General features: G+C 66.0%; 43 protein-coding genes. 14 read left to right on the forward strand and 29 right to left on the reverse strand.

The genetic code is table 11. From position 1 onward, the window contains the following. A partial coding sequence (locus AB0F51_RS34770) for an error-prone DNA polymerase (protein WP_360287039.1) occupies window positions 1-3429 on the forward strand: 3429 nt, incomplete at its 5' end. A gap of 43 nt (window positions 3430-3472) precedes the next feature. On the opposite strand, the gene AB0F51_RS34775 is transcribed toward AB0F51_RS34770, so the two are convergent. Beyond that, entirely contained in the window at window positions 3473-4366 is an 894-nt protein-coding gene (locus AB0F51_RS34775; protein ID WP_360287041.1) for a hypothetical protein, read from the reverse strand. Between the two features lie 363 nt (window positions 4367-4729). Here AB0F51_RS34775 and AB0F51_RS34780 point away from each other — a divergent pair, with 363 nt between their 5' ends. Together AB0F51_RS34780 and AB0F51_RS34785 are read left to right on the forward strand one after the other, a co-directional pair. After that, window positions 4730-5476, forward strand: a complete 747-nt coding sequence (locus tag AB0F51_RS34780; RefSeq protein ID WP_360287043.1) for a helix-turn-helix transcriptional regulator — start codon at window positions 4730-4732, stop codon at window positions 5474-5476. Beyond that, window positions 5476-5952 (forward strand): NUDIX domain-containing protein, encoded by a 477-nt coding sequence (locus AB0F51_RS34785; RefSeq protein WP_360287045.1) that lies wholly within the window; start codon window positions 5476-5478, stop codon window positions 5950-5952. Before AB0F51_RS34780 ends, AB0F51_RS34785 begins: the two co-directional genes overlap by 1 nt. Before the next feature lies 1 nt (window position 5953). Here AB0F51_RS34785 and AB0F51_RS34790 read toward each other — a convergent pair whose 3' ends face one another. The 4 genes from AB0F51_RS34790 to AB0F51_RS34805 all read right to left on the reverse strand — a co-directional run bounded on the left by AB0F51_RS34790 (window position 5954) and on the right by AB0F51_RS34805 (window position 9233). Further along, window positions 5954-6415 (reverse strand): DUF296 domain-containing protein, encoded by a 462-nt coding sequence (locus AB0F51_RS34790; protein WP_360287047.1) that lies wholly within the window; start codon window positions 6413-6415, stop codon window positions 5954-5956. Continuing rightward, window positions 6402-7847 carry a helix-turn-helix transcriptional regulator gene (locus AB0F51_RS34795; RefSeq protein ID WP_360287050.1) on the reverse strand — a complete coding sequence of 482 codons (1446 nt, stop codon included), beginning with the start codon at window positions 7845-7847 and terminating at the stop codon, window positions 6402-6404. The genes AB0F51_RS34790 and AB0F51_RS34795 overlap by 14 nt, the downstream gene beginning before the upstream one ends. Window positions 7848-7930: 83 nt before the next feature. After that, window positions 7931-8476 carry an HD domain-containing protein gene (locus AB0F51_RS34800; RefSeq protein WP_360287053.1) on the reverse strand — a complete coding sequence of 182 codons (546 nt, stop codon included), beginning with the start codon at window positions 8474-8476 and terminating at the stop codon, window positions 7931-7933. Between the two features lie 10 nt (window positions 8477-8486). Next, on the reverse strand, window positions 8487-9233 hold the full coding sequence (locus tag AB0F51_RS34805) for an XRE family transcriptional regulator (protein WP_360287056.1): 747 nt from the start codon (window positions 9231-9233) through the stop codon (window positions 8487-8489). 696 nt (window positions 9234-9929) lie between these two features. Here AB0F51_RS34805 and AB0F51_RS34810 point away from each other — a divergent pair. Continuing rightward, on the forward strand, window positions 9930-10121 hold the full coding sequence (locus AB0F51_RS34810) for a hypothetical protein (protein WP_360287059.1): 192 nt from the start codon (window positions 9930-9932) through the stop codon (window positions 10119-10121). Next, a complete protein-coding gene (locus AB0F51_RS34815; protein WP_360287062.1) occupies window positions 10114-10920 on the forward strand; it encodes an SAM-dependent methyltransferase in 807 nt (268 codons plus the stop codon). Before AB0F51_RS34810 ends, AB0F51_RS34815 begins: the two co-directional genes overlap by 8 nt. Before the next feature lie 394 nt (window positions 10921-11314). Here AB0F51_RS34815 and AB0F51_RS34820 read toward each other — a convergent pair whose 3' ends face one another. The 7 genes from AB0F51_RS34820 to AB0F51_RS34850 form a co-directional block, all read right to left on the reverse strand. Then, window positions 11315-11713: a hypothetical protein gene (locus AB0F51_RS34820; RefSeq protein WP_360287065.1), complete on the reverse strand. Its 399-nt coding sequence runs from the start codon at window positions 11711-11713 to the stop codon at window positions 11315-11317. Between the two features lie 287 nt (window positions 11714-12000). Next, on the reverse strand, window positions 12001-12573 hold the full coding sequence (locus AB0F51_RS34825; protein WP_360287068.1) for a hypothetical protein: 573 nt from the start codon (window positions 12571-12573) through the stop codon (window positions 12001-12003). An 844-nt stretch (window positions 12574-13417) separates the two neighbouring features. Further along, window positions 13418-14134, reverse strand: coding sequence for a polymorphic toxin-type HINT domain-containing protein (locus AB0F51_RS34830; protein ID WP_360287071.1), 717 nt, complete (start codon window positions 14132-14134; stop codon window positions 13418-13420). Then, window positions 14134-15210: an RHS repeat-associated core domain-containing protein gene (locus AB0F51_RS34835; protein WP_360287074.1), complete on the reverse strand. Its 1077-nt coding sequence runs from the start codon at window positions 15208-15210 to the stop codon at window positions 14134-14136. The genes AB0F51_RS34830 and AB0F51_RS34835 overlap by 1 nt, the downstream gene beginning before the upstream one ends. A gap of 228 nt (window positions 15211-15438) precedes the next feature. Continuing rightward, window positions 15439-15804: a hypothetical protein gene (locus AB0F51_RS34840; protein ID WP_360287077.1), complete on the reverse strand. Its 366-nt coding sequence runs from the start codon at window positions 15802-15804 to the stop codon at window positions 15439-15441. Window positions 15805-16154: 350 nt separating this feature from the next. Continuing rightward, window positions 16155-16685: a hypothetical protein gene (locus AB0F51_RS34845; protein WP_360287080.1), complete on the reverse strand. Its 531-nt coding sequence runs from the start codon at window positions 16683-16685 to the stop codon at window positions 16155-16157. Further along, window positions 16682-25291 carry a DNRLRE domain-containing protein gene (locus AB0F51_RS34850; protein ID WP_360287083.1) on the reverse strand — a complete coding sequence of 2870 codons (8610 nt, stop codon included), beginning with the start codon at window positions 25289-25291 and terminating at the stop codon, window positions 16682-16684. Before AB0F51_RS34850 ends, AB0F51_RS34845 begins: the two co-directional genes overlap by 4 nt. Before the next feature lie 286 nt (window positions 25292-25577). Between AB0F51_RS34850 and AB0F51_RS34855 the strand changes: the two genes are divergently transcribed. Together AB0F51_RS34855 and AB0F51_RS34860 are read left to right on the forward strand one after the other, a co-directional pair. Further along, window positions 25578-28445, forward strand: coding sequence for a S8 family serine peptidase (locus AB0F51_RS34855; RefSeq protein ID WP_360287087.1), 2868 nt, complete (start codon window positions 25578-25580; stop codon window positions 28443-28445). 171 nt (window positions 28446-28616) lie between these two features. Further along, a complete protein-coding gene (locus AB0F51_RS34860) occupies window positions 28617-29303 on the forward strand; it encodes a hypothetical protein (RefSeq protein ID WP_360287089.1) in 687 nt (228 codons plus the stop codon). 177 nt (window positions 29304-29480) lie between these two features. Here AB0F51_RS34860 and AB0F51_RS34865 read toward each other — a convergent pair whose 3' ends face one another. Then, a complete protein-coding gene (locus AB0F51_RS34865) occupies window positions 29481-30698 on the reverse strand; it encodes an acyl-CoA dehydrogenase family protein (RefSeq protein ID WP_360287092.1) in 1218 nt (405 codons plus the stop codon). Further along, window positions 30698-32023: an acyl-CoA dehydrogenase family protein gene (locus AB0F51_RS34870; RefSeq protein WP_360287095.1), complete on the reverse strand. Its 1326-nt coding sequence runs from the start codon at window positions 32021-32023 to the stop codon at window positions 30698-30700. Before AB0F51_RS34870 ends, AB0F51_RS34865 begins: the two co-directional genes overlap by 1 nt. 99 nt (window positions 32024-32122) lie before the next feature. On the opposite strand from AB0F51_RS34870, the gene AB0F51_RS34875 reads away from it, so the two are divergent. Then, the gene (locus AB0F51_RS34875) at window positions 32123-32305 is read left to right on the forward strand and encodes a hypothetical protein (RefSeq protein WP_360287098.1); all 183 of its coding nucleotides are present in this window, start codon (window positions 32123-32125) and stop codon (window positions 32303-32305) included. Here the strand turns inward: AB0F51_RS34875 and AB0F51_RS34880 are convergent. The 15 genes from AB0F51_RS34880 to AB0F51_RS34950 form a co-directional block, all read right to left on the reverse strand. Then, window positions 32263-33537 carry a sigma-70 family RNA polymerase sigma factor gene (locus AB0F51_RS34880; RefSeq protein ID WP_360287100.1) on the reverse strand — a complete coding sequence of 425 codons (1275 nt, stop codon included), beginning with the start codon at window positions 33535-33537 and terminating at the stop codon, window positions 32263-32265. The genes AB0F51_RS34875 and AB0F51_RS34880 overlap by 43 nt on opposite strands. Window positions 33538-33556: 19 nt before the next feature. After that, a complete protein-coding gene (locus tag AB0F51_RS34885; protein WP_360287102.1) occupies window positions 33557-35149 on the reverse strand; it encodes an NAD(P)/FAD-dependent oxidoreductase in 1593 nt (530 codons plus the stop codon). A gap of 63 nt (window positions 35150-35212) precedes the next feature. Further along, the gene (locus AB0F51_RS34890; protein WP_360287105.1) at window positions 35213-36034 is read right to left on the reverse strand and encodes a CoA ester lyase; all 822 of its coding nucleotides are present in this window, start codon (window positions 36032-36034) and stop codon (window positions 35213-35215) included. Continuing rightward, window positions 36035-37222, reverse strand: a complete 1188-nt coding sequence (locus AB0F51_RS34895; RefSeq protein WP_360287108.1) for a CoA transferase — start codon at window positions 37220-37222, stop codon at window positions 36035-36037. Window positions 37223-37238: 16 nt separating this feature from the next. After that, window positions 37239-39230, reverse strand: coding sequence for an SUMF1/EgtB/PvdO family nonheme iron enzyme (locus tag AB0F51_RS34900; protein ID WP_360287111.1), 1992 nt, complete (start codon window positions 39228-39230; stop codon window positions 37239-37241). After that, complete coding sequence (locus tag AB0F51_RS34905) at window positions 39227-40111, reverse strand: ribokinase (protein ID WP_360287114.1); 885 nt, start codon at window positions 40109-40111, stop codon at window positions 39227-39229. Before AB0F51_RS34905 ends, AB0F51_RS34900 begins: the two co-directional genes overlap by 4 nt. Further along, window positions 40104-41606, reverse strand: a complete 1503-nt coding sequence (locus tag AB0F51_RS34910; protein ID WP_360287117.1) for an ADP-ribosylglycohydrolase family protein — start codon at window positions 41604-41606, stop codon at window positions 40104-40106. Before AB0F51_RS34910 ends, AB0F51_RS34905 begins: the two co-directional genes overlap by 8 nt. Next, on the reverse strand, window positions 41603-42739 hold the full coding sequence (locus AB0F51_RS34915) for an ADP-ribosylglycohydrolase family protein (protein WP_360287120.1): 1137 nt from the start codon (window positions 42737-42739) through the stop codon (window positions 41603-41605). Before AB0F51_RS34915 ends, AB0F51_RS34910 begins: the two co-directional genes overlap by 4 nt. Beyond that, complete coding sequence (locus AB0F51_RS34920; protein WP_360287123.1) at window positions 42739-44019, reverse strand: extracellular solute-binding protein; 1281 nt, start codon at window positions 44017-44019, stop codon at window positions 42739-42741. Before AB0F51_RS34920 ends, AB0F51_RS34915 begins: the two co-directional genes overlap by 1 nt. Before the next feature lie 48 nt (window positions 44020-44067). After that, a complete protein-coding gene (locus AB0F51_RS34925) occupies window positions 44068-44916 on the reverse strand; it encodes a carbohydrate ABC transporter permease (RefSeq protein ID WP_360287126.1) in 849 nt (282 codons plus the stop codon). Next, window positions 44913-45836, reverse strand: a complete 924-nt coding sequence (locus AB0F51_RS34930; RefSeq protein WP_360287129.1) for a sugar ABC transporter permease — start codon at window positions 45834-45836, stop codon at window positions 44913-44915. The genes AB0F51_RS34925 and AB0F51_RS34930 overlap by 4 nt, the downstream gene beginning before the upstream one ends. Beyond that, complete coding sequence (locus AB0F51_RS34935) at window positions 45833-46858, reverse strand: LacI family DNA-binding transcriptional regulator (protein ID WP_360287132.1); 1026 nt, start codon at window positions 46856-46858, stop codon at window positions 45833-45835. Before AB0F51_RS34935 ends, AB0F51_RS34930 begins: the two co-directional genes overlap by 4 nt. A gap of 130 nt (window positions 46859-46988) precedes the next feature. After that, window positions 46989-48059 (reverse strand): potassium channel family protein, encoded by a 1071-nt coding sequence (locus AB0F51_RS34940; protein ID WP_360287135.1) that lies wholly within the window; start codon window positions 48057-48059, stop codon window positions 46989-46991. Continuing rightward, a complete protein-coding gene (locus AB0F51_RS34945; protein ID WP_360287138.1) occupies window positions 48037-49023 on the reverse strand; it encodes a GNAT family N-acetyltransferase in 987 nt (328 codons plus the stop codon). Before AB0F51_RS34945 ends, AB0F51_RS34940 begins: the two co-directional genes overlap by 23 nt. Before the next feature lie 143 nt (window positions 49024-49166). Further along, window positions 49167-49559, reverse strand: coding sequence for a hypothetical protein (locus AB0F51_RS34950; protein WP_360287141.1), 393 nt, complete (start codon window positions 49557-49559; stop codon window positions 49167-49169). 103 nt (window positions 49560-49662) lie between these two features. On the opposite strand from AB0F51_RS34950, the gene AB0F51_RS34955 reads away from it, so the two are divergent. From AB0F51_RS34955 to AB0F51_RS34980, 6 genes are all read left to right on the forward strand, one after another. After that, the gene (locus AB0F51_RS34955; protein WP_360287144.1) at window positions 49663-50268 is read left to right on the forward strand and encodes a hypothetical protein; all 606 of its coding nucleotides are present in this window, start codon (window positions 49663-49665) and stop codon (window positions 50266-50268) included. Between the two features lie 322 nt (window positions 50269-50590). Further along, complete coding sequence (locus AB0F51_RS34960; RefSeq protein ID WP_360287147.1) at window positions 50591-50953, forward strand: hypothetical protein; 363 nt, start codon at window positions 50591-50593, stop codon at window positions 50951-50953. Between the two features lie 206 nt (window positions 50954-51159). Beyond that, a complete protein-coding gene (locus tag AB0F51_RS34965; RefSeq protein WP_360287150.1) occupies window positions 51160-51897 on the forward strand; it encodes an ABC transporter ATP-binding protein in 738 nt (245 codons plus the stop codon). A 25-nt stretch (window positions 51898-51922) separates the two neighbouring features. Continuing rightward, window positions 51923-54703, forward strand: coding sequence for an ABC transporter permease (locus AB0F51_RS34970; protein ID WP_360287153.1), 2781 nt, complete (start codon window positions 51923-51925; stop codon window positions 54701-54703). A gap of 69 nt (window positions 54704-54772) precedes the next feature. Continuing rightward, window positions 54773-55492 (forward strand): hypothetical protein, encoded by a 720-nt coding sequence (locus tag AB0F51_RS34975; protein ID WP_360287156.1) that lies wholly within the window; start codon window positions 54773-54775, stop codon window positions 55490-55492. 276 nt (window positions 55493-55768) lie between these two features. Continuing rightward, window positions 55769-57556 carry a glycerophosphodiester phosphodiesterase family protein gene (locus AB0F51_RS34980; protein WP_360287159.1) on the forward strand — a complete coding sequence of 596 codons (1788 nt, stop codon included), beginning with the start codon at window positions 55769-55771 and terminating at the stop codon, window positions 57554-57556. The last annotated feature ends 115 nt before the right edge of the window (window positions 57557-57671 follow it).

Genomic DNA, 57671 nt, shown 5'->3' on the forward strand with positions numbered 1-57671 from the left:
CCGCCGATTCCCTGGTCAGAGCTAGAGCAGAGGCTGTCTGGTGGAGCTTCAAACCGCGAACGACTCTTCAACGAAGCTAAGTTCAGTAAAGATGGCGGCGACAGCCCGGCTTGGTCACAGCACCGCGGTCCCTACGTCCCGCCTGTGGAGGACAAGCCGCAGCGCCCGGCCGGGCCGGTGACGCCATATGCGGAGCTGCATGCGCATTCGAACTTCAGCTTCCTCGATGGGGCCTCCTCCCCCGAGCACCTGGTCGAAGCGTCCGTCCGGCTGGGTCTGCACGCGATCGCGTTGACGGATCACGACGGTTTCTACGGTGCAGCGCGGTTCGCCGAGACCGCCGCGACGTACGACGTGACGACCGTCTACGGCGCTGAACTGTCGCTGGACCTGCAAGGCGCGCAGAACGGAGTCGCCGACCCTGCCGGCAGTCATCTACTGGTGCTGGCCGAGCAGAAGGAGGGCTACCACCACCTATCGGGCGCGATCACCGAGGCCCAGCTAGCTGGCGAGGAGAAGGGCCGGCCGGTCTACGACCTTGAAGACCTCGCAGCCCGCGGACGGGATCACTGGGTGATCCTGACCGGTTGCCGCAAAGGCGCAGTCCGCCAGGCACTCACCAATGCGACCTCGATCCAAGCTGGGGTCGCAGCCGCGCGAACCGAACTGGACCGGCTAATCGCCTTGTTCGGCCGGGAGCGGGTGGTGGTCGAGTTGATCGACCACCGCCTGCCAACCTCGTCAACCGAGAACCGCGCACTGGCCGAGCTGGCCCAGCAAGCAGGCCTCGCGACAGTTGCCACCGGCAACGTGCACTACGCCGAACCCCGCAACCATAAGCTCGCATCGGCGATCGCTGCAGTCAGAGCCCGCAGGAGCCTGGACGAGATGGACGGGTGGCTTCCACCGGGCCCGGTGGCCTTCCTGCACTCCGGTGCGGAGATGGCCGCCAAGTTCCACCGATTCCCTGACGCTGTGGCGCGGTCGGTTGAGCTTGCTGATCAGTTGGCATTCAACCTGCGCGCTGCGAAACCGCGGTTGCCGAAGATCGACGTACCGGCCGGGCATGACCAGATGTCGTGGCTGCGGCAGCTCGTCTTCGAGGGTGCGTTGGAGCGGTACGGAACTCGTGAGCAACGTCCGGACGCGTACCGGCGTCTCGAACGCGAGCTCGACGTCATCGAGGAACGCGACTTCCCCGGCTACTTCCTGATCGTGTGGGACATGGTCCGCTACGCGCGCGAACACCGCATCCTGTGCCAAGGCCGAGGATCAGCCGCGAATTCGGCGGTCGTGTTCTGCCTCGGCATCACCGCCGTCGACTCCATCCTGTACGGGCTCCCCTTCGAACGGTTCCTGGCCGCAACCCGAACCGAGGAACCCGACATCGACGTCGACTTTGACTCCGACCGGCGCGAAGAAGTCATCCAGTACGTCTACGACAAGTACGGCCGCCGCAACGCCGCCCAGGTCGCCAACGTCATCACCTATCGCCCCAAGATGGCGGTCCGCGACATGGCCAAAGCCCTCGGCTACTCCACCGGGCAACAGGATGCCTGGTCCAAACAGGTCGACGGTTGGGGCGCGCAGGTCACCTCAACCGATCACGACATCCCACCCATGGTCGTCGACATGGCCAGCGAACTCCTGAAGTTCCCGCGGCACCTCGGCATCCACTCCGGCGGGATGGTACTGACCGAACGTCCGGTGGGAGAGGTCGTGCCGATCGAGCACGCCCGGATGGAGAAACGCACCGTCCTGCAATGGGACAAGGACGACTGCGCCTACATGGGCCTGGTCAAGTTCGACATGCTCGGCCTCGGAATGCTCGCCGCCCTCCAGTACACCATCGACATGGTCGAAGACCGGCTCGGCGAGACCTGGGAACTCCACACCATCCCGAAGGAGGAACAAGGCGTCTACGACCAACTCTGCCGCGCCGACTCCGTCGGCGTCTTCCAGGTCGAATCCCGCGCCCAGATGGCAACACTCCCCCGGCTCCGCCCGCGACGGTTCTACGACCTGGCCTGCGAGATCGCGCTCATCCGCCCCGGCCCTATCCAAGGCGGCGCCGTCCATCCCTTCGTCCGGCGGATGACCGGCCAAGAACCCATCACCTACCCGCACCCCTTACTCGTGCCGGTCCTGGAACGCACCAAAGGCGTGCCCCTGTTCCAGGAACAGCTCATGCAGATGGCCATGGCGATCGGGGGAATCGACGGCGACGAAGCCGACCTGCTCCGCCGCGCGATGGGTTCCAAACGCGGCATCGAGAAGATCTCCTCGCTCAAAACCAAGCTGTACTCCGGTATGGCGGCCAACGGCATCACCGGCGAAACCGCCGACGCGATCTACGCCCGGATCGAAGCCTTCGCGAACTTCGGGTTCGCCGAGTCCCACTCCATCAGTTTTGCCCTGCTCGTCTACGCCTCCACCTGGTTCCGCCTGCACTACCCAGCGGCCTTCCTCGCTGCCCTCCTGCGCGCGCAACCCATGGGCTTCTACTCTCCACAATCCCTGGTCGCCGACGCGAAACGGCACGGCGTTGAAGTACGACGCCCCGACCTGCAACTGTCCGGTGCCAATGCGGAACTTGAGGACCTCGTCGACGGCCAACCGGCAGCCGTGACCGGGATGGCATCGTGCCTCGCCGACCCGCAGCCACCTATCGGCCCCTACGACGCCGATGCGTCCGATACCAGCGGCGACCACCGCCGCGATGGCACCTTCGCCGTCCGCCTCGGTTTAGCCGGCGTCAAGACCATCGGAGACAAGGTCGCCCAGACCATCGTTGAGCAACGCAATCTCCACGGTCCGTTCGCCGACATGGCCGACCTTGTACGCCGTACCGGCATCACTGCCGCGCAAGTCGAAGCTCTGGCCACCGCGGGCGTCTTCGACTGCTTCGGACTCAGCCGCCGCCAAGCACTGTGGGAGGCAGGCCGCGCAGCCGAAGAGCGCCCCGAACGCTTCGCCGGCGTCACTTCCGTCGGACCACCACCCACCCTGCCCGGCATGAACGATGACGAACTCACCATGGCCGACCTGTGGGCAACGGGCATAACCACCGGCAAACACCCCATGCAACACGTCCGCGAACACCTCACGGCACAAGGCATCCTGTCCGCCAAACAACTCCGCACAGCCACACCCAACACCCGCGTCCGCGCCGCCGGTGTAGTCACCCACCGCCAACGCCCCGCAACCGCCTCCGGCGTCACCTTCATCAACCTCGAAGACGAAACCGGAATGATCAACGTCATCGTCTCCCAAGGCTGCTGGAACCGGCATCGCAAGATCGCCCGAGACTCCTCGGCTCTCATCATCCGCGGCCGCCTAGAACGAGCGAACGGAGTCACCAACCTCATCGCCGACCGCCTCGAACGACTCCCGATGACCGCCCGCACCCAGTCGAGAGACTTCAGATGACCTGTAAGTCCCAGGCTCATTCGCCGAACCACTCACATCATCGTCAGTTCAGACTTGGTCCGGAATCCTCGATGCCCGACGAGTAGTAGTGCTGGTTGCCGCTGTCCTTGCGACCGCCTCGACGACCGGTCTCGGGTCCCTTCACGACCAAGTCCGCGAGCAATCTGAGGCGACCCGGGTTCGCCAGCAGCGGGCCGGCAGGGCGTTGCAGCAGGCGGACGTTATCGAACACCTGCGTTAGGTCGATAGCGTTGCGGATTGCTCGCTCACCGTCCGCCAGATGCCCGGGCACTGTCACGATCACCCGGCTGGCGGTGCTGTACTGATGCAGGATCTGCGCCTGCGCAGTCGAGACGGCCGACCCGATCAGCGGAATGCCGACATGACGCGGCTCATTCGAGTAACGGACCGCCAGATCGATCCCGATGGCATCCAGCGGATGATCGACGAGAACCGCCGTTGCTCCTGCCTCGAGAAGGTCGATCTGCTCCAGCACTCCGGCGAGCGCGGCCGAGGAACGATGCACCGGCGTCTCCGGCGTGATCACGCGGGCTGCTCCACCACGATCGATGCCCACGAAGCCCACCGGGTCCAGTCTCCGGTCACGTGAAACCACGACCAGCTGATCTCTGTATCGGTCCACCACACCGTCACCGGTCCAACTGACCAGCCCTGCCCGCATCATCGTCTCGCGGCCGAATCCCTTCTTCTGCAGGTGATCCATCAGCCGCGTCCCGCTGTCGGGTGCGTATCCGACCTGCCACGCCGACCCCAAATCCAGAGCCGTCTCAACACCCCAGGCTCTGAGGAGTGCGGCCGGCCACGGTTCGGATGTCCGAAGCAGCTCCTGCCGATAGAAGACAGCTGCCTCTGCATTTGCCGCATGGAGCCATCGCTCCTCTGGTGACGCGGCACCTCCGGCTTCACCGCCACTCATCACAGCCTCCCGGACACGACTACCTGTGCTTTCGCGTCCAAGATGGCTGCCTTTCGACCTCTCCAGAACCCGGATCTGCGATTCAAGGAGTCGGCCTACCGCTACCTGATGGGAGCGGCATGTCGACCGGTCTGCACTCCAAGCTCGCGCCAGTGGATTGTCGGCGGCGGCCCGAAACCCACGAGCTGATCGATGTGATGGGGCGCTACACCCGCCCGACGAAGTTATCCACAGGTAGACACCGATTGTTCGGCGTTGTCAGCCGTCGAGTTAGTAGCGTGTTGGCGAAGGTGGGGCGGTCGGAGACTCTCGGCGTGTCGCGGGTCGCCTCGAAATGTCCCCAAATGTCTTAGGTTAGGGTCTGTGGCGAACGAACGGCTGCGAGCGGCGATGGTGGAGCACGGGCTCACTCATCTCGCGCTCGCCGAAGAGCTCGGTGTGAACGTGAAGACGGTCGAGCGCTGGGTTGTGGGTGACTTCGTACCATTCCCCCGCAACCGGCATCGGCTGGCGATCAGACTGGACCGGGATGAGTCGTACCTCTGGCCTGACGCGGTGCCGCGGGATCGGGTCACTGCATTGTCGCAGAGCGAGGTCGTTCGGGTCTATCCGCACCGCTCCGACATGCCGAGAGACGAGTGGCTACGGTTGTTCGACTCGGCCACGAAGGAGATCGGCGCCTTGGTGTACGCCGGGCTCTTCTTCGCCGAAGACACTGGGCTTGAGCGGATCCTTGTGAAGAAGGCCAAGGCCGGAGTTCGAATCCGGATGCTGCTCGGCGATCCGGATGACCCACACATCGCGGAGCGCGGTGAAGAGGAAGGTATCGGCGACGGCCTCTCCTTCAAGATCCGCAACGCCCTGGTGCTCTTCCGCCGACTTCGGGAAACCGAGGGCATCGACTTCCGGTTGCACCGGACAGTGCTCTACAACTCGATCTACGTCATCGACGATCAACTGCTGGTCAACACCCACATCTATGGCCTGCCGGCGCCCCGCGCACCGATCTGGCACCTGCGCAAAGTGCCGGGCGGCGAGCTGACGCAGCTCTACCGGGACAGTTTCGATCGTGTATGGGACGTTTCTCACCCGCTGCGCGAGGAGGATTGATGGGCCGCCGGATCGACTACTACGACGACCCCGCAGCACCGGCGGCGAACAGCATGGTGCCGTCGGTCAACGTCATCATCGAGAACGACACCGGCAAGATTCTGATGATCCGCCGCTCCGACAACGGCAACTGGGCCATCCCGGGCGGAGCGATCGACCTTGGCGAGTCGCTGTCGCAGGCCGCAGTACGGGAGACCAAGGAAGAGTCCGGGATCGAATGCGAGGTGATCGACGTGGTCGGCATCTACACCGATCCCAAGCACATCATCCTCTACACCAGCAACGGCGAGGCCCGGCAGGAGTTCTCGATCGTCCTGCGCGCCCGCGCCACCGGCGGGCAACTCACGACGAGTTCCGAGTCCACCGCGGTCAGCTGGGTTTCTCGCTCTGAGCTCGCCAGCCTTCAGATGGACCAGTCGATGCGTCGCCGGATCGACCACTACCTCGAGGGCGCCGCTACACCGCACATCGACTGAGTCACTGCCCAAAGGACAGCAGCGGTACGTCGTACAGGTCGGCGCGCGGTATCCGGCTGAAACTCGGGGACTTCACCTCCACGACATACATCTCGGTCAGGAACTGGATCTTCGCACCAAGCAGATGACTGGTATGAGCGGCCGCCGACTGTGCTTTGAGACCGACCGAGACATGGATATGCGGGCGGACGGTCCCGGTCGCTTCGTCGTACGCCAGAGTGCCACCGCCAAAGGCCTCGGCGTTCTCGAGGTGGACCGAACTCCACACCGGAGCATCAGGGTTCTCGAGCTTCTCGCAAGTGCCGACGAGTTGGACCTCGCGCAGGCCCGCGATGAACATCGGGATGAAGCCTTGCCGCACGTCATGTTCGGCACAGAATTCGGCCAGCGCCGCGTAGAAGTCGTCGCCGTGATCGAAGTGGACGGCGAAGGTGCGGCCCATGGTGAGTTCAGCAGCGTGCAAGACAGGCTCCTTCAATTGTGATGATGTGGGCGATGTAGCGGATCGCGGTATCCAGTCCCCTGGTGGAGAGATGCCGGCTGCGCGGTTGAGCGATCCCATCGATACCAGCTGCGGCCAGCTCCTCGCACCTTTGCCGGAACCAGGACCAGGAGATGCCGAGGTAGTCAGCCGTCGCTTCCAGTCGTCCAGCAGATCTTTCGCAGGCGATCACAGACTCCCCCTCGAGCCGTCTGGCAATGTCCCGGTACGTCGAGTGGCGCTTCGGCCGGGGACGCGCGTCTACGCGCCAAATCCCATCGCCCCCTAGCCAGTTGGCCTCGATCGCCGCATCAGCCAGGACGAAGCCTCCAATATCGCCCAGCGCGGGTTCGGTGGTGAGTTCCACAGTTATCCCGAACGCCTCCATCAGGGCCATCGTGAGCAGGAGAAGGACTCGCTCATAGCGTGGCGACGTCTGAACCTCCTGCTCGGGCACGCAGAACGCGCGTCGGATGCCGGTGAAGCGTTTGGAGGTGTACCGGAGGTAGTCGAGTTTATGGTTCCACAGCAGCCAGTTCGAGGCCTCCTCTCCCCGCTGCTCTCGTGTCCAGAAGAACGGCGTTTCGGAGAGCCTCCCCAGATGCCGGCTGATGTGGCGCGAGCAGAACGTGGACCCCAACCACAGGCTCGCTACCGGATTCAGGTCTGGCACCTCGCTCATGGATGCCTCCGATGCCGGCTGCTCCACATAGTGAGCCAATCTCATCTGGCTGACTTCCAGCTGAGCATCGTCAGCAAGCAACGCACTGTCGGTGTTCACGACGGCCCAGATGATGCCAGTCGTGAGCTCGTCGATGACATGGGCCGAAGCCACCGGCTGACGATTGGTACGGCGGCCTCTCCGCGGCGCGAACCGACGACCGTCGGATACGTAGTACTTGCCCTCGGCATCTGACGTGACGATCGCGTTCCAGCGATCGGTACGGCGAAGCGATGTCGAAAGCTGCTCTGTGGGTTCGATCATCAGCCATCCGCGTCCGCTTTCTTCAGCGACGCAATGATGCAACATCAGTTCGGCGCCCGAGAATGACCGCCCGGCCGGCAACTCGACGACCCTGCTCGCCCCGGTGGGAACGACAGCTTGGCTCTTTATCAAGTCAGAAAGGACAACTGACGACGGTTCCGGAGAGCTGCGAATGACGCGCCGTTTGTAGAAACCGAGCTCTACTGGGTCGGATGCCCCAAGAATCCGGCAGAGCGCTGCGCGAACGTCCGCGGTGGGCCAGGTGTACCAGCCTCGTTCCCAATCGGAGATCGACTTGGCGGTGATCACAGTCACCTCGCCTGTGGCTCGGTAGATCTCCGCATTGACCTGATCAGCCAACGCTCCTTGCGTCATCGCGCCGCGTGCAGCCCGCAATGCCTTGTTGGGTTGTCGGTGGGCATCCCTCATGCGCCCACAATGCAGTGCCTGGGAAGAAATCGTTACGGCATCACGGAACATCTGGCAGACATCTCGACCTGTCCGAAATGCTCTCAGGTATCAGCCAGTCGTAGCCGCACGTCTCGGGCGGTCTTCAGCAAGCATGGCGTCGCCCGAGTGATTGACCGATGAACAACGTGGTCCGCCGGATAACGCTGCAGGATCTCCCCCAACCGCTCCTCGACATCCACCGGCCGGCCGTCGACATCAGCAGTCAGATCGCAGTATGTCAGCGCCTCGAGCAGTTCGCGGTCCGGAGACGGAAACTCCTCGGTCAGACTGTCGATACCTCGTTCGGCCGCCTCGATGACGGCGCAGGTGTGATGTGCGACCAGCCGGCAGACGACCTCGTCGACGTCAAGCACGTCGCGAAGGTAGCGCGCGCCGTCAAGCGGATGGAACCCAGAGACCACGAGCGTTGAGGAATAGCCGATGTCGTGGAGCCAGGCGGCCACTTCGATGAGCTCATCGTCCGGATCCAGCGTCCGGGCCAGCTCGCGCGCACGCCGGGCGACGCCTTGAGTGTGCGCCCATCGCCTAGGCAGTTCCTCAGCGAGCAAATCGCGAGCCACCAACTGCGCGTCGGCTGAACTAATCACCCAGCCGAGACTACCTGCGGCCGGCGTCCAACGCAGCCGCTCTTCCTAAAGTCCAGATCCGCTCGAAGCTGGTCAAGTAGGACCGAAACATCTCACTGTCGGCACCATCACGGAAGTGGTAGACCGGTGACCGCGCCGCCGGGATGCCGAAGGCGTGTTGGTTCACCAGCAGTTGCCCGTCCGACCTGTACATCGAGTTGTACAAAACGGTGTCATGAAGTCTGAGTTCGACGCCGTCCTGCTGGAGGAGAGGACCAAGGCAGGCGATCGCGTTGCGGATCTTCATACTCATCGCCTCGCCAATCTCCTCTTCGACGCCTCGGCGATCGACGTTCCTGCCTTCCGGATCGCCCAAGGCGATTCGTATTCTTACGCCTTGGGCGGCCTTCTGGCCCAGAAGGCCGACGAGCCTCGCATCCTCGGCGAGGAACAGAGCGCTGTAGGCAAGGACGCCGATCTCGGACTCCGCTGCGGAGAAAAGGGACAGCCAGCTCTGCTGACTGATAGCCATCCTCCGTGGATAGACTGCCGCCAGTTCCAAGGGGCGGTCCCCGCCTGCACCGAGCATGCACAGGCTGGGCCAGAGAGCCGTCTCTTCGATACCGAGGAGCCGGGCAATCGCCGCGCGGGTCTGCGGGTGCGGCACCTGACCCTTCAGCCAGTTCCGCACGGTCTTCGGATCCACAGCAAGTCGCGCCGACAAATCCACCTCCGTCAGCTGCGCGTCGAACATCGCGCGCCGCAGGACTTCGTTCATAGTGCCGCACCCTTACCAGCGAGTAGATGTCGGTAAATGTCCATCACGGACGGTAGCACGAAATGTCCCTAAATGTCCGTCGATGCGGTGCCGCTGTCCGGTGCCATCCAGGCAGGCTTAAGCCACTCTCGGCGGAAGGCGCCGAGTGCTTGACCGGGAAGGATCGGCAGCAATGGTCAGGAGCGCGGTGCCCTTACCGACGGACCGTCGTGTCCAAGTGGCTGGGTCCGAGCCAGACGCTGCTGCGCAGTACGGGGTGGCGATGCGGCGACGTTCCGCAAGCTGGTTGGTCCACCCTGGAGCCGCTGAGCGAGCCGTCGACGAGCCAGCTCCTACAGGAGCCAATGCCCGAGTTCTCGTGGCGGAACCCCATGACCGAGGCGGGATCGATCCGGACTCTCTCATCGGACACCCGGCGGCTCCTCACCGCCTGGTCTCGGTGCCGCCTCCTATGACCGGAGCCCCTGGCTTACTCAGCGCCCCTGGCTGAGGCCCCTCCCTGAGAGTCAGGGGCTCCACTGAACCGGCAGGTGGGCGCTAGGACCATCAACGACGCCCACCTGCCGTTCCAACCTGCCGCCGCGGCGAGCCCACGTTGCCATCGACGACGTGGGCTCGGCGAATGCGCATCAAATCGCGGCCCACCGGCGACGTAACCGCTGCACCGGGCCTGGACCGGACACAGGAGATCCGATCTTGACGAGCGACATAGCCGGTACCGACGCCCAACTCGCACAGCAGATCAACGCTCTGCTCGGGCAAGGGCTGCCGGACGGTGAGACGCTGCAACTGATCCGCCGGCTCGTGGAACCAGCGAGGCCCGAGGTGCCCGGGACCGCGTGGGAACGGCATGATGACCCGGAGCAGTCCGGCGGCGATCGTGCCTGACACCGTGCCGGACCTGTGCATGACCCAGGCGAGGGTCTGGCGCGTCTGGAACGCGCTTCTCGGCGAGAAAGACAACTTCGCCGCCGACCGAGAGGTCGCTGCCCGGCTGCTCGTACACAGCCCAGACATCGGCGATCTGGCGCGGACGAGCCATTCGTTTTCCCAACGAGCCTGCGAATACCTCGCTCTGCAGGCGATCGACCAGTTCATCGACTGCAACCCCTGCACACCCTTCGCCAACCCAACGCACGAGATCGTGCAAAAGGTCAACAAAGACGCACGAGTGCTCTACGTCAGCGGAGACCCGATCGAACTAGCTCATGCACAGGCGTTGCTGAATCCTGACTACCGGACCCACGGAGTCGACGCGGACATCTTCAATATCAGCGACCTCTACGAGCGCACCGACGCCGCCGACTTCCTCGACTGGTCACGTCCGATCGCGCTCATTCTCGCCGGCCCCCTCCCGCTCGCACCCGGCACCGCTGCTGATGCCGCCGCAATCATGCAGGCCCACGTCGCCCAGCTCTGCCCCGGCTCGTACACAGCCGTGACCCACTGGCTACAACCGTCAACGGGGCCGACGCGGCAAACCTCCAGCCTCATAGAAGTCGAGCTCCTCAGCGAGTTCGGCGCGGGAATATTCTGCACACGCGAGGAGATCAAAGCGTTGTTCCCCGACCAAGTCCTCGTCGACCCGGGTCTCGTACAGTGCGACGACTGGCCGACGAGAACAGGCGACCGCAAGCGCAACTGGGTCGAGAAATGCTCCGTCGGAGCTGTCGGCCGAAAGCACTGAGTCCCCACGGCGATCGCAGCCGTTCTACTCCGCGCTGCCCTGCTGAGGCGACTGATAGCCGTCGCCTCCCGAAGCGCGCGTGGCGACCAAGCCGTCCTTGCTACCCGCCTCTTCACCTGAGAATTCGCTCCGCTCGGCGACGCCAGCCGCGGCGCCTTCGGCAAGTCCCATTTGCTGGCACACCTAAAGCGTCTATGCGGGCAGCGAAAGCGGCTCCTCCTCGTCCACCTGCGCAGGGTGCGGTTGCGGCCTGCGGCCCCGCAACTGTACGGAGTAGGGATCGGGCTGCCGTAGTCGTAGAGTTCCATCCCGAGCACGGCTCTTGGACTCGGTGATCAGCTCACGCGGATTCGATCGATTCGGCGGCTGGCGCGGCTCCAACTCGTATCCCTGATCAGCCGGTTAGGGTCATACGTCGCCGTCGTGGCGCCAATCGTGTGCGACGTGACATTGCCGGCCGCGGCGCACACATACGACTCATTGTCGCCCCACCGCCACGCCGGTCTTCGTGACCGACTAGAGCTTCCGCGCCCGCGTGTACACACACGCTGACCTGCTCGCCCGTTTCGATGACTCCTTCTACTGCCCCGACCAGACCGTTGTCGATCGCATCGTTAAAGGAGTCGCCGGGGCTCGGATCGACGATCTTGATGCCATCTGAGAAGTCGAGGCTGCAGTCAGCGCCACAGATTTCGAGGCTGGCGCCGATGAAGCCTCCACTGCCCTCCCCCTCTGGCGAGCTGAGGTGACCGTCGAGTTCGATCCGGCTGATCGGGATGCCACCGCCGAACATGTAGCCATTTCAATGGGTCTGAATCGGGCTGACCCACTGCTTGCCAGGCGCCAGCGTCGTCTTTCTTCCGAACGCCTGTCGACGCTCGCCGTCTGACCCGTTCCACCTGCGCGCAACGGGAAGACGCTGCGGATCATGACAAGCTGGTGTGACCACCCCTGCTCCTACACCATCTTCTGCATCCGCCACCATTCGGGTCTCACTGGCGCCGAACTGGCCGACGCGCTCGAACGCACCGTCTGCGGCCTTCAAGAACCTTGAACGAACCGTCTCTGCATGCCCGACTTCTACAGGTGAAGATCCCTGCCCCAAGAGGACTCCGACGCATCCAGAACCTGATAGAAGCTGGCCGTGTCTGGATCGAAGATCACAAGCAGGTTGTCTGGCTGGTAGTCCGGCACGCCTCCGCGAAGCTCCCCTAATGCCACAACGACACTAGCCTGCCCCACGAAGTCAATCCGCAGAGCCCACAATGACTCGACACCATCCCCCGATGGCTGCATCGCTATCCCAAATCCAGCGATCTCTGAAGTCATCAAGAACTGCCACGGCGGGAGACTAGCGACGTCATGAGCATCGGCAATGCCTGCAGTCGCGGCTTCATTAGGCACACCTACGATATCAAGGAACTCGTGGCCGTCAATAATGCGCCATTCCAGTACTATCGTCTGCGATGCGGTCGATATTACGACAGCCTGATCCACTTCGTGGATCATCGCTCCCTCATTCCAACCAAGATCCATAGGCGCATCATTGGAACACTTATAATAAACGCTCGTTACGCTTTGGCCGACCACTGAACGAAGGACGCCAAGAGAGGTATGGAACGCATTGTTGGGCTGATTAGCAGAATTCTTCATGAGAATTATCCGAAGTATCTAAATGCGCCGCTTGCATCGTTGGCGCCGCTGGTCTTCTCGACCAGCGTCCGCAACAGGCCATCTCGTGGTACGTCTGCGTGGTGACATTGCCGTTCGGCTTCGTGACGGTCGACCGTAGACCGCGGGGGTCGTAGGCGTACTACCAGGTGTCTAGTGACAGGGTCGGCGTCGTACCGCGTCATACGCCGACTCAGAGGCGCTCGTGTCCAACGCAGGCCCCGATGATCCGCTGGTAGCCGGCGCACTCGATCTCGGGAGGGAGGATCAGGGGTGCGCCACAGACCCACTTCGAAGGTCCACGCGCACTTCTGGGCCGTCCATCTGGGAGATCAACACGCTTTCATTCTCCCAGCGCACGTCGGTGACGATATCTAGATTCACCCGCCACTCAATCTCCCCAGTGCTACACACAGCAAAGAGTCCGGCTTCTGCCAGAACGATTAGCCGATCCAGGCGAGAGTTAAGTCTAAGGCTATCGAACCTCGAATCGAGGCCGATCTCGCGATCGACTGCCATGCTGGGCGAGATTCGATATAGGTGCGAGTTACAGCCAATCCAACGCGCCCCACCCCACGCGCTACCAAAGATCGTGGGGGATTCAAATTCCGAGTTCATTTGAATCCCTACAGCTGATCCCTGACCACCCTGCCCAGCATCATCCATCGAGGAGAAGACATACACGGGACCAGAGCCGGATCCGTACTCGTTCGCAATGTCCAGGTCGGCGGACGATCCGGCACGAGCTTCTCCGGGGCTGGACCAAACCGAACACTCCATTACACTGTTACCGAATGAAATCGTGAACATCGACACAATCGCCCCCCTATCTCCCGTATCTCGAATTAGATCCGTACAATTGCCCGGTGATCAATTTATTGCCATCCCAGATCGTCTCAGTCTTGAGCATTCCACCGGGCCCTATCAAGAGGCCGTCCCTAACCGTGCGTCCATTCTCCTGAACGCGCACCACGGAGTTGGGGTTATGGAACACCTCGTTAAGGTGCGCAGAGAAGAGCGCACGTCCTCCAGCGCTGTCGCCGATCCCAATCCGGTTCAACTGGCTGGCCATGTCACCACTTCGCTGAATGTTGTGAGCATTCCCGGTGGCGTTCCCAAAGAAGTACTCCAGTTTAGTGCCAATTTCAGGCCCACAGGAATTGTGGACCAGTACGGGGGTGTCGCCCGCGACTACATAGTAGGTGTGGATGTCGTCGACGGTGAGGTTGTAGGCGGCGGCGACGCGTTGGGAGCTGCCGCGGAGGCTCATGACGCGGATCAGTTGTCCGTCGGCGGAAAGTAGTCGGTCGCCTGGTCCGACTTGGTCGGCGCGCTGGTACTCGCGGTCGGTGGCGTTCCAGAACGGGTGGTCCTCGGTGGTGGTGAGGACGCCGCCGTCGACCTCGAGCTCGAGCAGTGTGTCGGTGTGGACCCACAAGTGGGTGACCTTGCGTGGGCCGCGTTCGCCGGTCTTGGGATCGGTGGCCAGGACCGCGTCGCCGACCTTGACCTGTGAGATGGGCTTGCGTGAGCCGTCGGCCATCAGCACGGTCGTGGCGCCGGAGAATGAGCACGTATGGGACGCCGCCTTTGCAGCGGCCTTCTCGCTGAGGGTGATGGCTGTTCGGTCGGCGGTTCGTGCGGCGACGCCGATGGATCCGGTGGGGATGAGCATGGGCCCGAAGAAGCGGCCGGCTTGGTAGGCGGTGCTGTCTGTTTCAGCGGCACCGGTCTTCTGAACGAGGTTGTGGAATAGCTGGCTGTCCGCTGTTCCCGTCGCCTTGCGGAGGGGGTGATCGGGCTGACCTGCTCGCCCGTTTCGATGACTCCTTCTACCGCCCCGACCAGACCGTTGTCGATCGCATCGTTAAAGGAGTCGCCGGGGCTCGGATCGACGATCTTGATGCCATCTGAGAAGTCGAGGCTGCAGTCAGCGCCACAGATTTCGAGGCTGGCGCCGATGAAGCCTCCACTGCCCTCCCCCTCCGGCGAGCTTAGGTGACCGTCGAGTTCGATCCGGCTGATCGGGTTGCCACCGCCGAACATGTAGCGGTTCGTGTTCCACGGTCCTGAGCCCAGGGTCATGTCCTTCAACGCTCCGGCGTACATGTCCCGGGACAGGAACCGGTTCAGACTTGGGTTGTATTCGCGGAAGCCCATGTCGTAGGTGCCGGTGGCGCCGTTGATGCGTTTGCTGTTGAAGCGGTAGGGGTTGACGACGTCGGCGTCCTGGGCGGGGACGCCGGTGATGGCGTCTTCGCCGGTGGTGCCGGTTTTGTCGGTTTGGCCGTAGGCGGTGTAGCGGTACGTCGAGGTGGTCTGGCCAGTCGAGTCGGTGAGGGTTCCTACGTCGCTGTGGGGGTTGGTGCCGTAGAACGACTTCTTGCTGGTGGTGGTGTTGATCGGGGTGTCGGTCAGGGAGAGGTTTTCGCCGGTGGCGCCGTAGGCGTAGGACTTGGTGACTTTGTACGCGCCTGCGGTGTCTTTTTGTTCCTCGAGCGCTACCTGGTCGCCCAGGCCGACGAAGGTGTAGCGGGTGCTGACCGCTTGCGCGGTGCCGACCTTCTTCGACTCTGCAGTCGTCCGGTCGAACGGATCGAACGGATCGAACGCCGCCATCTTTACGAACAGTTGAGTGCCGGCCGAGTCGAACTTCTGCTGCCGGACCACGCGGTCGTAGGCGTTCTGTTCGACGACCTGCGCGCCGGCATCTGTCGTGGTTGAGCGGCCGAACGGGTCGTAGCGGTGGTTCAGGGTGGTCGCGCCCGAGACAGTCTTGATCAGCCGGTTGCGGTCATAGGTCGTCGTCGCGCCGATCGTCTGCGACGTGACGTTACCGGCCGCGTCCTACACACACGACTCGTTATCGCCCTTCTCCGCACCGGTCTTCGTGACCGACTGCAGCTTCCGGGAAGGCGTGTACACGTACGTCGATGCCTGGTCCAGATAGTTGCTCGAGCCAGGCTGGTCGACCTTCTCGACATCCTGCGACCGGTCACCGTCGAGGGTGTACCTCAACGAGTGCGACGACACGAGTTGCGCGCCGCTGACGCCACTGGTCTTCTCCACCAGCGTCCGCAACAGACCGTCCTCGTGGTAGGTCTGCGTGGTGACGTTCCCGTTCGGCTTGGTCACCGTCGACCGCAAACCACGCGGGTCATAGGTGTACTGCCAGGTGTCCAGAGACGAGGTCGAAGCGGAGCCGACCTTCACCGATCAGAACGAGTGCTCCAGGCCCAATGTGTCATCGTGCTCATTGTGGACTCTATAGAGAGTCCACCATTAGGAGACGCTCCAGCAAACTCAGCTGCGAAATGTCGTACCCGGAGCTCCTAGGAGCCTCTGATCCAGCCATGGGACCAGCGGACGGCGATGGGTGTGGAAGCGCGCACATCGGTCCAAAAGCGCCCGAACGCAAGGGGTCTCTCCACCGATCGATACCGCGACCATGCACGTTCCAGGTTGGGCGCCGATTGACTTATTGGCACCCCATCTCCTGGCAGTCGCCTGACTGCCAGGAGTCGGGCTGAGATCTCATCTCGGGTTGCGCAGTTGCCCTCGAATCAGGCCGAGGCAGTTGCAGCGTCGACCCAGGTGACGAAGGCATCGGTCTGAACGCCCTCGCCTGCGATGATCCGATGACCATACGTCGCGACGAGCATGTCAGGATCGACATTGTACTTCGGGTTCGCCACCCCTTCGAAGCCCGTGATCACGTGCCGCTGGAATGCGATATCACGCTTTCCCTTGTCGAACATGACCCACTTCAGCCGAGGATTCCTCTCGATCATCACATCCCCCAGGAACAGCCCTATGTCGTTTACCACGGCGTACCAGATCGGATGAAGTCGACTCTGAGCCGGGTTACCCTCGACCTCGCCGCGGAACCAATCATTGATCGCCTGAAGACCATCGGCGCTCGATGACAACTCCACACCATTGTTCTCCAGTAGTCGCCGCAACTCCTCGATGCGTTCCGACTTAGCTGCCATAAGCCGTTGAAACGCGGCTCGCGCCTCGCGCATCGTCAACTCGTGCAGCGGCCTTGATACCCCGGGGTCAAAGGGCTTGTAGTCATCCCAGTTCACGCTCACCCAACCACCATCCACGGAATTGAGTTACGAAGCAACTCCGCCGCCAAGCCAGCAGTCGGGCCGCCCCTCCCAGTCGTCGGGCTGGTCGAGAACTCCCACATCAACTTTTGCACCGGGCTGTTTGGATCGTTCAATAGTTCTACATCCCGTGCGATCTCCTGGCGAGTTCGCGGGGTCAGCCCGGTGCGGCCGACCTTGGACTCAATCGCCAGCCCTTCGGGAGTCAGCACATCCAGGCGCCGAGACCCACTCCTGGCTTGCAGCGTAACCTCCCGGCGCGCGCCAGCATACCGAGCGGCGATACTGTCCGACGCCGCATCCCCTACCGCCTTGTTCTTCAGAACCTGGGGGATGGCATCGTCGGCTAGCTTGACCGCCCCTGCGCCTCGCAACCCCGGCACGAACCTGAGGAACGGTGGAACCGGGATCCAGGCCAGCGACAGTGACTCGGCGATCCATTCGCCGGGCTGGGCCCGGTATGGGCCGTATTTGCCGACGAAGCCTTCCGGCATCACGCATCCTGGTCCGCCGTTGCAGCCCGCCATCTCGAAGAAGCGGTCGGGGTGAGGACGCGCCTCGGACTCCGAGGACCCAGTCTGCGGCCCTGCAGAACTACCTTGCGGCTCCGCAGACTCAGCCTGCGGCGAAGGCTCGGTCTGCGGCTGGACCGGGCCCGTGTAGGCGACGTTGGTGTCACAGCCGCCGTCGTCGGCCATGGGGCAGTGGCCGTCTAGTTCGATGCCGGTGATGGGGTTGCCGCCGGCGAAGGCATAGCGGTTTACAGTCCACGGGTCTGAGCCGAGGGCCATGTCTTTCAGCGCGCCGTCGTACATGTCCCGCGACAGGAACCGGTTCAGGGTTGGGTTGTATTCGCGGAAGCCCATGTCGTAGGTGCCGGTGGCGCCGTTGAAGCGTTTGCTGTTGAAGCGGTACGGGTTGACGACGTCGGCGTCGTCGGCTGGGGTGCCCGTGATGGCGTCTTCGCCGGTGGTGCCGATCTTGTCGGTTTGGCCGTAAGCGGTGTAGCGGTAGGTGGAGGTGGTTTGGCCGGTGGCGTCGGTGAGGGTTTCTACGTCGCTGTGGGGGTTGGTGCCGTAGAACGACTTCTTGCTGGTGGTGGTGTTGATCGGGGTGTCGACCAGTGAGAGGTTCTCGCCCGCGGCGCCGTAGGCGTAGGATTTTGTGACCTTGAAGGCGCCGGCGGTGTCTTTGCGCTCCTCGATCGCGACCTGGTCCGCCAGGCCGACGAAGGTGAAGCGTGTGGTGATCGACTGCGCCGTGCCGACTTTCTCCGCCTGGGACGTCACGCGGTCGAACGGGTCGAAGGTATGGAGCTTGGTCAGCAGCGCGGTGCCGGCCGAGTCGAACTTCTGCTGCCTGACCAGGCGGTCGTAGCCGTCGTAGGCGTTCTGTTCGACGACCTGCGCGCCGGCGTCGGTGGTTGTCGAGCGGCCGAAGGGGTCGTAGCGGTGGTTCAGGGTGGTTGCGCCCGAGACAGTCTTGATCAGGCGGTTGCGGTCGTACGTCATCGTCGACGTCGTGGCGCCGATCGTCTGCGACGTGACGTTGCCGGCCGCGTCGTACACGTACGACTCGTTGTCGCCCTTCTCCGCACCCGTCTTCGTGACCGACTGCAGCTTCCGCGCCGGCGTGTACACATACGTCGATGCCTGGTCCAGATAGTTGCTCGAGCCAGGCTGGTCGACCTTCTCGACATCCTGCGACCGGTCACCGTCGAGGGTGTACCGCAGCGAGTGCGACGACACGAGTTGCGCACCGTTGGCGCCGCTGGTCTTCTCGACCAGCGTCCGCAACAGGCCGTCCTCGTGGTAGGTCTGCGTGGTGACGTTGCCGTTCGGCTTGGTCACCGTCGACCGCAGACCGCGCGGGTCGTAGGTGTATTGCCAGGTGTCCAGCGACGTCGTCGGTGTCGTGCCTGCTTTCACGGTGTCGACGAGGTTGCGGACATCCCAGGTGTAGCCGGTGTGCCGCGAGACTCCCGGGTTGTTGCCGTCGGCAAGCCGCTGGGCGGAGGTCGAGAGTGGGTTGCTGTTGAGGTCGTAGGTGTAGTCGGTCTTGCTCTTCTCCGTCGTGCCCTTCAGTTCCTGCACCTGTGTGGTGCGGGCCAGTCCGTCGTAGCTGACCTTGAAGGTGTCGGCCAGCGCGTTCGGGTTGTTGTCCTTGACCTCGACCTGCTGACCGTTCTGGTCATAGCTGTAGGTGAAGGAGCGCGACTCGACCGGGTTAGTCGACACCAGCTTCACAGCATCGGCGACAACCACACCTGCGGTCGCCGGCTTCAAGGTGACGGACTTGGCGACGCCGTTCGGGAAGCTGTAGTTGCCGAGGTTGATCCACGGGTTGGCCGCGGTGCAGGCTTTCTGGTCGACGGTCTTGGTCGCCGCGCCGGTGGAGTGGTTGATCGTGTACGTCGCCGCGGTCGTCGAGTCCGTGCGCACCGGGCACGACGCGTAGACGTCGAACGAGCCGGCCACATCGGGCATGACTCGCCAGCTGAAGCTGTCGGCCGCTTCCGGTGTACCGGCCGCAGCGGCAGCGTGCGTCCGGTAGTTCGCGCCTTGGGTGTTGACGCCGCCCGCGACAGTGGCCCATGTGCCCGTGAGGGTTGTCTGCCAGATGTCGGCGTTGTCCATCACGTCCACCGGCTGCTGCGCGGCCGTGTCGGACCGCGACTGCAACGCACCGTCAGGGAAGAAGCCCCACGCCTGGGTGCGTTTGGCATCATCGCCCGGCACCGACATGGCGCGGCTCGTCTGCTGACCCAGCTCGTTGTAGCCGTAGGTCGTGGTGATCTGCCACGGGTCGGTCGAGGTCTTGATGTCGCCGGACTTGTAGTAGGTGAAGGTTGTCCACTGGGTGCCCGAGCTACCGAAGGTGGGCTCGGACTGCGCCTTGACCTGGCCTACCGGGTCGTACTGGATGAACGTGCTCGACGGCGTCTTGTAGACCGGGTCCGCGGTGTCGAACGGGCTCTTCTTCTGGATCGGCCGGTTGTTCTTGTCGTAGACGGTCTCGGAGTACAGGCCGCTCGGCTGTGTCTGACGGACGACGTTGCCGGCCTCGTCATAGGTCAGCTTCGTGATCCGCTGCAGCTGGCGCGCACCGATCGGCGTGTGCGGGACGCGGATCTCGATCGGCTGACCGGCCTCGTCGTACACGGTCTGCTTACGGTGGCCGAGCGCGGTGATCTCCGCCGTCACCAGACCGTCGGCGTCGTACTCCGTCTTGCTGGTGTAGCCGGCCGCATCGGTAGCCGCCGTGACCCGGTGGTTCAGGTCATACACCGCCTTGCTGGTGTAGTCGGTCGCCGGGGAGGCGTTCTTGAGCGGGTCGATCACGGTGATCTTGTTGCCGGCCACGTCGTACTCGAAAGTGGTCGTCGGCGTTTTCGTGGAGCCGTCAGTGTCGACGAACGGCGTCTCCACCTTCAGCACCTGACCGACACGGTCGTAGCTGTACTTCGTGACGAAGTCGTTCGGGTCCGCCGCCGACGCCACACCCTTCGGCGCGGTCTGCGTGATGGGCCGGCCAAGCACGTCATAGGTGTAGGACAGCTGACGACCGGTCGTGTTGTTGTCCGGCAACGTCTTGGTCAGAACGTTGTCCGCGGCATCGAAGTCCGACTTCGTCGCCGCACCGTTCGGGGCCGTCTCCTTGGTGACGTTGTCGTTGAGGTCGTACTCCGTCGCCGTCGTCCGCGTCTCGGTCTCGTCGTAGGGCGTCGTGATCTTCGTCGGGCGCCCGAATGCGTCGTACTCGGCCTTGGTGATCCGCCCGAGGCTGTCCTCCACCTGCATCACGTTGCCGCGGAGGTCGTACTGGAAGTTCGTTGCCGCGAGTGCCGGATCGACGATCTTCTGCGGATAGCCGTTGTTGTCATAGTCCTGGTACTGCGTCACGTTGCCGCGAGCATCCATCGCTGTCGCCAGCGTGCCGTCGGTGTCGTAGCTGTACGTCGGGCCGAAGCCCCGACCGTCCTTCACCGTCTTGAGGTTGCCGTTGGCATCGTAAGTAAAGGTCGAGGCGCGGCCGGCCGCGCTCGTCTTCGACTTCAACACTGTGGGCGTCGCGCCGGTGGTCAGGGTCTCGTAGGTCAGCACTGCCCCGGCCAGGCCGTTCTTGACCGCCATCGCGTCGCGGACCTTCAGCGGATAACCCGTCGTCGGGTCGTACTCCCACGTCGAAACCGCACCGTTGGGCTCCTGCAACCGGATGACGTTGTGATCCCGGTCCCACGCGAGCAGCGTCGACTTGGTGCCCCCGGCGGCGTTTTGATTCGCATCGAGAATGCTGGTCGTGCGGCCGAAGATATCGACTCGGTACGTCGTCACCGACGGGGTGCTGCCATTCACATCCGTGACAGTCGCGACGATGTCCTTGGACGGCGACACCGCGGGATCGGTGTAGGAGAAGGTCGTGTCGTTGTTGCGACGATCCGTATACCGCTTGACCCGCCCCGCTTGCTTGGAGTCCTCTGTCGCGGTGTAGTACTCGACCTTCGTCTCTGCGTTGCGGGGATCCTTGACCGAGTTCAGCTTCGCGTTGTTGTTGGTCGATGTGGCGGTATAGCCGAGCAGGAACGTCTTCACCGGCGCACCCGGCCCGAACGTCTTCGTGCTTGTGTTGAACGCGCCACCGTCCTCCAGCTTGACCAGCTGCTTGGAGGCGTAGGTGAACTTGAGCGCACGCTCGGACAGATCACGGATCCACAGCACAAGATGGGTGCTGGGGTCGTAGCCAAGTGTCAGTACTGCCCGGTTCTTCGAGTCGATGACCGACGTCAGTTGGCCGTCCGCGTCGTAGTTGTACGACAGGGTGTTGCCGTTGCGATCGACGACCGAGGTCTGCCGACCGGTAGTCCCGTCGAAGTAGAAGCGGGTGCCATCCGGCCGGCTGAAGACCCATTGGCGGTCCTGGGCGGCGGTCGGATAACGCTTCAGATCGAGCGCCACACCAGCCGGGCGCGTGTACGTGACCAACTGGGCTGTCGAGGTATCGACCCGGTAGGTGTGAGTCGTCCCGTCGCCGTCCACGAACGACGCCAACTTGTCACTCTCCGCCTTGAGACCGGTACCCAGCCTCGCCAGCGTGGCCGCCTGTACGGAGACCCCGTAGCCGGCCACCGAGTCACCGTCCTGGCTGTTGTACGCGAGCCTGACGAACGCCGACGGGCCGATCGACGGATTCGACATCGCATCGTAGGACCACACAACGTTGCCGTTGTACAAGTTCGTCAGCAACTGCGAACCAGCGCCGGTCTCCTCACCGGCGTACGACAAGAACTTCTCCAACCCCAACTGGGTGGACGTCGGGTCCTCCACCCACCGGTCGACGCACATCAGACCGGACACCACCACGGTGCAACCCTGCGTCGGCGCATCCACGATCACCGACGGATGACTGGACTTGGACAGCCAGTCGGTACCCGTCCACAGATCGAGATACAGGTCGTAGGCCTTCCGTTTCACGCCGCTGTCGGAGTTGATCGCGACACGGATCGGAAGCTGAAGGACAACTGACTCACCCGGCGCCAAGGCCCTACCCACAGGGACGGAGTTCCGGTCCCCGGTGACCGTGAGGTCATCCCAGTTGGCTTTCTCGCTCGGGTTCGCCCACCGGTAGGACAATTCCAGATCGGCTGACCAGGTGTCCTTCGACGTGTTGGTTACGGTCACCGGTGTGGTGACGATGGTGTTCGGATGGAAACGCTCGGGGATCTCGTTCGCCTCGTAGGTCTGGGCGTCATTCTTGATCAGGGACTCGATCCACAGGCGCGGGCGGAACAAGGTGTCCGGGGATTCGCTGTTGGTGATGCTGAGTAGCTGCTGGCTGGCCGTCTCGTCGCGGGTCTTCAGGAGGAAGCCGTGATTGTCGCCGGGGTTGTTCACCCACGCCTGGACCTTGGTGGTCAAGGGCAGCGACCCGAAGGTCAGCCGCTGCGGGTCACCGGTCGGATTCACCTCGCCGAGCAGGGTCGACTCGTAGTCACCGCCGGGCGTGGTCCAGTTGATCGTGGAGGAGGCTTGGTTCCAGGTCGCTTGGTCTTCGGTGAAGTCCTTCGTCAAGGCGTGCAGGTCGAAGGTGGCCCGGCCGCTGCCGGACCCGTAGTTCGAGTACAGCTCCATCCGGGCGTCGGTGACCTTGGTCCCCTGCTTCACGGCCGCGGTGTCGAACTCGAACACCGCCCGCTCGTCGCCGTAGACCGGGTGGTTGTTGCCGACCTGCATCCAGTAGCGGGTCGTGGTGCCACCGTCGGGGCGGGAGAGCACTTCGGTCGGCTTGGCCGCGCTCAGGGTGGTGTCGGAGATGCCGTTGGCGATGTCGCCGGTGAACGACCGCATGATCCGGCCCTCGCGCGGCGTGGTCACGGTCTGGACGTTCGAGGCCGCGCGACCGTTCTGCGCGCCGTCGCCGACGGTCTTCGCCACGACCCAGTAGTTGTACGTCGCCGGCTCGGTCGCCGACGACGGTTCCGCCGACTCGTCCGTCCACGACGTCATATCGGATGCGACGGTGCCGACCAGCTTCAGGCCCTGGGGATCGCTGGTTGAGAAGTACTCGCCAACAGGGTTGGTGCACTTGCCTGCCGGCAGCTTCCGGCAGCCGCGGAAGATCTGGTACTCGACCAGGTTGTCGCTCTCGGCGGTGGTCGGGTCGACGTACTCGCTCCACTTGAGATCCGGGCCGCTCGCCTGGATCGTCGCCGGCGCCTCAAGCGGAACACCGGGCTCGTCATACGTGATCACCAGGTTGGGACGGGCAGCCGTCTCCTGGCCGTACGACGTCTCGCTGGCGCTGTAGTACAAGCCGCCGACCAGACCCGTCGTGCTCTCGTCGACGCGCTTGAGCATCACCCCGAAGTTCTGGGCCGGGTCGTTCACCCACGACTGCACGTAGGACCCGAGCGCGAACGAGTGCCATGAGTCGCGCTGACCCGCGGCCTTGGTCTGGGTGGAGAACTCGGTCCAACTCACCGCATCAGCGATCGGCGTCGTGGCGGTCGTGCCCGCCTGACGGGTCATCTTCACCCGAGCGGTCTTGCCTGGCGCCGTGTGCACGGTGCCCAGCGTCTGCCAAGCCCCAGCCGACGAACCGGCCGTCTGATCCCACGTCGTGTTGAGCACAACCGGGATGCCCGCGTCAGTAGCGCCTGTGATCGTCGTCGCCGGCTTGCCCCGGTACGACGCCGCGAAGGTGAACCCCTCCACCACGTAATCACCCGCACTCGGAACCCGCGCGTCCCAGGTGAACGAATCCGGCGGCGTGCCATTGATGCCACTCGGCGCGTAAGTGAACCGGCCCCCGATCGCCGCGGTGTTGGACTGGTCCTTCCAGAGACCCTCGTACGCCGTCGCGGTGGCGTCCTGATCGTCGACGACCACCTTGTTGAACGCGTAGGTCCCGTTGAATGACGTGCTCATCGACGACCACGTCGCCGTCTCCTCCGACCACGCCTTCGTCGCCTTCACCGCCGCGAACGGGACACTCGTCGTGTCCGAGCCGAACGACGCGCCGAAGTGCATGTTCAGGTCGGCCGAGCGGATCGTCGTACCGGCCGGGATCATCGACGTGTCGAACTTCAACAGACCGCGCCACGTGTTGTGACTCGCATCCTCACCGGCGAGCACCGACGGATGCGTGCCGTACGACAGAGTCGGCGCGGCCTCCGAGATCGAGGTGTCCTGCGCCGCGGCCGGATCCGGTACGACGACGATCGTCGGGTCGATGACGATCGGGAACACCCGCTCCTTCGCCTTGAGCCACTCGAGATCCGGCTTCAGCGTGAGCAGGGACTTGCCGCCCTGCTGGGTGATCGACTGCTTGATCGCGGTCGAGTAGCCGGGCTGACCGAGCTGGTTCTGCGGCGACGCATCCGACATGTTCGGCGCCGGAATCACGTACTTCGGCAGCTCGTCATCGTTCTTCTTGAAGAACCCGATCGACCCGTCCGCCAGCTCCTTGGCAACCAGCCCACTGGTCTGCAACTCGAACGTGTACTCACTCGCCACGTCCGCAGCCGCCGTCAGGACGACGTCCTCCTTCACACCGGTGTTCGTCACCCGGTACCGGACGTCCGCGGTACCGAACACGTCCGGAAAGACCACCGTGGAGTCCTTGACCGTCGGCACCAGCTTGCGCTTCTCGCCCGCCGCACCCAACCGGATCGACGCCCCGTCAACCTCAAAGGTCAGCAATCGATCACTCGACTTGCCGAAGCGGGAACGGAAGGCGTTCTTCGCATTCTGGAACGAGTCGTCCCCCGCGCCAGCGGCCACCTTCGTGTCGACGTCCTGCCACCTGCCCTGGCCGTCACGGAAGTGCATCGGCTCCGCCGACAGCACCGTCTGCGTGGTCCCATCCGACATCACGAAACTCTTCGACGACTCGCTGCGCTTCAGCTCCAGCTCACGAACGCGGGTCGGCTTCGCGCCGGGCGAGACCCGCGTCGACGACGGCGTACCGAGTCGGGCAGCCGCCGGTGGCACCAGAGCGGCAGCCGGGGCTGACGCGGCAGCGGCGCCGGCCTCGGTGCGGGTGCTCGCCCGTGGGGCACCCAGGGCACCGGACGGTACAACTGCGGACAAGGGAAGTGACATAGCCAGGGCAGCCGTCAGCAACATGCGGGCGCGACACATCGACTCTCCAAAAATGGGCGGAATCCGGCGCGCCCCGAGCAACACCGGCGAAGACCCGAACTCTATAACGATCAAAGCCTTCCGTAGCAACAAGATTGCAGCTTGTTGCAACTGGCTCGATGCGGACTCAGTGCAGGGTGGGGGCTGCAGCTATTGACAGTTTTGAGGCGAGGGGTCTAGGGCGGATCTCTGACATACTCCCGGCGACTGTCACTTTCTGAGCTTGGAGATCGCCGTGCCCGTCCGCACTGCACGTCTGCTGCGCCTCGGCCTGCCTGCGGCCCTGGTTGCGGGCTCGCTGGTCGCTCTAACCGGGTCGTCCGGTTCCGCCGCGGAGCCTGGCCCTCACCGTCCGGCCTTCACAGCGCGTCACGACGCCGCGAAGCCGGAGTTCGAGCCGAACACGGTGATGGTGAAGTTCAAGAGCAAGGCGACGGCGTCGGCTCGCAAGGCCGCGGTGTCGAAGCTCGGTGCCGTCACCGAGGATGCGGCGAGCTCGCGGGTGGTGAAGCTCAAGGGTGACAAGTCGGCTACCGAGCTGCTCAAGAAGGCGAAGGCCGATCCCGCGGTCGAGTTGGCCTCGCTGACCTACCTGCGCAAGGTTTCGGCTGTACCGAACGACCAGTTCTATCCGATGGTCGCTGGTGCCGGCCAGGCGACGTACCTGAACACTGTCCGGCTTCCGCAGGCGTGGGACGTGACCAAGTCGACCGGGAACCAGATCGTCGCGGTCCTCGACACAGGCGTGGACGCCGGTCACCCGGACCTGGTGGGCCGCTTGGTCACCGGCTACAACGCGGTCTCGAGCACGCGACCGAACCCGGTCGACGACCACGGCCACGGCACGATGTCGCTCGGCGTCATTGCCGCCACCGCCAACAACAGCATCGGCGTGGCCGGTGTCGGCTGGAGCGCCAAAGCCATGCCGGTCAAGGTCGCGGGCTCCAACGCTGTCGCCAACGATCTCGACATCGTCGAAGGCCTCGACTGGGCGGTCGCCCATGGCGCCAAGGTCATCACCATGCCGTTGGGCAACCCGGGCGACAACCCGGTCCTGCACGACGCGATCAAGCGCGCCGTCGCCAACGGCGTCGTCGTAGTCGCGGCCGCGGGGAACGACGGCAGCTCAGTAGTGCAGTACCCCGCCGCCTATCCCGAGGTGATCGCGGTCGCAGCGACGACCGCCGGCGGAGTACTGACCGATTTCAGCTCGTACGGCGACTGGGTCGACCTCGCGGCACCGGGCTGGGATCTGCTCAGCACAGGGCTTCGCACTACAAACCCGTACTCGTACTGCAGCGGTACGTCGTGTTCGGCATCGATCGTCGCCGGTGTCGTTGCCCTGGTACGGAACAAGTGGCCGACGCTCACGCCCGCGCAGGTCGAGGCCCGGCTCAAGACACTTGCTCGTGACGCGGGTCCCCGAGGCACCGACCCGTACTACGGAGCCGGGATCCTGGACGCCTATGGGGCCCTCGGTGGACGGTGGGCCGCGGACTTCCCGGCCAACTCGATCGACCTCAACGACCAGCCGGAGCGCGCCATTCCGCTGTCGGGCTCGATCAGTACGACGATCAGCACCGAAGGCGAGATCGACTGGTACGAGGTGAGCTCGGCCGACGCCCGCAACCTCAAGGTGTCGCTGACCGGTCCCGAGTTCAACGGCGACAACTACGCGGTCAACTTCGGTCCCCGGATCGACATCTACAACGCCGACCTGACCTCGCTGGCTCACGCCTCCACGCCGTTCCCCACGGAAGTGGATCCGGCGACCAATGGCCCGAAGTGGGGACCGTTGACGGCCGCAACCGAGGTCAGCGTGGCCGCGGGCAGCACCTATATCGCGGTCCGCAACGACAACGGCTCACGAGACACCCGGCCCTACACGCTGACCATCGAGGAGGGCGGCGCGGGCGGTTCCAGCCCGGCCACCAGCTACCCCGTACGGGACGTGCTGCCGCCCGATCTGGGCAGCGGCCAACCGCTCGACACCCTCCCGACCGTGACCTTCGCACGGGACGTCATCGCTGACAGCGTGACCGCCGGTACGGTCCGGCTGGTGCACGGCAAGAACAATACGACCGTGGGCGCCACCGTGACGTACGACCCCGCGACCAAGCAGGCCGTTATCACCCCGACCACGCCGCTGCTGGACAATACGCCGTACAGGATCGTGGTCAGTGGCGTGCAGGAGGCCGGCGGCACGGCACTTGCGTCGTTCACCAGCGTGTTCTCGACGCTCGATCTGGCACCCTCGAAGCCGACGTTCGACGCCACCGGTGCCTACCTCGCCGCGAATCTGTCCTGGCAGGTCCCGGCCCTGCCGGACTTCGATCAGGTGATCGTCAGGCGTAACCCCAACAGCCAGGTGCCGACGCTCACCACCGGCACGCTGGTGTACTCGGGCACGGCATCATCCGTGAAGAACACCGGCCTTGCCCAAGGGGTCACCTACACCTACGGCGCCTGGGTCAGAGACCGTGGCGGCAAGGTCAGCCAGACCGCTGTCACGCAGCTGCTCGGAATGAAGACCGCCATCGGCAGTACCTCGACACTGATCAACTACGGCGGCACGATCACTCTGAGCGGAAGCACCCTGCGCATCGACAACAAGGCGTACGCCGGGTTGCCGGTCAACCTGTACGTCCGGCCGAAGAACTCGTCGACGTTCAAGCTGCTGGCGGCTCTGAAGACGACCTCGACGGGCGCGGTCAGCTACGCGTACAAGCCCACCGTGTCCTCGGTGTTCATGATGACGTTCCCCGGCAACGGCGACCTGATGGGCACCCGCAGCGCCGACCTCACCGTGCAGGTCGCCCCGACCATGTCGGCGACCTTGTCACCGGCAGCGATCCGGTTGGGTCAGGTGACCAGACTGAGCGGGTACGTCGCGCCGGCGCACTACGGCTCCCCGGTGTACCTGCAGCAGTACTCGAACAAGGTCTGGAGGTCGCTCGCCTCCGTGAAGCTGAGCAGCTCGGGGGCGTACGCGTTCGGGATCAAGCCCAGCGTGCGCGGCACGATCGCCTACCGCGTCTGGTTCCCGGGCGACGCGGACCACGCGCAGGCCTTCACCGCGAACAAGTTCCTAACTGTCAGCTAGCCCGCAACCGCCTGGCCTGTTGCAACAAGCTGCAATCCCCACGCTGCAAGCCGATGCATCGTTGGAAGTTGACTTGCGCTACCCCGTCGCGATGCCGCACAGTTCCTCCCTGTGGGGATCACCTTGAAGAATTTGAAACCGAATCGACGGCAAATCTTAATGGCGGGGGCGGTGGCGGCAGTCGGGGGCGTAGTCGCCGCCGAGAGCTCGTCAGCTGCTGGTCTGTACGGATCCGGCATGCTGACGGACTGGACCACCCTCGCCCGGGCGATCTCCAGCGCAGCCACGATCGCGTACGTCCGCGACAACGACGGTGTCTACATGTTCGGTGACAGCATCGCTGTCCAGGACGGCAAGGCGCTGGCGATCCGGCTGAAGGAGCGCACCGGCGCCTCGCTGGCCGTACACAACTGGTCCGGCCGCCCCACGGCCCCGGCCGTCGACGCGCTCGAGAACTGGGCGCTCAAGTACCGGATGCCCCGGCGGATCCTGATGGCCACCGGAACCAACGACGTCTTCAACCCGCCGGTCTTCGCCGCCCAGGTGGACCGCACCATGAAGATTGTCGGCCCGACGCGCACCGTGATCTGGGTCAACACCCAGATCGCCCGGACCGGCCAGCCCGCCTCGGTCCAGCTCGCGGACCAGCGCAACAGCGCCTGGGTCAACTCTCAGCTGTCCGACGCCCAGAAAAAATACCCCAACCTGCGCATCGTCCGCTGGGCCGAGTACCTGGCCGCCAAGCCGACCTTGCTGACCCAATGCCTCCGCGAAGGCGTCCACACCACGGTCCCCTTCGGCCAGGACGCCCGCAACGAACTCATCGTCCAAGCCCTCGCCGCAGCCCAAGCGGCTTAGCCGAAGGCCTACGACTGGGCGAGACCGGCGGCGGGTAGACGCGAGGCGTCCGGCTTGGGTCGATGGGTGCCTACTCTTGGTCCGCGCGACGCAGGAGCGCATTGCCGGGTGGGTGGGAGCGTCGAGTAGTGAGCGACGGAGGAGCGAGCGGCGAGGCAGCGTGGGGCTTTCCCTTGGCTACTTGAGTTCGGCGGAGGTCTTCCCCAGCAACTTGCGGGCGATGATCAGTTGCTGGATTTGTTGGGTGCCTTCGAAGATGTCGAGGATTTTGGAGTCGCGGGCCCATTTTTCGAGGAGTTCGTGTTCGGAGTAGCCGAGGCTGCCGGCTAGTTCTACGCAGCGCAGGGTGATGTCGTTGGCGGAGCGGCCTGCTTTGGCCTTGGCCATGGACGCCTGCAACGAGTTGGGCTGGGCGTTGTCGGCCATCCAGGCGGCTTGCAAGGTCAGCAGATAGGCGGCTTCCCAGTCGGCTTCCATTTGCAGGTACGACGCCGCGGCGGCCGGCTGCAAGTGGACCGGGCGGTCGTAGTCGATTTCGACCCCGGCACCCGACAGCAAGTCACGGGTCAACTCAAGCGAGGCGCGAGCACACCCGACGGCCATCGCCGCGACCAGCGGACGGGTGTTGTCAAAAGTCTGCATGACGCCCGCAAAGCCTTTGTCCGCGTCGATTTCAGGGCTGCCGAGCAGATTCTCGGCAGGCACCCGGCAGTTCTCGAAGCGGATCGTGGCGGTGTCGGACGAGCGGATGCCGAGCTTGTGTTCCAGCCGTTCGACGGTCATCCCCGGAGTGTCCTTGAAGACGACGAAGGACTTGATCGCGGCGCGGCCCAGTGCCTTGTCCAGGGTCGCCCAGACGACGACCGCGTCGCAGCGACCGCCCGCGGTGACGAAGATCTTCTCGCCGTTGATCACGTAGTGGTCGCCGTCGAGCCGCGCCGTCGTCTGGATGTTCGCCGAGTCCGATCCACACCCCGGCTCGGTGATCGCCATCCCGGCCCACACCCCGTCGAACCGCCGCAGCTGTTCGTCCGACGCCACCGACGCGATCGCCGAATTGCCCAGCCCTTGCCGAGGCATCGACAGCAGCAGCCCGACGTCACCCCAGCACATCTCCATGATCGACAGCACCGACGACAGGTTGGACCCGTTCTTCACCTTGCCGTCAGAGTCTTCAGAACCACCGGTACGCCGTACGCCGCCCGCGCCGGCACCCGAACCGTTGCCGGAGGCACCCAATCCGTCCACCATCGCCGCGAGCATGTCCAGCTCCTTCGGATACGCATGCTCGGCCAGGTCGTACTGACGCGAGTTCGGCCGCAACATCTCCGCCGCGACCTGATGCGCCTGGTGAACGAACGCGCGAAACTTCCGCGGAGTCTCGAGGTTGATCATCAGACCAGCACCGCGCCTTCCATCACGCCGACGGCCCGCAAGTCGCGGTACCACCGCTCCACCGGGTGCTCCTTGACGAACCCGTGCCCACCGAGCAACTGCACCCCGTCAGTCCCGATCTGCATCCCCTTCTCGGTGCACAGCCGCCGCGCCAGCGCGACCTCCCGCGCGAACGGAAGCCCTTGTTCTGCCCGCGATCCGGCCCGGTACGTCACCAGCCGCATCCCTTCCAGCTCGATCGCGATGTTGGCCACCATGAAGGCGACCGACTGCCGATGGCTGATCGGTTCGCCAAACGCGGTTCGCTCGTTCACGTACGGCGTGACATAGTCGAGCACCGCCTTCGCAGTACCGAGGGACAGTGCGCACCATCCCAGTCGCGACAGCCGGACACATTCGGAGTAGTCCTCGAGCGTCCCCAACTGCACCGCCGGTACGTCGTCCAGCAGCACCCGGCTCAGCGAGGCGGCCCGCAGCCCCATCGACGGTTCGGCCTCGATCGTCACGCCCGGATGCCCCGACTCCACCAGGAAGAGGGCCGGACCCTGATCCTCGAGCTGAGCCGCGATCACGAACACCTCGGCCTCCGCACCACGCGGCACCAAAGACTTGACCCCGTTGAGCAAATGGCCCGTTCGTTGCCGCGTCGCCCTAGTCTGCAAGGCGAAGGGATCGAACAGCGCCCGCGGTTCGACGATCGCCAGCGCGGCGGCCGGCACCGAATCACCGGTGAAAGCCGGCAGGTACGTCGCCTGCTGCGTCTCATCACCCCACAACGAGATCGCCGTACTGACCGCAGCCGGCGCCAAACACGCGACCGCCTGACCCATATCGCCGTGCGCCATCGCCTCGGCCACCAGTACTCCGGTCATCGCCGACCGCTCGCTGACGATCCCACCGAGCTCTTCCGGTACCTCGATCAAACTCAACCCGAGCTCAGCCGACTGCGCGAGCACCTTCGGATCCGTAGTACCGGCGACATCCGCCTCGGCCGCGGCGGGACGCAGCACCTCGGCGGCGTACTCGGCGACGACCCCGATCACCATCTGCTGATCTTCGGTGGGAGTCAGGTCGAAGAGCCCGGTGCCCTTGGCCGCAGGCAGCCGCGACGGTTTGGCCAGCTTGGTCGCCGCCGTGAAACTCCGCGACAGCGCCCCAGCCGTGCGGAAGCCGGTCTTGGTCGCCTCGAAGACCACCCGCTCGGTGTGCTTGCGCAACCCCAGCCGGTCGATCGCCCGCAACTTCGCCAGCCGGTTCAGCAACGCGACGCCGACCCCGATCGGGTCCCGCCGCCGGCCGGCCTTCGCGCTCTGCTGGATCACCATGCGGCAACTGTAAACCGAAGTTACAACTCAAGTCACGTGACCCCGGTCACGATCGCCAGGCTGCATGCCGGTCTCTGGCTGGTTCCGCAAAATCTCGCCATGATCGTCGGGCTGAACGTCGCACCCTGGCTGGCCGCCCGGCTCAGCACCGCCACGGCGATGGCAGTCGGCTTCGGTGTCGGCGGCCTCGGGCTGACCGCTGCCCTGCGCACCAAGGTGGAGCCTTCTGCGGTTGAGGCTCAGGAGCTCTCGGCGATCTGGGCGGCCTTGGCGGTCAGGTAGCGCTGCTCCGGCAAGGACGTCGTACGGCGCGCTGCCGCGAGGTAGTGTTCGCGGGCTTCGGTGAGTTTGCCGAGGCGTTCGAGCAAGTGCGCCCGTACTGCGTCCAGCCGGTGGTTGTCCGTCATCCGGTTGTCGCCGTCGAGCGTTCCGAGCAGCTCCAACCCGGCCGCCGGCCCGTCGACCTGAGCCAGCGCGATCGCCCGGTTGAGCGTGACCATCGGGTTGGGAGCGACCTTCTCCAGCAGTTGGTAGAGCGCCAGGATCTGCTCCCAGTCGGTCTCCTCCGCACTCGGCGCCTCGGAGTGGACGGCAGCGATCGCCGCCTGTAGCTGATATGAGCCGACCTCCCCCTGCGCCAGCGTTCGCAGGATCAGCGCGGCACCTTCTTCGATCGGCTCCCGCAGCCACAGACTGCGATCCTGCTCATCGATCGGAATCAGGCTGCCATCCGGCTTGGTCCGAGCCGCCCGCCGCGCGTCGGTGAGCAGCATCAGCGCCAGCAGACCGGCAACCTCACCCTCGTCCGGCAGCAACTGGTGCAGCATCCGCGTCAGCCGGATCGCCTCAGCCGTCAGCTCGACCCGCTGCAGCTCAGCCCCCGAACTAGCGGTGTAACCCTCGTTGAAAATCAGGTAGAGCACCTGCAGTACGACGCGGAGCCGGTCCGCACGCTCTTCCTCAGGCGGCAGCACGAACCGCGAGCCGGCCGCCTTGATGCTCCGCTTCGCCCGGCTGATCCGCGGTGCCATCGTTGCCTCCGGCACCATGAACGCCTTGGCGATCTCGGCCGTCGTCAGACCACCGACCGCCCGCAGCGTAAGCGCGACCTGCGAGGCTGGGGTGACCGCCGGGTGACAGCACAAGAACAGCAGCGTCAGGGTGTCGTCGGACTCCGGCGGCTGATCCTGATCAGCACCAGGCGCGACCAGTTCATCGGCACCGGCCATCGCCGCCACCGAGTCCTCCCGCCGGCGCCGCGCGCTCTCACTCCGGAACTGGTCGGTCAGCTTGCGGGTCGCGACCGTGATCAGCCAGCCCCGGGGATTGGCCGGTACGCCGTCCGCCGGCCACTGCGTCGCAGCCGCCAGCAAAGCTTCCTGTACTGCGTCCTCGCACAGATCAAACTGTCCGTGCCGCCGAGCCAGAAACCCCAGCACCTGCGGAGCCAATTCCCGCAACAACCCCTCGACTTGCTCGCCCGCACTCACCAGTCCGCTCCCCTCACCCTGCATCACCCGACACCTCAGGACCCTAGCGCTGGAGGTGGCGGAGGGCTGCTGTGGTGGGGATGCGCGTCAGGGGACCGAGGAGGGAGGCGTCGCGGAGGGCGGCTCGGGCGGCGAGGTGGCCGCAGGCTCCGTGGACGCCGGGGCCGGGGTGGATCGCTGAGCTGCCCAGGTACAGCCCCGAGACAACCGTCCGAGGACTGCCGAGGCCGATCGTCGGGCGGAAAATGAGTTGCTGGTGCAGCTGGGTGGTGCCGCCGCCCAGCGCTCCCATCCCGAGCGAAGCGTTCGCTTGAACAAAGTCGCTGGGCCGCTGGAGATCACGGTCGACGACCAGCTCCAGGAAGCCCGGCGCGTACCGCTCGATGGCGCGATCCATCCGGCCGGCCAGCTTCTCCGCCGAGGCGTCGTCGGCGATTCCGCGGGGCAGGTGCGCATAGGTCCAGACCGCTTCAGTACCGGCCGGCGATCGCGACGGGTCGGCCTTGCTCGGCTGGCCGATCAGGAGGAAGGGTGCTGTGGGCAACCGTCCGGTATCCAGGTCGGCACCCACATGGACCAGCTCGTCCGCAGTACCGCCGAGGTGGACGACACCGGCGTCGCGGGCCTCCGCGGGTCGCCAAGGGATCGGGCCGCTCAGCTGGTAGTTGAGCTTGACCGTCGGATAGTCCCACTCGAAGTTCTCGAGATCGCGACGGAGTCCCGCCGGAACACTTGCTGGCGGCAACAGTTCGCCGTACAGAGCCTGGGCGGAGACGTCGGCGATGACCGCTCGGCGTACGGAGACCGTCTCGCCGGAGGCAGTCCGTACTGCGGTCACTTTGCCGGCGGCAACGTCAATCGCAGTGATCGGCGTACCGGTGGTCAGCACCGCGCCGGCGTGCTCGGCCCGGTGTACGAGTGCTGATGAGAGAGCGCTCGAGCCGCCTTCTGCCACAGGGAATCCGACGTCCTGAGCGAGCATCGCCAACAGCCAGCCCATCGTTCCGCTGACGCTGCCACTCAGTGGGGCGTCCGCGTGAAAGGCGTTGCCGGCTAAAAGCGCCCGTCCCCGCTCGCCCTCGAAGACCTCCTGCCCCATCCGGTGCATCGGCATCGCCATGAACCGCGCGAATCTGGCCAACTCCCCCGCCGACCCGAGCTTGCGCGCGAGCCGCAGCCCGGGAATGACAGGCGGCCAGGACGTCAGCAACGACTCCAGGAAAGGCCCGCGGATCTTGACGTAGTCCTGGTAGAGCCGCAGCCAGGTGTCGCCGTCTTTCGGATGATCGCGCCCGATCGATGCGGCCGTGTCGGTGGGATCCGGGTGGATCGCGACCGCATCCTCGTCGCCGGGATCGAGCAGATGCGCCAAAGCCAGTGGCGCATGCGCCCAGCGCAGGCCGAACTGCTCCAACTCCAGCGCACGCAGTACCGGTGAGGCGACCCCGAGCGGGTAGTTGGAGCTGAACCGGTCGCTCACCCAGCCGTCGACGGTCGTGGACCGCACCGCACCGCCCAGTTCGTCGGCGGCTTCGAGCACCAGCACGTCCCAGCCCGCGTCGGCGAGCGCGATCGCACTCACCAGCCCGTTGGGCCCGGACCCGATCACCACAGCATCGACCACACGCGGCAGCATGCCCTCGACCTTAGCCGCTCGGCCCCTCGGTCCGGGCACGGCGGGGCCCGGACCAGCCAGTTGTCAGAGGTCGATCTTGGCCATCAGTTCGACGATTTCGCGGGCGCGGCCGAGCATGGCGGGGTCGACCATGCGGCCGTCGGGGAGGACGATCACGCCGCCCTCGGCGAGGCCGGCCTTCTCGACGGCCGCGAGCAGAGCGGCCGCGTCGGCCACCTGGGTAGCCGAGGGGGTGAAGCTCTCGACGATGACCGGCAACTGCCGGGGATGGATCGCCGTACGGCCGACGAAGCCGAGCGTGCGACCTTCCAGGCTGGTCCGGCGCAGGCCTTCCTCGTCGTTCACGTGCGGGTAGACCGACATCATCGGCGCGCCCAGCCCAGCGGCCCGCGAGGCCGACACCAACCGGCCGCGGGCCCACGCCAGCCCTTCCGGTCCGTCGACGCCCAGAGAACTCGACAGATCCGCCTCACCGAGAGCCACGGCCACCACCCGCGGATCCGCGGTCGCGATCTCGAAAGCGCGCTCCAGCCCCAGCGGCGACTCGATCAACGCGGTGATCCTTGCCGAAGGCACCTGGTCGAGCACCTGCCGGATGTCGTCCGCGCTCTCCACCTTCGGCAGCCGCACCCGAGCACCCGGTACTGCGGCCACGGCCGCCAGGTCGTCCTCGATCCATGGCGTCCCCGGTGCGTTCACCCGCACCTCGACCGGCGTCCGGCCGGTGAACGCGGCGATCCACGCGATCGCCCAGCCCCGCGCATCGGCCTTGTCATCGACCGGTACGGCGTCCTCGAGGTCGAACACCACCAGATCCGGGCCGGCGGCAACAGCTTTCGCGAACCGGTCCGGCCGGTTGGCCGGTACATACAGGGCGGTGAGCACCTAGACGACTCCAGCTTCACGCAATGCGGCAAGTTGCTCGGGGGAAACGCCGATCTCGGCCAGCACGGCATCGGTATCGGCTCCGTGCGGCCGGCCCGCCCAGCGGATCGACCCCGGCGACTCCGACAACCGGAACAGCACGTTCTGCATCTGGACCGGCCCGCCGAGCTCCTCGTCGTCCACCTCGACGATCGTGTTCAGCGCGGCGTACTGCGGATCCGTCATGATCCCGCGGATGTCGTGCACCGGTCCGACCGCGGCCTCGGCCTTCTCGAAGGCGAGCATGACCTCGTCCAGGGAGCGCTCCGCGATCCAGCTCCCGACCGCGTCGTCCAACTCGTCGGCGTGCTCGGCACGCTCCCGTCCTGTGCCGAACCACGGCTGCGCGACAAGATCAGGCCGGCCGACCAGCGTGACGACCCGCTCGGCGATGCTCTGCGAGCTGGTCGAGACGGCCACCCAGCGACCGTCGGCGGTCCGGTAGACGTTCCGGGGCGCGTTGTTCGACGAGCGGTTGCCGAGCCGCGGCTGCACATACCCGGTCTGCTGGTACGCCGTGATCTGCCCGCCGAGCATCATCAGGATCGGCTCAATGATGGCCATGTCGATCACCTGCCCGGCACCGGACTGATCCCGCTCTCTCAGCGCAACCAGTACGGCGTACGCCGTGGCGAGCGCGGTGATCCCGTCGGCCAGACCGAACGGCGGAAGCGTCGGCGGCCCGTCGGGCTCACCGGTCACAGCGGCGAAGCCACTCATTGCCTCGGCCAACGAGCCGAACCCGGGACGACTCGACCACGGCCCGACCTGGCCGAACGCGGTCACTCGTGCGATCACCAGCCGCGGGTTCGCTTCGAGCAGCACCTCCGGCCCGAGCCCCCAGCGCTCCAGCGTCCCCGGGCGGAAGTTCTCCACCAGTACGTCGTTCGCGCGCACCAAGTCGAGGAACACGTCCCGACCCTGGGACAGGTCGAGTGTCGCAAGCCGCTTGTTCCGGCCGAGCGTCTTGAACCACAGCCCGACACCGTTCTTGCTGGTCCCGTGGCCCCGCGCGGCGTCCGGCCGCGACGGGTGCTCGATCTTGGTCACGTCCGCGCCGAAGTCGCCGAGGAACGTCGCCGCGAGCGGTCCCGCGAACAGCGTCGCCGCCTCCAGCACCTTCACGCCTTCGAGTGGCGCCGGCCTCATCGCAGTACTCCTATTGTCATCCAGCGCACCGGAAGCCGATGGTCTCCGAGCGATCCAGACCGCCACCGGTGAGCACCAGCTTGAAGCTGACCTCAGGCTCCTGGGGCCCGCCGTCGGCGTACCAGTCCGAGCCCTCGGCAACGTAGTACGAGCCGCCCTTGAGGATGCAGAACCGGCTGCGTCCGTCGCGGTGCTCGCTCTCGGTCAGGTTCCAGACCAGCGGCTCGCCGCGGGTGAACCCGGGCAGACCCGCAGCCACCTGCCACTCGTCCTCGGTCGGCAGCCGGCCACCACGCCAGGCCGCATAGGCACGTGCGTCCGGCAGGTCGACGTACGTCACCGGCTGGTCCTCGGTGCCGGCCACCGGAGCGCCGTCGGCCCAGTGCGCGAGGAACCTGTTCGCCACCTTCGGCTTGTAGCCGGTGGACTTCAGGAATTCCGCGTACTCCGCGTTGGTCACCTCCCGGATCGCCACCGAAACCCCTGGCAGCGTGACCTCGCGGGTCAGCGTCTGGATGTCGTGCAGGCGCGGAGGCAACGGCTTCCACTCCTCCACGTACGGCGCCTGGTCGTACAGCCCCGTCTCGCGCCGCCGGTGCCGAACCGTCAAGGAACGCTCCCCCGCCGGTACTGCGACCGTCTCGCCGATCGTGGCCTGCCCGGACACCTCAGGCACCGCGATCCGCACAGCCGGTGAGGCCGGGAACGTCGAGTCCTTGACGTGCGGGCGCGACATCGTTCCCAGCTTCCGGGCGGTCGCCCGGCAGGTCTGCCCGGCGGTCGCACCGACCCGGACGATCCCGGCTACGCCGCGACCCGGCACGACGAGGTGGACACCGTCGTCGTCAGCGGTGATCGGCACGCCCGACGTCACGTCGTACCAGTCGCCGACCTGGTCCTCGGAGCGCAGTACGACGCCCTCGAAGTCCTCCTCGTCGCGGTTGATCAGGGTCCAGAGCGTGACGTCGGCCAGTTCGAACCGCGACCCGAAGACGCCGTGCTCGCGGGCCTTGTCCGGGATCTCCGGCGTCAGCGGGATCCAGTCGCCACCGATCAGGATGGGAGCGAACGCGCGTTGCGCCGCCACCATCCGGCGCAGCGTCGCCCGGTCACGCGCGTTCCAGCCGACCCAGGCCGAGAACACCGACTCCCAGACCAGAATGCCGACCCCGTTGACCCACGCCGACTGCAGTTCGTCGCTGTGGTCGCGGTTCCACCGGCGGGTGTGGTGCATCATGTGCCGGCGCTCGAACAGGTGCGCCCGCAGTACGCCGGGCGCCCGGGTGTCGGCGAACCACTGCGCCCAGGACAGCGCGTGGTCGCTGATCCTTGCCAACGGCAACCGTGACTCGCCTTCCAGGGCGAGCGCCGGATTGGCCCGGCGCAACGGTCGGGTGAACGACGGGTCCGCCTCCTTCAGCGTGTCAAGGAAGACTCCGTCGACGGAATAATCGGCAATCAGGGCAGCGAATTCGTCCCCGTCCGGCCGCACGGCGCGACGGGTGCCGACGTCCCACGGGTTGTAGTCGAAGAACACCTTCAGACCGAGGTCGTGGAGGTCGGCAATCAGTTCCTTCAGCCCGGGCACGTCACGGTAGAAGTCGAACTGGTTGCGCGAGTCGAGCCCGATCACCGGGTAGGCGTGCCACAGCACCACCGCGTCGTACCCACCGAAGTCGTCGATGCCGTGCTGGACGAACTTCTCCGGGGTGAAGACACCGGCGTCGACGTCGTACAGCTGGTCGTCCCACAGCCAGACCAGCGCCACCGAGTACGCCGTCTGGGTCCACTCGCGCCCGGGCACCTCGTAGTGCGAGCCGCCGTCGTACGCCGTCCGGTCGTAGGCGCCCATCAGCCACTCGGCCAGCTTGCCGCGCCAGCGCGGGAGGTCGGTCGGGTCGTCCGGGGCGCCGAGGATCTTGGCATCGTCGAGGGAGGCGAGATCAGCCCGCAGGCCGAGGTCGACCTTCGCGGGCTGGTCGATCCGCCGGGGCTCGAGGGGGTTCACAGGTATACCTCCGCAAGGCGCGCGTCGATGACATCCCCGTGCGGCACCGAGGGGATCGCCCCCGCGGTTTTAACGCTCAATGAAGCAGCAACGTTAGCGCGTCGGACCGCATTCGTCAGGTCGCGGGCGGTAGTTGATCCGGCAGCGAGCGTGGCGGCGAGCACTCCGCAGAAGGTGTCCCCCGCGGCGGTGGTGTCCACCACCTCCACCGACACGCCCGGGACACGAATTTCCGCGGCATCCCGGGAAAGAATCAGAGCGCCTTCCGCGCCCAGCGTCACCACCGCGGCCGGCACCCGATCGAGCAGCGCGGCGAACTCCGCGCCGGCCACCGCCTCGGCCTCCGTCTCGTTCACCACCAGCAGGTCGACGTGGGCGAGCAGCTCGTCGGAGAGCTCGGCGGCCGGGGCGGCGTTGAGGATGAAGTACGCGCTCGCCTCGGCTGCCGCCTGGACCGTGCCGAACGGGATCTCGAGCTGGGCGAGCACGATCTTCGCCTGACCGACCGCTGCCAGTGCCTCGGCCGAGAGCTTCAGGTCGGCGTTGGCCGAGGGAGCGACAACGATCGAGTTCTCCCCGTCGGCGGCGACCGTGATGATCGCAGTACCGGTCGGGCTGGCTGACGTCGAAACGAGTGAGTGGTCTACTCCAGACTCGCCGAGGACGTCTCGAAGCATCGCACCGCCGTCGTCCGCGCCGAGGGAGGCGACGAAGGCGGTCGAGGCGCCGGCTCGGGCCGCCGCGACGGCCTGGTTGGCGCCCTTGCCGCCGGGGCCGCGGGTGAGTCCGCTCGCCAGCAGCGTCTCGCCCGGTCGTGGGATCCGCGGGACCGCCAGCACCAGGTCCACGTTCGCGCTGCCCACGACTACGACCTCAGCCACGCGTTGCCCCTTCAACCGTCGTTGCCCTCTCAATCTCCGCTGGAGGCGTCGGTGTTACGCCTCGAGCGGCTACCGTCCGGGCGGCCAGCTCGTCGATCGCCACCTGGTTCATCCCCGGCAGGCTCGTCGCCAGCCGGTTGTCCAGTGGTCCGGCCCACTCTGCCGGAACCCCGTACACAGCGCCAAGCACGGCACCCACGGTGGCACCGGCCGAATCGGTGTCCCAGCCGCCCATCACCGCGCGGCCGATCCCGGTGGTGAAGTCCGGCGCCGTCAGCGCGTATGCGATGAGTGCGGAGTTGTTCACCGAGTGCACCCAATGCAGATGCCCGTACTGCGTGTGCAAAGCGTCGAGAGCGTCATCCAGCGGCACCTCGGCCAGCGCCAGGCCGAACCTCACCGCCTTGGCCAGCTCGCCCTCGGGGTTGATCGCTTCCAGCCCGGCTTCGGCGACCGCTACGGGGTCGTCGAGAACCATCGCGGCAGCCGACATCGCGGCCACCCAGATCGCGCCATCAACCCCTGCTCCGGTGTGGCTCAGCCGCGCGTCGGCCAGCGCGAGTTTGGCGGCGGCGCTCCGGTCGCCGGGGTTCACCCAGCCGTACACGTCGGTGCGGATCTGCGCTCCGATCCACTCCCGGAACGGATTGCGTACTAAGGCTGCCCGCAACGGATCGACCCCGTCGAGCAGATTCCGATAGGCGACCCGCTCAGCCGTGAACACCCGCCCGGCCGGCAAGTCGCTCAACCAAGCCAACGCCACATCCTCCGTGGTCAGCCCGTCCCCGTGCTTCTCCACCAGCTGCAACGCCAGAATCGCAAAATTCAGATCATCATCCTCAGGCATCCCATCAATGACTTCCCTGAGGCTGGTCGGCTGGGACCTCCTGTTCCAAGGCCACCTCGCGAGCACCTCCACAGGCACCCCAACAGCACTCACGTACCGCTCGAGTGGCCACTGCCCAGAACTCTGCAAAATCTCCCGAATCCCCTCCCGAGGAACCTTCTCAACCGGCTTCCCCAACAAACACCCAGCAGCCCGCCCAACCCACGCGTTCAGCACCCGCTCGTCCACCCCGCTCGCCGGCTCCGCCGGCTCGCGGTCGGTCGATGAGAGGCGCTGAGCCGCAACACTGCCGACACCAGCGAAGCTGGTGGAGCCCGCGGCCTCGGCGACAACCTCGCCCCCGCCCTGCGCTCCGGCTTCTCTCGCACCAGCAGGCGCGCGCTGCGCGCTGCGCAGTAGCGCGAGCGTCGGGATCGTCGGGGCGACCCACTCGACGGCTCGCCGGTCGAGCTCCTCCAGGAGCTCGCGGGCGAGGGCTCGCAGTTCCGGCGGAGCCGGCTTGTCCGAGGCGCCCGAGGCCGGGGCGGTTGTCGTACCGCCTGCGTCTTGCCAGCGTTGGGCGATGTCTGAGACGTCAACTCCTTCGGAAGTCGACTGGACCAATTGGTGTGGGAGCAGGTCCTCCGGTTGCACCCAGGTCATTCTCATCGCGACAGTCTCTCCAACGTTGCACTCCGGTGCGCGAATCGCCGCGCGTCGGCTTCGTGCAATTCCAGCGCGACCGACGCCATCACCCGACCCGGGGCCTCCAGATCCGTCTTGCTCGCCTCCGCGATCACCGTGGCCCACTCCCCCGGTACGCCGTCCGCGCCGCTCAGCGCACCCGTGATCGCCCCCGCCATCGACGCGATCGAGTCCGCATCGCGCCCGTAGTTCGTGCCGCCCAGCACGGCCTCCCGGACATTCCCGCCCGACACCAGCACGAACCCCAACGCGACCGGCAACTCCTCGATCGCCTTCGTCCGGCTCGGCCGGCGGGCGTCGAGCGACTGGTTCCGGTACTCCGGCCCGACCGTGTCGAAGGGCTCCACCGCCTTCCGCAGTACCGGGATCGCCGACTCCCAATCCGTCAGCCCGTCAGCCGCCGCAGCCACCGCCTCGACGGCCGACCGCGTCCCGTCCTTCGCCAATTCAAGCGCAGCCGCAACGGCCGACGAAGCCGTTGCCCCCGGCATCATCGCGGCCGCGACGGCTGCCGCGAACACCCCAGCGGCCTCACGCCCGTAACTCGACTGATGCGCCCCGGCCAGGTCGATCGCCTCGGCATAGGCGCCGGCGGGATCACCGGCGTTGGCGATCCCGACCGGCGCCACGTACATCGCCGCACCACAGTTCACGATGTTCCCGACGCCCGCCTCGCGCGGATCGTTGTGCCCGTAGTGCAACCGCGCGACCAGCCACTTCTCGGCCAGGAAGACGCGCTGCAGCAACAACGCCTCGGTCTCCAGCTCGGGGATCCAGCGCTTCTCGGTCAGCAACTTCGGTACCAGCGACTCCGCGATCGCGTACGCGTCCAGGTGCGCGCGGCGTTCGTCGTACACCTCGACCAGCGCGTGCGTCATCAACGTGTCGTCGGTGATGTGCCCGTCGCCCTTGTGGTACGGCGCGATCGGGCGCGCGGTGCGCCACTCGTCGTACCACGGACCGACGATGCCGGTCACCCAGCCGCCGTGCCGTTCCCGGATCGCCTCCGGGGTCCAGCCCTCGACGGCCCCGCCGATCGCGTCACCGACCGCGGAGCCGACCAGCGCCCCTACCGACCTCTGCTCCAGTGCCGACATCAGGAGTTGACCTGCCCCCAACCATCGTTCAGCTTCTTGCCCAGCGTGGCCAGATCGATCTTGTTCGCCAGGAACTCCTGCAGCGCCGGGGTGGCGATCTGGTCCTTCCACTTCGGGTAGTTCTCGACGCTCTGGAACGGCGCCTTGGTGAGCTCCTCGCCGCTGGCCAGCGTCTGGGTCCAGCCGTTCTTGCCGCCGGTCTGCTTCGCGATCACGTCCCGCGCCGCCTTCGTGGTCGGGATCAGCCAGTCACCCTGACCGACCGCGGCCAGGTTCTCGGCCTTCATGTAGTAGTCGATGAACTGCGCGGCTTGCTTGACGTGCTTGCCCTCGGCCGGCACGGACAGCGTCTGCGGGTTCGCGGCCTGCTTCTCCGACGTACCCTTCAGCGGCGGCAGCACCTCCCACTGGAAGCCCTTCGGCGCCTGCTCCAGGATCTGCTGCGCGGCGTAGTTGCCACCGACAACCATCGCGTACTTGCCACCGAAGAAGCCCGGCAGTACGTCGGAACCGCTCTGGGTCAGCGAGGTCGGGTCGATCGACTTGTCGGTGTAGGCCATCGCGTGGATCCGCTTCGGCACCTCCAGCTCCGCGTCACCGATCTTCGCCTTGGCATCGCGGCCGGTGCCCTCGAAGAACGCGCCGTCGAAGTTCATCCCGAGGTTGAGCACGGTCGCGGTCGGGCTCTTCAGACCCCAGCCGAGCCCGTACTTGCCACCCGCGGTGAGCTTCTTCGCGTTCGCCTGCAGGTCGTCCCAGCTGAGCGAGTCGCCGGTGGTCGCGATACCGGCCTGCTTGAGCGCGGCGGAGTTGCCGAACACGACGTACGACTGCAGCAGGGTCGGCGCAGCGAACACCTTGCCGTCCTTGGAGACCGTCTCCCACACCCCCGGCGAGACGGCGTCCTTCGTTTCCTGACTCAGGTACTGCGACAGGTCGGCGAGGTACCCCTGGTTCGCGAACCCTGTGATGTCGGCCGACTCGTCCTGGATGACATCGGGCGCCGTACCACCCTGGAACTGGGTGACGAGCTGGTCGTGCACGGAGTCCCAGCTGCCCTGGACGTACTCGACCTGGATGTTCGGGTTCGCCGCGTTCCAGTCCGCGACGATCTTCTTGGTCGCGGCGACGGTGCTCTTCTGGAAGGCGAGACTCTGGAACTTCAGCGTCACCTTCTCGGTCGATCCACCGTCACCAGAACCGCTGTCGTCGTTGCCACCACAGGCCGCGAGCGTCACCAGAGCACTCGCCGCGAGCAGCGCGGTCATTGCTTTCTTCATTGCATCTCCTCAGCCATTGTTCCCCCGCATTTCTTTTCTTTTGGTCTTTCAGCCTTTGACGGCGCCGGACAGGAGGCCGGAGGTCAACCGGCGTTGCAGGAAGGCGAAGAACACCAGGCTCGGCACGGTGGCCAGGACGGACGCTGCTGCGAGCGGCCCGAACTGGACCTGCCCCTCGGCACCGACGAAGCGGGCCAGGACCAGCGGCAGCGTCTTCAGTTCCGGGTCCTGCAGCAGGACCAGGGCGAAGAAGAACTCGTTCCACGCCGAGATGAAGGTGAACATCGCGGTCGCGATCAGCCCCGGCCGCAGCAACGGCATCACGATCGACACGATGGTGCGGACCCGGCTCGCGCCGTCGACCGACGCGGCCTCCTCCAGCTCGCGCGGTACGGCTGCGACGTACCCCTGCAGCATCCACAGGGCGAACGGCATCGACCAGACCATGTAGACGATCACCACGCCGGGGATCGTGTTGGTCAGGTGCAGTGGCCGCAGAATCATGAACAGCGGGATCACGATCAGGATCACCGGGAACACCTGGCTGACCAGGATCCAGCCGTTGGTGAGCGGCCGCAACCGGCTGCGGAACCGCGCCAGCGCGTACGCCACCGGTAGCGAGACGACCAGCACGAGCACCGTCGACGCCACCGAGATCTGCAGGCTGTTCCACATCGAGCGGACCAGTCCCTGCTCCTCCAGCGCGTCGGTGAAGTTCGACAGGTTCGGGTGCTTGGGCAGGATCGACGGGGTCATGCTGGCGAACTCCTGCGGCGACTTCAGCGAGCTGGAGATCAGCCAGAGCAGGGGGAACCCGAGAAACACCAGGTAACAGATCACGGCCACGTACTGCGCGGCGCGCGCCGCTGGACTCGTTCCTAGCCGGCGCCGCTTCATGCCTGGCTCCTCAACCGGTTCCGCAGGTAGAAGGCGAGGAACACGATGATGATCACGACCATCACATCGCCCATCGCGGCCGCCATCCCGAAGTTGCCGTACCGGAACGCTTCGTTGTAGGCGAACAGCATCGGCAGCATCGTCTTGCCGCCCGGGCCGCCCGCGGTCAGCACGTAGACCAGGCCGAACGAGTTGAAGTTCCAGATCATGTCCAGACTCGTGATCGCGACGATCACCGTCTTGAGCTGCGGCAGCGTGACGTTCCAGAACTGCGACCAGGCGCCGGCCCCGTCGACGGCGGCCGCCTCGTACAGGGACCGGTCGATGCTCTGCAGACCGGCCAGCAGGGTCACGGTCGTCATCGGCATGCCGACCCAGATGCCGACCACGATCACCGCCGGCAACGCAGTACTGAAGTCGCCGAGGAAGTTGATCGGGTGGTCGGTCAGGTGCAGCTTCTGCAGGATCTCGTTGACCGGGCCGTTGGTCGGGTGCAGCAGCAGCCGCCACATGATCGCGACGACCACCGGCGGCATCGCCCACGGGATCAGCGCGAGTGTTCGCGCGACGCCGCGGAAGCGCAGGTTGGTGTTCAGCAGCAGGGCCAGGCCGAGCGCGGCGACGAACTGCAGGATGGTCACCGAGAGCGTCCAGATCAGGCCGATCTTGAACGAGTCCCAGAACAGGTCGTTCTGCAGCAGCTTGCCGAAGTTGCCGAACCCGATGAAATTGGTGTCGACGTTGAGGCCGGCCCGGGCGTCGGTGAAGCCGAGCGCGATCCCGCGGACGAGCGGGTAGACGCTCAGCAGGAGGACGGGAAGCAACGCGGGCAGGAACAGAAAGATCGCCTCTCTGTTCTGTTTCGGCCGGGCCTTCTGGGGGTCCTTCTTGGGCGTCGCCGTCAGGGTCGCCGCGCTCATGGCGTCGACCTCCGCACACTCAGCGTCGGCTGAACGACGATCCGCCGTGGCGTTCGGGTGCTGTCCTCGATCCTTGCCAGCAGCAACTCAGCGGCCCGCCGTCCCCGCTCGGCCGACCCGAGGTTCACACTCGTCAACGGCGGAAACGACTGCTCGGCCAGCTCGCTGTCGTCCATCCCGATCACCGCAACATCCGCCGGTACTGCGAGGTCGCGCGCCGCCAGCTCATGCATGATGCCCACGGCAAGCAAGTCGTTGGCGGCGATCACCGCATCTGGGGCCGCACTCTTGCCGGTGGCTCCCCCGTTGCCACCGGCAAGAGTGTCGAGCAGCTCGCGGCCGGCCTCGCGACCAGCAGCGAACGTGAAGTCGACCGCCTCGACCGCAGCCACGGGCTTGAGCTTGTTCGCCTTCATCGCGTCGGCGAAACCCTTCGCCCGTGCGGCACCGGGCACGGTGTCGACCGGACCGTTCACGAACGCGATCCGCCGACGACCCTTCGCCAGCAGGTGCTCGACCGCCAGCCGCATCCCCTTCGGAGAGTTGGCCCGCACCGTGTCGACCCCAGCAGAAGCCGGCACGTTACCGGCGACCACCACCGGTACCTCGCACTCACGGATCGACTTGATCAAGTCGTCGTCCACCCGCAGCGGGCTGATCACCAGCCCGTCGGCGTACCCGCGCGCCATCCCCCGAACCAGCGCGACCTCGTCGACGACATCCGGCCCGGTGGTGGTCACCACCAGCCGATACCCCGCGGCAGAGACGACTTCCTCCACCGCCCGCATCATCGTCACGTAGACCGGGTTACCGACATCGGCCACCGCCAGCGTCAGCTGAAACGTCCGCCCCACCTTGAGCGACCGAGCCCGCGAATCAGGCACGTACCCCAGCTCCTGAACCGCCCGCTGCACCCGCTCGACCATCTCCTCGGTCGCCGGCAGCCCGTTCAGCACCCGCGACACAGAAGCCACCGAAACCCCAGCAGCCCGCGCCACCCCCGCCACCGTCGGCCGACTCACACAGCCTCCTGTAATCGTTCTTGTAATCGTTTACAAGGACGACAGTAGAACTCTGCCCGGGCCACCGTCAACACCTGACCACCCGGTCAGCTGGACCACCCACGCAGCGCCTGCGTGGGTAGCCGGCCGGCTACTCTTCCTGGTCGTCGGCGCCTGGGCGTTCGGCCCAGGGGGTTTCTTTAGCGGGGCGGACGACGATGAGTTTGTCGCCGGCGGCTAGGACGGAGACCGAGGAGTCGTAGTACCGGTGGACTCGGCCGTCGCGGACGACGGAGACCACTCGGTCGGGGACCGAGGACGGGGCCTTGCCGACCTCGCGGCCGAGGACTGGGCGTTCGGCGACCTCGAGGCCCTCGCCATACGTCAGCAGGTCCTCCATCACCTCGCCGAGGTTCGGGCTGACGGCGGACAGGCCGAGCAGCCGGCCGACTGCTTCGGACGAGGTGACGACCGCGTCGGCGCCGCTCTGCCGGAGCAGGGGGACGTTGTCCTCCTCGCGGACCGCGACGACGATGTGCGCGTTCGGGTTGAGCTGCCGGACGGCCAGCGTGACGAGCACCGCCGAGTCGTCGCGGTCGGTGGTGACGATCACCTCGCGGGCGGTCATCACCTCCGCGCGGCGCAGTACGGTGCGGTTGGTCGCGTCGCCGTGGAAGGCGGCCATCTGATCGTTGCCTGCGTCACCGATCGCCTGGGCCCGCGGGTCGATCACGACGATGTCGTCGCGCTTGACGCCGTTGCTGAGCAGGGTCTGTACCGCCGACCGGCCCTTGGTGCCGTAGCCGACTACCACCACGTGGTCCTTCATGCGCTTCCTCCATCGTGAGTCGCGCATGATGCGGCGACCTTCGTTCGCCAGGACTTCCAGTGTCGTGCCGACCAGCACCACCAGGAAGGAGATCCGCAGCGGTGTGACGATGAAGGCGTTCACCAGCCGGGCCGTCGGCGTCACCGGGGTGATGTCGCCGTAGCCGGTCGTGGTGAGCGTGACGGTCGCGTAGTAGATGCTGTCGATCAGTCCGACTTCGCCGTCGTAGGTGTCCTTGTAGCCGTCCCGGTCGACGACCACGATGAGCACCATCAGCGTCAGGAGTCCCAGCGCGATCAGCAGCCGCCGGGACAACTCCACCACCGGCGAGCGGGTGCTCGCAGGCAGGTTGACGAGAAGGCCGTGCGGGTTACGACCGGGCAGGGATGGCACGCGTCTGACGATAGGGCACTGACGGCCGATCCACCGCATGCGACAGGCTCTGATCGGACAGGGCGACCGTCACCATCAGGTGACTTGTGTCCTGCACCACCCTGGTCCGCATCCGCAGCCCCTCGACCGTCCGCAGCATCGCGGTGTTCTCCGGCTGGACCATGCACACAACCCGATCGGCACCGAGCTCCTTGGCCTCCTGGATCACCCTGCGCAGCAGCTGCGAACCCAGGCCGTGCCGCTGCCAGCCGTCCTCGACCAGTACTGCGATCTCCATCGCGGAACCGCCCAGCTCGTCCCAGGGAGCAGCAGTAGCCATCCCTACGACGGCATCACCGGCTGCCGCGACGATAGAGATGCCACCGGCCGGCGCCGACAGGTGACGCGCAGTACGGGCGGTGAGCTTGGGCATGGGGACGTGGTAGCGCCTGGTGCGGCTCTCGTACGAGCACCGGTCGTGCATGGCGACTACTGCTTCAGCATCCTCGACAGTGGCCTTGCGCAACTCCGGTACTGCGCTGCCAGGCCGCGGCGGCTCCTGTACCGGCGCCAGCTCCCGCCCGGCCAGGCGACCAGCGATCTCGACCAGTACGTCGGCCCGCGCCCACTCGGCGGGCGTGTACTCGTCGAACCCCTGGAGGCTCTCCAGTTCCTCGTCCACGGCCAGCGGGTCGTCGATCAGTCGCAGTACTGCGCGCAGGTAGCGGGTCGGGCCGTCGTGGAGTACGTCGGCCTGACACGGGCGGACCGTAGTACGGGTGCAGCCGGCCTCGGCGACCAGCGCGGTGAGGTCCTGCGCGGTCCAGCCGACGCCGGTGGAGACCACGAGTTCGTCGACAGCGCCGGACTCGGCGGTGAAGACCTCCAGGCTCAGAATGTTGATGTCGTCCGCACCACAGCGTGCGGCGAGCTCGGCCAGCGCGCCGGGCCGGTCGGCGAGTTCGGTCCTGATCTTCCAGAGCATGGGTGGCCCTCCCTCGTGGAAACGTGCTTCCACTGTGCGTGGGAGGTGTTGCCACCCCGGGTCGTGAGTGTTACGCCGAGGTCAAACCCTCCGCCCAGGCCCACGACCGGCCAGGCCGGGCTGGTTGCGGTGCCGCGGCCGGGCTACTTGCGGCGTCGTACCCGCGGCAGCCGCTCAGTGAGCTTGGGCTTGCTGGCCGCCAGCACGACCGCGCTCTCCCGGCGATCCAGGTCGGCGTGCCGCAGCAGCTCCGGGTACGTCGACTGCGCCACCGGCGGGTAGGTGGTGACGATCGCGTCGCCGCTGAAGACGAAGAAGACCGCCTGCCCGTCCTTGATCACCTTGAGCAGCGACCCGTCCCGCACGGTCAGCGCGTGCTCGATCGCCTTCTTCCGCGCGTTCCGCTTCGCCAGGGCCGCCTGCAGCGCCTGCTGCGCCGGTTCCCGCCCGTGCTTGACCGCCTCGAACGCCATCGGCCCATACCGCACGCCGTACTTCACCACGCTCTTGGCCAACCGCCCACGTCCACCCGCCATACCCCGACTGTACCGACCCACCGGACCTCAGCCTCGGGAGTACGGCGGGGCAACACCTCCGGGTGGGCGTGCGGGGGTGGGGGTGGTCAGGCACCATGGGCGGGTGACCGTTCCTAGTCCGCGCCGGCCGATTCTGCCGGGTGCCAAGTTGTTCGAGTCGCTGCCTGGTGCGCACGACCCGGCCGCGGTGGCCGAGGTTGCGCACCGGACCGCCGAGCTGCTCGTCCGGGGCGCCCGCTCCAGCGAGGACGCCGAGGTGATCGCGCGGGTGGTGAAGCTGGCCGACGACTACGGGCTCGACGAGCTGGCCGATCTGTGGTCCGACGCGCCCGCGGACTCGTTGCCCGGCACGCTGTGGCGGCTCTACCTGTTGCGCTCCTGGGTGCACGGCAACGCCGACGAGGTCTCCCGCGAGTACACGTCCGGCCGCAAGTACGCCGAGGTGCATGCGGTGGTGGCCGGCGTCGCCGACCCACCCGGTCCGGCCGAGGTCAGGGACATGGTCGACGCCGTACTGCGGGGCGTGGCGACCGGGGATTTCGCGACCACCCTGGATCGCGCGGCGGCCTTCGCGCGGATCGTCGCCACCGGCCGGGCCCATCTGGCGGAGGAGGCCCACGACCAGGTCCGATCGGCATCGCGGCTGGTCGAGATGGCAGACCAACTGCAAACCGCCGGGCGGGCCGAGCGCGCCGGGCAACTCTGGTAGTTCACCGGCAGTTCTGGACCGGCACTTGCATCCGCCGAAACCAGGTGGTATCGGCAACCGAAGCGTGAGAAGTCAACAGGACAAGGGGTTTGCCGACCCGTTACACTGATGGAGGTGTCGGGCCGCGGTAGCCCCGGGTCCCAAAATTAGCCGCTTCGAGCGGCCACGCGCCGTGAGGCGCTTCCCGGTCCGGCACCAACAAAACCTCTTCTCCCCCGGCGGATTCTCTCCCCGCCCAGGCGGATACAACTCACGTCCTTCGGCGGATTCTTGTAAGTTTCTTCCTGTCCCACCCGCCTCAGCAGTCACAGGACAGGAAGACATGAAACTGATCGGCAAGCTCTCCGTCGCCACCGGCGCGACGGCGTTCGCTCTCGTCCCGGCGGTCCAGACCGCACAGGCCTCCCCCGCCGCCGAGGACTCCGTAGCGGTCATCTGCAGCGCGATGCCCGGCGGCGGCTACATCTACAACGCGAAGACGCTGGACCGGACGCCGGCCCGCAAGGGACCGTACGAGGCCTGCGCGGTGTCGAGGACCTACTCGGCAGGCGCGACCGTCGCGATCGCGTGCTGGCTGTACAACGACTACAACAACCTCTGGTACAAGACGAACAGCAACACCTACGTCTACAGCAGCCACTTCAGCTCGACCGTGAAGAGCAAGGTCGACCCCTGCGAAGGCTGACGCACTGACACAGGGCTCCCCGCACACACGGGGAGCCCTCTTTGCCCCGTACGCCGTCCCGCCGGCGTCCGCGCCGAACCAGCCGGATCTCCGGGTCCGGTCGGGGGCATCCCCCTGTCGCCGCCAACTGCCCGAGGAGCACACTCGGAGGACTTATCGTCGGCTTTCTGGGGGGCCGCTGATCTGCCAGGGAGGGCGATCGGCACATGGATGGACAGCAGACCGTCGTACGGGCGGAGGATTTGCATCGCACGTACGGCGAGGGTGATACCGCGGTGAACGCGTTGCGGGGGGTCGGGGTGGAGATCACCGCGGGGCAGTTGACCGCCGTGATGGGGCCGTCCGGTTCGGGCAAGTCGACCTTGATGCACATCCTGGCCGGGCTGGACAAGCCGACCACGGGAAACGTCCAGGTGGGCGGCACCGAGATCACCACACTCGGCGATGACGACCTGACCAAGCTGCGGCGCAAGCACATCGGGTTCATCTTCCAGTTCTTCAACCTGCTGCCGATGCTGACCGCGCGCGACAACATCGTGCTGCCGCTGACGATCGCCGGCGAGAAGGCCGATCCGGCGTACTTCGACGAGCTGGTCTCCCGGGTCGGCCTGGCCGACCGGCTGACCCATCGGCCGGCCGAGCTGTCCGGCGGCCAGCAGCAGCGGGTCGCGATCGCCCGCGCGCTGGTGTCCCGGCCGACGGTGATCTTCGCCGACGAGCCGACCGGCAACCTCGACTCGCGGACCAGCAACGAGATCCTGCAACTGATGCGCGGCTCGGTCGACGAGTACGGCCAGACGACGGTGATGGTGACCCACGACGCCAAGGCGGCCGCGATGGCCGACCGGGTGCTGTACCTGGCCGACGGGGTGATCGTGAAGGAGACGGGTCGCACCGATCAGCACGAGATCCTGCAGATCATCGATTCGCTGGACCTGCAGTGAGCGGCCTCGCAGTACGGGCGTTGTCGTGATCGGCTTCGCGTTGCGCGGTCTGCTGGCCCGGAAGCTGCGCACCGCGCTGACCGCGATCGGTGTCGTGCTCGGCGTCGCGCTGGTGTCCGGCACGTACGTGCTGACCGACTCGATCTCGACCGCGTTCGACTCGATCTTCTCCGAGAACTACAAGAACACCGACGCGGCGATCACCGGCAAGACGGCGTTCGACGTACCGGCCGACGGGACCGCGCTGGCACCGCCGTTCGACGAGTCGCTGCTGGCCACGGTCGCCAAGCTGCCTGAGGTCGGAGTGGCCGGCGGCGCGGTGTCGGGCGAAGCGCAACTGATCGGCAAGGACGGCAAGGCGATCGTTTTCGGCGGCGCCCCGAACCTGGGCTTCAGCATCGATCGGGACCGGCCTGAGTTCAACACGCTCGCGCTGGTGAAGGGTGACTGGCCGGGGCCCGACCAGGTCGTAATCGACACCCAGACCGCCGCGAAGAAAGGCTTTACGGCCGGCGACCCGATCGGTGTCCAGGCTCGCGGCCAGGTCCAGCAGTTTCGGATCTCCGGGCTGGTCGAGTTCGGTTCCGTGTCCTCGATCGGCGGCGCGACGCTGGCCGGCTTCCAGCTGCCGACCGCCCAGCGACTGTTCGACAAGCCGGGCAAGCTGGACCAGATCCTGTTGAAGGCCAAGAGCGGTACTTCGCCGCAGGAGCTCATCGACGCGGTCCAGAAGAGTCTCCCCGAAGGCACGCAGGTCCGGTCGGCCGATGACCAGGCTGCCCAGGACGCGGCGGGGACGAGTGAGTTCCTGACCTTCTTCCGGACCTTCCTGCTGGTGTTCGCCGGCATCGCGCTGTTCGTCGGATCGTTCGTGATCGCGAACTCCCTGTCGATCACGATCGCACAGCGGACCCGCGAGTTCGCCACCTTGCGCACACTCGGTGCCTCGCGGCGCCAGGTGATGAACTCGGTGGTGCTCGAAGCGCTCGCGACAGGTGTGGTGGCCGCGGTCGCCGGATTGTTCCTCGGGTTGGGGATCGCCACCGGGTTGTTCAAGATCTTCGACGCGGCCGGGCTGACGCTGCCCAACAACGGCTTGGTGTTTCGCCCTCGGACCGTCGTCATCGCGTTGGCGGTCGGCGTACTGGTGACCTTGCTGGCCAGCCTTCGTCCGGCCTGGCGAGCCACGCGAGTACCGCCGATCGCGGCCGTCCGTGAAGGGGCGAAGCTGCCGCCTGGACGTTTTCAACGCTATCGGGCGCTCGGTGCGGTGCTGCTCACCCTCACAGGGATCGCTCTGGTGGTGGTCGGGTTGTTCGTCGATGGGCTGAGCACCGGCAATCTGCTGGCTGCGTTGGCGATCGGCGTACTGCTGATCTTCGTCGGGATCGCGCTGTTCGCGGCCAAGCTGGTGCGTCCTTTGGCTGCGGCGTCCGATCCAGTCGCGCGTGGGTCGGTGCTCATCCTGAGCATCTTGGCCTGGCCGCTGTTTTCCTTGCCGTACTGGCTACTGCGCCGCGGCTACTGGGGGCCGGGGTCGACGGGGAAACGAGTTGGTGGGTTCTTGCTGGGCGCAGTACTGAATCCCGTGCTTCTCGTGATCGTCACTGCGATGGCCGTACGCCGGAAGGCGAGTTCGTGGCAGCCGGAGTGGCCTGCGGAATTCCCCGGCGTAATGACTGATCGGCCGGCGGCCGGAATCGGTGGGCAGAACAGCAAGCGCGATCCGCACCGGACGGCATCGACCGCTGCCGCGCTGATGATCGGTCTGGCCCTCGTCACCCTGGTCGCGACGCTCGGCGCGGGCATCATCAAGCCGTTCGAGGATGCGGTCGACCGGATCTTCAGCGGTGACTACGCGGTCGCGGCGCAGAACAACTTCAGCCCGCTGCCGCCGACGGTCGCCGCCACCGTCGCGAAGGTGCCGGGAGTCGAGGCGACGTCGAGTGTGCGGGGCGGGCAAGGGCAGGCGTTCAACGAGACGATCCCGATCACGGCTGTCGATACGCAGGCGCCGACCGTGCTCAGCTTCGACTGGCAGAGCGGGTCACAGTCGACGCTCGGAGAACTGGGCGCGAACGGGGCGATCCTCGACGAGGAGTACGCCGAGAAGCACAACCTGCGGCTCGATTCGCAGTTCGCGCTGACAACGGTCGCGGGTCGAACGCTGCAACTGACCGTGCGCGGCATCTTCAAGCCGCCGGCGGGCGGTTCTCCGTTCGGCAACGTGACGATCTCGACTGCGACGTTCGACGCGACGAACCCCCAGCCGCTGAACATCTACACCTTCCTCAAGATGGACGGCGGCGTCACGCCCGCGAACACGGCAGCACTCGAGTCGGCACTGTCCAGCTTCCCGAACGCCAAGGCGCAGACGCGGGAGCAGTTCAAAGCCGCGCAGTCGGACGGCATCAAGAGCCTGCTGAACGTGCTCTACGTGCTGCTCGCGCTGTCGGTCCTGGTCAGCCTGTTCGGCATCGTCAACACGCTCGTGCTGACCGTCTTCGAGCGAACTCGCGAGCTCGGCATGCTGCGCGCGATCGGCCTGACCCGGCGGCAGGTGAAACGGATGATCCGGCACGAGAGCGTGATCACCGCCCTGATCGGCGCGCTGATCGGGATCCTGCTCGGCCTCGGTCTGGCCTCGCTGCTCGCGGCCCGCCTGGACGAGATCAGCTTCGCGGTCCCGACCGGACAGCTGGTCATCTTCGCCGTCGTCTCGGTCGTCGTCGGCATCTTCGCCGCCATCTGGCCGGCCCGCCGAGCCGCCCGCCTGAATCCCCTGGAGGCCTTGCAATACGAGTAGTTCTGCTCAGGATCGGTGATCCACGGCGGTGTTAGCTTCAGTGCTCCCCTGACCGTCTGAGGAGCAGCCGTGGTTCGCCGATCGCTTGTCCTGGCCGCCGTTCTGGTGCTGATCACCGGGTGTTCGACGGTCGACTCGGCCGATATCGACACGTCTGGGATCACCGCAAACCTGCTGGTGACCGTGCCGGACGGTACGACGACAGGCGAGGTCAGCGCGACCTTGCGGGTCGGCACGATGACCTACGTCGAGCTCGGCGGCGGAGAGAAGCTCAGCGCTTCCGGTGGTGGTCAGACGGCGACGCTCAAGCGCAGCAAGCTCGCCGGAGCAACCACCTACACCGGCCGCCTCGACGGAGCCGGTACCGCAGGTACCGAGATCACCTTCGCCCTGGAGCGAGACGGCGGCAAAGCGTCGGCGCCGACATCCGTCGTGAAGGTCCCCGAGCCCGTCCAGCTGACAGCACCAGCCGCCGGCGCCCGCATCTCCCGGCGAAGTGATCTCGTACTCCGGTTCGCGGCGGCCGGCGACGGCGGCAGGGTCAGTTGGGCCGGGCCCTGTATCCAGGGCGGAAGCCTGACTCTCGAGGGCGGGCGCACCTCGGCGACGATCAGTGGTAGCACGATCCGGGCACTGCCCACCCCAACCCCGAACGCCGAGGCCACCGCCAGCTGCGAGCTCACCCTCACTGTGACCAGGCGATCCGACGGCACCCTGGACAAGACGTTCAAGGACGGGTCGGTGGCAGCGGAGATCCAGACGGTCCGCCAGGTGATCTCGGCACCCTGAGTAGGCGAGGGGTCACCAATCGGCCTCTTTTCGGCTACCTTCACGAGGGCCGGGGTATCCCCCAGCGGGAGATCATCGGTCGGCGTCTCGTGTCGGAGGTTGCGTTAGCGATAGCGGTGTCCAGGTGCGTGCATCGCGGTGGCGGAGGAGCGGCCTCGATGCGTTTCCATCATGGCCGTTGCTCCGCTGCCGCGAGGTGCGTGCCTGGGCGCCGGTAGCGCAACGCAACCTCCGACACGAGACGCCTACGCCCTGCCCCTACGAAAGGGAAACCTCATGCGCCGCCTCCCCCGCGCGCTGCTTCCGCTTGCCCTCGCTGCCGGCCTGCTCGGCCAGACGCTCGTCGCCGTCCCCGCCGGAGCCGGCCGGGGCCGTGAGTTCGACGTCCAGGCCCACCGCGGCGGTCTCGGGCTCACAGTGGAGAGCACGATCGCCTCCTTCTCGCACGGCCTCGAGATCGGCGTCAGCACGCTCGAGCTCGACGTCCAGATCACCGAGGACGGCCACGCCGTCGTCACCCACGACCGCAAGGTGTCCGGCACCAAGTGCAAGGACACCGCGCCCTACACCCCCGGCGACCCGGAGTTTCCGTACGTCGGCAAGTTCGTCAAGACGCTGAGCCTGAAGCAGATCAAGCAGCTCGACTGTGGCTCGCTGACCCAGCCCGCGCATCCCGGCCAGACGCCTGACCCGGGCGCCCGGATGCCCGAACTGCGCGACATCTTCGACCTGGTCCACCGGTTCCGCGCGCACAACGTGAAGCTGAACATCGAGACCAAGGTCGAGGCCGGCGCTCCGTCCGAGACGGCGCCGCGGGAGCAGTTCGTCCAGGTCGTCGCCGCCGAGGTCCGCAAGGCCCGGATCAGCCGTCAGGTGACCATCCAAAGCTTCGACTGGGGCGCTCTGATGCGGATGCGTCAGGTCGCGCCGGAGCTGCCGATCGTCGCGCTGACGAACTACGACTTTTTGCAGACAGGTCAGCCGGGCAAGTCGCCCTGGCTGGGTGGCCTCGACATCGACGACTTCGGCGGCGACCTGGTGAAGGCGACCGCGTCCTTCGGTGCCGACGCGATTTCCCCCGTGCACGGCTTCCCGCAAGACGGGAAGGTGACGGATCCGGCGTACCGGCCTTATGTCACCACCGAGATGGTCCGCTCGGCTCACCGGGCCGGTCTGAAGGTGGTGCCGTGGACAGTCGACGACCCGGCGACCATGCAGTCGCTGGTCGAGAAGGGTGTCGACGGGATCATCACGGACTACCCGGACCGGTTGCGGGCGGTCGCGCGGTCGAACGGGTTCCGGCTGCCGACGGCGTACGAGGCTCCGGCGGTCCGTGCCCTGCCGTCGGCCCATGCTCACAACGACTATGAGCACCGGCGGCCCTTGCAAGACGCTCTCGACCGTGGCTTCAACAGTGTCGAGGCGGATGTGTGGCTGGTGAACGGTGAGCTCCTGGTCGCGCACGATCTCGAGGACGTCGTACCGGGTCGCACGCTCGAGAGCCTCTACCTGAAGCCGCTTGCCGAGCGTGTGCGCGACAACCACGGCCAGGTGTACCGCCGCGGCCGTGACTTCCAGCTGCTGATCGACATCAAGAGCGACGGGCCTACGACCTATGCGGCGATCGACGCAGTACTGCGCAAGTACCGCGGAATCAGCACCATCTTCGCCAACGGACGGACCTACCGAGGCGCCGTCACGTCAGTGATCAGCGGCAACCGCCCACTCGACGTACTGCAGGCACAGAAGGTCCGGTACGCCGGGTACGACGGCCGGCTCACCGACCTGAACTCCAAGCTGCCTGCGTCGCTCATGCCGCTCGTGAGCGACAACTGGACGAAGAACTTCACCTGGACCGGCATCGGCCCGTTCCCGGCGACCGAACGCGCCAAGCTGCATGAGATCGTCACCACTGCCCACCACGCCGGCTACCGGGTCCGCTTCTGGGCCACCCCGGACACCCCGGGCGCGGCGCGGGAAGCTCTTTGGTCAGAACTCATTGCCGCCGGCGTCGACCACGTCAACACCGACGACCTCCACGGCCTGGAGGAGTTCCTCCGCTAGACCTTCACCTCGAACAGACGGGCGGTCGGCTCGGCCAAGACGGCGAGCCGACCCCCCACCGCGAACTCACGATTGTTGCTGTCGCCAAGTGGATTCGTTCGCTGACACCGCAGAC

Source organism: Kribbella sp. NPDC023855 (genome assembly GCF_040639475.1).
Taxonomy (GTDB): Bacteria; Actinomycetota; Actinomycetes; order Propionibacteriales; family Kribbellaceae; genus Kribbella.

Coding starts and splice junctions, on each gene's coding strand:
- AB0F51_RS34830 (WP_360287071.1), bottom strand. CDS start 14,134: ATGGCCGACGGCTCACGCAAGCCCATCTCACAGGTCAAGGTCGGCGAC.
- AB0F51_RS34820 (WP_360287065.1), bottom strand. CDS start 11,713: ATGTTCGGCGGTGGCATCCCGATCAGCCGGATCGAACTCGACGGTCAC.
- AB0F51_RS34835 (WP_360287074.1), bottom strand. CDS start 15,210: ATGGCGGCGTTCGATCCGTTCGATCCGTTCGACCGGACGACTGCAGAG.
- AB0F51_RS34825 (WP_360287068.1), bottom strand. CDS start 12,573: ATGAAGAATTCTGCTAATCAGCCCAACAATGCGTTCCATACCTCTCTT.
- AB0F51_RS34925 (WP_360287126.1), bottom strand. CDS start 44,916: ATGAAGCGGCGCCGGCTAGGAACGAGTCCAGCGGCGCGCGCCGCGCAG.
- AB0F51_RS34950 (WP_360287141.1), bottom strand. CDS start 49,559: ATGGCGGGTGGACGTGGGCGGTTGGCCAAGAGCGTGGTGAAGTACGGC.
- AB0F51_RS34960 (WP_360287147.1), top strand. CDS start 50,591: ATGAAACTGATCGGCAAGCTCTCCGTCGCCACCGGCGCGACGGCGTTC.
- AB0F51_RS34875 (WP_360287098.1), top strand. CDS start 32,123: ATGATCGTCGGGCTGAACGTCGCACCCTGGCTGGCCGCCCGGCTCAGC.
- AB0F51_RS34965 (WP_360287150.1), top strand. CDS start 51,160: ATGGATGGACAGCAGACCGTCGTACGGGCGGAGGATTTGCATCGCACG.
- AB0F51_RS34920 (WP_360287123.1), bottom strand. CDS start 44,019: ATGAAGAAAGCAATGACCGCGCTGCTCGCGGCGAGTGCTCTGGTGACG.
- AB0F51_RS34785 (WP_360287045.1), top strand. CDS start 5,476: ATGGGCCGCCGGATCGACTACTACGACGACCCCGCAGCACCGGCGGCG.
- AB0F51_RS34915 (WP_360287120.1), bottom strand. CDS start 42,739: ATGTCGGCACTGGAGCAGAGGTCGGTAGGGGCGCTGGTCGGCTCCGCG.
- AB0F51_RS34775 (WP_360287041.1), bottom strand. CDS start 4,366: ATGAGTGGCGGTGAAGCCGGAGGTGCCGCGTCACCAGAGGAGCGATGG.
- AB0F51_RS34870 (WP_360287095.1), bottom strand. CDS start 32,023: ATGGTGATCCAGCAGAGCGCGAAGGCCGGCCGGCGGCGGGACCCGATC.
- AB0F51_RS34895 (WP_360287108.1), bottom strand. CDS start 37,222: ATGAGGCCGGCGCCACTCGAAGGCGTGAAGGTGCTGGAGGCGGCGACG.
- AB0F51_RS34865 (WP_360287092.1), bottom strand. CDS start 30,698: ATGATCAACCTCGAGACTCCGCGGAAGTTTCGCGCGTTCGTTCACCAG.
- AB0F51_RS34980 (WP_360287159.1), top strand. CDS start 55,769: ATGCGCCGCCTCCCCCGCGCGCTGCTTCCGCTTGCCCTCGCTGCCGGC.
- AB0F51_RS34805 (WP_360287056.1), bottom strand. CDS start 9,233: ATGAACGAAGTCCTGCGGCGCGCGATGTTCGACGCGCAGCTGACGGAG.
- AB0F51_RS34945 (WP_360287138.1), bottom strand. CDS start 49,023: ATGCTCTGGAAGATCAGGACCGAACTCGCCGACCGGCCCGGCGCGCTG.
- AB0F51_RS34880 (WP_360287100.1), bottom strand. CDS start 33,537: ATGCAGGGTGAGGGGAGCGGACTGGTGAGTGCGGGCGAGCAAGTCGAG.
- AB0F51_RS34910 (WP_360287117.1), bottom strand. CDS start 41,606: ATGAGAATGACCTGGGTGCAACCGGAGGACCTGCTCCCACACCAATTG.
- AB0F51_RS34930 (WP_360287129.1), bottom strand. CDS start 45,836: ATGAGCGCGGCGACCCTGACGGCGACGCCCAAGAAGGACCCCCAGAAG.
- AB0F51_RS34795 (WP_360287050.1), bottom strand. CDS start 7,847: ATGAGGGATGCCCACCGACAACCCAACAAGGCATTGCGGGCTGCACGC.
- AB0F51_RS34885 (WP_360287102.1), bottom strand. CDS start 35,149: ATGCTGCCGCGTGTGGTCGATGCTGTGGTGATCGGGTCCGGGCCCAAC.